The organism is Streptomyces parvus, assembly GCF_014648875.1.
In the GTDB taxonomy this organism is placed as follows: domain Bacteria; phylum Actinomycetota; class Actinomycetes; order Streptomycetales; family Streptomycetaceae; genus Streptomyces; species Streptomyces parvus.
Genome location: NZ_BMRY01000007.1, coordinates 384,922 through 430,626 on the forward strand (window position 1 = coordinate 384,922; position 45,705 = coordinate 430,626).

34 protein-coding genes and 4 pseudogenes (1 of these 38 only partly in view) are annotated in these 45,705 nt (G+C 68.1%); 24 read left to right on the plus strand and 14 right to left on the minus strand.

The features are described 5' to 3' along the window. The 3 genes from IE140_RS23420 to IE140_RS23430 all read left to right on the plus strand — a co-directional run. Positions 1–548, plus strand: the 3' portion of a protein-coding gene (locus IE140_RS23420; protein ID WP_150194360.1) for an SDR family NAD(P)-dependent oxidoreductase. Its footprint begins 193 nt before the window's first position; only the last 548 of its 741 coding nucleotides appear in the window; its start codon lies off the left edge, out of view; it ends in the stop codon at positions 546–548. A 542-nt stretch (positions 549–1,090) separates the two neighbouring features. Further along, complete coding sequence (locus IE140_RS23425) at positions 1,091–2,095, plus strand: dipeptidase (protein ID WP_150194363.1); 1,005 nt, start codon at positions 1,091–1,093, stop codon at positions 2,093–2,095. Between the two features lie 248 nt (positions 2,096–2,343). Beyond that, complete coding sequence (locus tag IE140_RS23430) at positions 2,344–3,690, plus strand: amidohydrolase family protein (RefSeq protein ID WP_189460655.1); 1,347 nt, start codon at positions 2,344–2,346, stop codon at positions 3,688–3,690. A 207-nt stretch (positions 3,691–3,897) separates the two neighbouring features. On the opposite strand, the gene IE140_RS23435 is transcribed toward IE140_RS23430, so the two are convergent. Beyond that, positions 3,898–5,304 carry a serine hydrolase domain-containing protein gene (locus tag IE140_RS23435; RefSeq protein WP_229826883.1) on the minus strand — a complete coding sequence of 469 codons (1,407 nt, stop codon included), beginning with the start codon at positions 5,302–5,304 and terminating at the stop codon, positions 3,898–3,900. Positions 5,305–5,451: 147 nt separating this feature from the next. Continuing rightward, a complete protein-coding gene (locus IE140_RS23440; protein ID WP_150194367.1) occupies positions 5,452–6,687 on the minus strand; it encodes an NAD(P)/FAD-dependent oxidoreductase in 1,236 nt (411 codons plus the stop codon). Here IE140_RS23440 and IE140_RS36150 point away from each other — a divergent pair. From IE140_RS36150 to IE140_RS23455, 3 genes are all read left to right on the plus strand, one after another. Beyond that, entirely contained in the window at positions 6,686–7,264 is a 579-nt protein-coding gene (locus IE140_RS36150; RefSeq protein WP_229826884.1) for a RidA family protein, read from the plus strand. The genes IE140_RS23440 and IE140_RS36150 overlap by 2 nt on opposite strands. 502 nt (positions 7,265–7,766) lie before the next feature. After that, positions 7,767–8,969: a PucR family transcriptional regulator gene (locus IE140_RS23450; RefSeq protein ID WP_150194370.1), complete on the plus strand. Its 1,203-nt coding sequence runs from the start codon at positions 7,767–7,769 to the stop codon at positions 8,967–8,969. 107 nt (positions 8,970–9,076) lie between these two features. Continuing rightward, on the plus strand, positions 9,077–10,468 hold the full coding sequence (locus IE140_RS23455) for a serine hydrolase domain-containing protein (RefSeq protein ID WP_150194372.1): 1,392 nt from the start codon (positions 9,077–9,079) through the stop codon (positions 10,466–10,468). A gap of 671 nt (positions 10,469–11,139) precedes the next feature. On the opposite strand, the gene IE140_RS23460 is transcribed toward IE140_RS23455, so the two are convergent. After that, complete coding sequence (locus IE140_RS23460; protein ID WP_150194374.1) at positions 11,140–11,391, minus strand: hypothetical protein; 252 nt, start codon at positions 11,389–11,391, stop codon at positions 11,140–11,142. 848 nt (positions 11,392–12,239) lie between these two features. Here IE140_RS23460 and IE140_RS23465 point away from each other — a divergent pair. The 9 genes from IE140_RS23465 to IE140_RS23505 all read left to right on the plus strand — a co-directional run bounded on the left by IE140_RS23465 (position 12,240) and on the right by IE140_RS23505 (position 29,103). Next, positions 12,240–15,656 (plus strand): CARDB domain-containing protein, encoded by a 3,417-nt coding sequence (locus tag IE140_RS23465; RefSeq protein ID WP_150194375.1) that lies wholly within the window; start codon positions 12,240–12,242, stop codon positions 15,654–15,656. A 178-nt stretch (positions 15,657–15,834) separates the two neighbouring features. Next, positions 15,835–16,881, plus strand: coding sequence for a LacI family DNA-binding transcriptional regulator (locus IE140_RS23470; protein ID WP_150194377.1), 1,047 nt, complete (start codon positions 15,835–15,837; stop codon positions 16,879–16,881). Positions 16,882–17,057: 176 nt separating this feature from the next. Then, positions 17,058–18,476 (plus strand): extracellular solute-binding protein, encoded by a 1,419-nt coding sequence (locus IE140_RS23475; protein ID WP_109181078.1) that lies wholly within the window; start codon positions 17,058–17,060, stop codon positions 18,474–18,476. A gap of 122 nt (positions 18,477–18,598) precedes the next feature. Further along, entirely contained in the window at positions 18,599–19,558 is a 960-nt protein-coding gene (locus tag IE140_RS23480; RefSeq protein ID WP_150194379.1) for a carbohydrate ABC transporter permease, read from the plus strand. A 16-nt stretch (positions 19,559–19,574) separates the two neighbouring features. After that, positions 19,575–20,450 (plus strand): carbohydrate ABC transporter permease, encoded by an 876-nt coding sequence (locus IE140_RS23485; protein WP_150194381.1) that lies wholly within the window; start codon positions 19,575–19,577, stop codon positions 20,448–20,450. Between the two features lie 127 nt (positions 20,451–20,577). Beyond that, positions 20,578–22,182, plus strand: a complete 1,605-nt coding sequence (locus tag IE140_RS23490) for a glycoside hydrolase family 13 protein (RefSeq protein ID WP_109181080.1) — start codon at positions 20,578–20,580, stop codon at positions 22,180–22,182. A 179-nt stretch (positions 22,183–22,361) separates the two neighbouring features. Beyond that, the gene (locus IE140_RS23495) at positions 22,362–22,829 is read left to right on the plus strand and encodes a GNAT family N-acetyltransferase (protein WP_150194383.1); all 468 of its coding nucleotides are present in this window, start codon (positions 22,362–22,364) and stop codon (positions 22,827–22,829) included. Positions 22,830–23,295: 466 nt separating this feature from the next. Then, a complete protein-coding gene (locus IE140_RS23500) occupies positions 23,296–27,567 on the plus strand; it encodes a discoidin domain-containing protein (protein WP_150194385.1) in 4,272 nt (1,423 codons plus the stop codon). Positions 27,568–27,759: 192 nt separating this feature from the next. Next, a complete protein-coding gene (locus tag IE140_RS23505; RefSeq protein WP_150194387.1) occupies positions 27,760–29,103 on the plus strand; it encodes an ABC transporter ATP-binding protein in 1,344 nt (447 codons plus the stop codon). 415 nt (positions 29,104–29,518) lie between these two features. Here the strand turns inward: IE140_RS23505 and IE140_RS23510 are convergent, their stop codons facing one another. Further along, entirely contained in the window at positions 29,519–30,451 is a 933-nt protein-coding gene (locus IE140_RS23510) for an ATP-dependent DNA ligase (RefSeq protein WP_150194390.1), read from the minus strand. A gap of 46 nt (positions 30,452–30,497) precedes the next feature. Beyond that, on the minus strand, positions 30,498–30,659 hold the full coding sequence (locus IE140_RS23515) for a hypothetical protein (RefSeq protein ID WP_373296188.1): 162 nt from the start codon (positions 30,657–30,659) through the stop codon (positions 30,498–30,500). 792 nt (positions 30,660–31,451) lie between these two features. On the opposite strand from IE140_RS23515, the pseudogene IE140_RS36535 reads away from it, so the two are divergent. The 6 genes and pseudogenes from IE140_RS36535 to IE140_RS23545 form a co-directional block, all read left to right on the plus strand. Next, positions 31,452–31,679, plus strand: a pseudogene (locus IE140_RS36535) (hypothetical protein); the annotation flags it as partial. Positions 31,680–32,244: 565 nt separating this feature from the next. Further along, positions 32,245–33,429 (plus strand): zinc-dependent alcohol dehydrogenase, encoded by a 1,185-nt coding sequence (locus IE140_RS23525; RefSeq protein ID WP_150198252.1) that lies wholly within the window; start codon positions 32,245–32,247, stop codon positions 33,427–33,429. A 193-nt stretch (positions 33,430–33,622) separates the two neighbouring features. Next, positions 33,623–34,509, plus strand: a pseudogene (locus tag IE140_RS23530) (SDR family oxidoreductase). Between the two features lie 53 nt (positions 34,510–34,562). Next, positions 34,563–36,038, plus strand: a complete 1,476-nt coding sequence (locus IE140_RS23535; RefSeq protein WP_150198254.1) for an aminotransferase class I/II-fold pyridoxal phosphate-dependent enzyme — start codon at positions 34,563–34,565, stop codon at positions 36,036–36,038. Positions 36,039–36,127: 89 nt separating this feature from the next. Next, a pseudogene (locus IE140_RS23540) lies at positions 36,128–36,728 on the plus strand (flavodoxin family protein). A gap of 162 nt (positions 36,729–36,890) precedes the next feature. Further along, a complete protein-coding gene (locus IE140_RS23545) occupies positions 36,891–37,679 on the plus strand; it encodes a VOC family protein (RefSeq protein ID WP_189460657.1) in 789 nt (262 codons plus the stop codon). A 189-nt stretch (positions 37,680–37,868) separates the two neighbouring features. Here IE140_RS23545 and IE140_RS23550 read toward each other — a convergent pair whose 3' ends face one another. Genes IE140_RS23550 through IE140_RS23585 form a run of 8 tightly spaced genes read right to left on the minus strand, consistent with a single transcriptional unit; the run spans position 37,869 to position 42,326 of the window. Next, on the minus strand, positions 37,869–38,147 hold the full coding sequence (locus IE140_RS23550) for a gas vesicle protein K (protein WP_150197943.1): 279 nt from the start codon (positions 38,145–38,147) through the stop codon (positions 37,869–37,871). Next, a complete protein-coding gene (locus IE140_RS23555; RefSeq protein ID WP_109176694.1) occupies positions 38,144–38,371 on the minus strand; it encodes a gas vesicle protein in 228 nt (75 codons plus the stop codon). The genes IE140_RS23550 and IE140_RS23555 overlap by 4 nt, the downstream gene beginning before the upstream one ends. 2 nt (positions 38,372–38,373) lie before the next feature. Next, positions 38,374–39,216 (minus strand): GvpL/GvpF family gas vesicle protein, encoded by an 843-nt coding sequence (locus IE140_RS23560; RefSeq protein ID WP_150197945.1) that lies wholly within the window; start codon positions 39,214–39,216, stop codon positions 38,374–38,376. Further along, positions 39,213–39,575 carry a gas vesicle protein gene (locus IE140_RS23565; protein ID WP_150197947.1) on the minus strand — a complete coding sequence of 121 codons (363 nt, stop codon included), beginning with the start codon at positions 39,573–39,575 and terminating at the stop codon, positions 39,213–39,215. The genes IE140_RS23560 and IE140_RS23565 overlap by 4 nt, the downstream gene beginning before the upstream one ends. Then, the gene (locus IE140_RS23570) at positions 39,572–40,624 is read right to left on the minus strand and encodes an SRPBCC family protein (protein WP_150197949.1); all 1,053 of its coding nucleotides are present in this window, start codon (positions 40,622–40,624) and stop codon (positions 39,572–39,574) included. The genes IE140_RS23565 and IE140_RS23570 overlap by 4 nt, the downstream gene beginning before the upstream one ends. Positions 40,625–40,630: 6 nt before the next feature. Continuing rightward, positions 40,631–41,488, minus strand: coding sequence for a histone protein (locus IE140_RS23575; RefSeq protein ID WP_150197951.1), 858 nt, complete (start codon positions 41,486–41,488; stop codon positions 40,631–40,633). Between the two features lie 5 nt (positions 41,489–41,493). Beyond that, positions 41,494–41,748, minus strand: coding sequence for a gas vesicle protein GvpG (locus IE140_RS23580; protein ID WP_150197953.1), 255 nt, complete (start codon positions 41,746–41,748; stop codon positions 41,494–41,496). A 2-nt stretch (positions 41,749–41,750) separates the two neighbouring features. Next, a complete protein-coding gene (locus tag IE140_RS23585; RefSeq protein WP_150197955.1) occupies positions 41,751–42,326 on the minus strand; it encodes a GvpL/GvpF family gas vesicle protein in 576 nt (191 codons plus the stop codon). Between the two features lie 172 nt (positions 42,327–42,498). Between IE140_RS23585 and IE140_RS23590 the strand changes: the two genes are divergently transcribed. After that, positions 42,499–43,290 (plus strand): hypothetical protein, encoded by a 792-nt coding sequence (locus IE140_RS23590; RefSeq protein WP_150197957.1) that lies wholly within the window; start codon positions 42,499–42,501, stop codon positions 43,288–43,290. A gap of 470 nt (positions 43,291–43,760) precedes the next feature. On the opposite strand, the gene IE140_RS23595 is transcribed toward IE140_RS23590, so the two are convergent. Next, entirely contained in the window at positions 43,761–44,750 is a 990-nt protein-coding gene (locus IE140_RS23595) for an SDR family NAD(P)-dependent oxidoreductase (protein ID WP_150197959.1), read from the minus strand. A gap of 191 nt (positions 44,751–44,941) precedes the next feature. Here IE140_RS23595 and IE140_RS23600 point away from each other — a divergent pair, with 191 nt between their 5' ends. Together IE140_RS23600 and IE140_RS36160 are read left to right on the plus strand one after the other, a co-directional pair. Beyond that, positions 44,942–45,097, plus strand: coding sequence for a DUF6131 family protein (locus IE140_RS23600; protein WP_088573517.1), 156 nt, complete (start codon positions 44,942–44,944; stop codon positions 45,095–45,097). A gap of 172 nt (positions 45,098–45,269) precedes the next feature. Beyond that, a pseudogene (locus IE140_RS36160) lies at positions 45,270–45,586 on the plus strand (HAD family hydrolase); the annotation flags it as partial. Between the last annotated feature and the right edge of the window lie 119 nt (positions 45,587–45,705).

The following is a 45,705-nucleotide window of genomic DNA, read 5'->3' on the forward strand; positions in this document are numbered from 1 at the left end:
TCGACACCGCCGACGCGGCGGACGTGGGCCGTCTGTTCGATACTGCCGCCGCCCACCTGGGACCGGTAACCGGGCTGGTGAACAACGCCGGGGTGAGCGGGCCGGTCGGACCACTGACCAGCGCAGACCCGGAAGGGATGCGGCAGGCCCTGGAAGTCAACATCCTGGGCTACCTGCTGTGCGCCCGCCGGGCCATCGGCGATATGACGGCAGGCGGGGCGATCGTGAACATCTCATCCGCCGCAGCGACACTGGGCAGCCCCGGCACCTACGTCCACTACGCGGCGGCGAAGGCCGCCGTGGACGCTATGACGGTCGGGCTGTCCAAGGAGGTGGCGGCCGACGGCATCCGGGTCAACTGCGTTGCCCCCGGTACGATTTGGACCGACTTTCACGCCGACCCGCAGCGGCCCGCCAAGATCGCAGAGATCACCCCGATGGGCCGCGCCGGGCAGCCCGAGGAAATCGCCGGAGCGGTCGCCTGGCTGCTCTCGGACGACGCCTCCTACGCCACCGGCACGGTGATGAGGATCGCCGGCGGGATGTGAGCACAGGCGGATCCGCCACCTCGGGGCAAAAGCGGAGCCTTGGTCCGGCGGCGAGTGGCAATCAGGGTGTGGTGCGTATTTCAGTGGCGATCAAGGAGTGGACCCTATGAGATCCCTGATCCAGATCGTCGAGGCACTTCCCGAGCGGAACCGTCTCCCCGTCTCGGCCGCGGAGACACACGGCAGACAGCCGTGATGGGGCCGCCGCCCCGCACACGTGGCCTGACCATGACCGTTGCGCACCACCGCCGGTGACATGGCCGCCGGGTAGGAGTGGGCAGTGGTGATCTCCGAGGCGGCGTCTCCGGCGTCATCTGCCGAGGCCAAACTCTTCCCGGCGTCCTCTCCCTTGTGTCCTCACTGCACTTCAAGCCCGCGCAGGGGAAGGTTGAACGCACCGTCGCGAACTCTATCTGCCGCAGGCAGCCGTCTACGTCAGTTGTCGAACGAGGATCGTGTTCTGCTCGACGACTGGCGCTCGTCGGTTGTCCGCCGTACTCCTAGCATTCGGCCGAGACCCGATTATCGTTTCAGGGAGATCCATGAATCAGGAGTCCGAGACGAAGAAGCCCGGCTTCGGGCCGGAATATGCCGGAGCGCTGGTGTGGGAGCAGCATTGCTGCCTTCCGCTCGACCCGGACACCCGCGTCGACGCGTTGTGGCGCTACGCGGAGGCGGGTGCCTCCTTCGTATCGGTGAACGTTGGTTACGCGCCGCACGGCATCGCCGACACCGTCAGGGTCCTGTCCGCGTTTCGCCGTCACGTCCTCACCAACCCGAACCGTTACGTCCTGGCGGAATCGGCGGACGACGTGCGCCGGGCCAAGGCCACGGGACGTCTCGCGGTGGCGTTCGACCTGGAGGACGCCAATCCGCTGGGCGGCCGCATCGACACCGTTCAGACGTACTACGACCTCGGGGTCCGGACCCTGCTGCTCACCTACAACCAGCGGAACGCCGCAGGCTCGGGCTGTCACGACGACGCGGACGGCGGCCTGACCGCGTTCGGCAGGGAGGTGGTGGCGGAGATGAACCGCGTGGGCATGGTGGTCGACGCGACGCACTGTTCCTATCGCACATCGATGGACATCTTCGCCGCGTCGACGGCGCCCGTCGTGCTGTCCCATTCGGCGACGCGCGCGGTCCACGACCATGAGCGCAACGTGTGGGACGACCAGATCCGGGCGTGCGCGGCGACCGGCGGCGTCATCGGCATCAACGGCGTGGGGATCTTCCTGGGCGACAACGACACGAGCACCGACGCGTTCGTCCGTCACATTGATCACGCAGTGGACCTGGTCGGCTGGGAGCACGTGGGACTCGGCCTCGACTACTGCTTCGCCGCCGACGACCTCAACAGTGAGCTGACCCGGAATCCTGACCTCTTCCCGCCGAGCTATGACCAGTGGGACCGCATCGAATTCATCGAGCCGGAGCGGCTGCCCACGATCGCCACCGCTCTGGCGGAACGCGCCTATTCACCGGAATCGATCCGAGGAATCCTCGGAGAGAACTTCCTCCGTGTGGCACAGACGGCCTGGCGCTGATCCCCCGTGCACCGTGCGGGATTCCAGGGCCGGGCTGGAGCCGGTACGTCGCGCCGCCCCTTGGGGTGTCGGGAGCGGAATCAACGAGCGAAGGTTCAGGCGACCGCCTGTGTCCACGGACGGACGCGGGCGGTCCGGAGAGGAAGATCATGTCACTTCTGTTCACCGGTGCGACGGTGATCGACGGCGTCTCCGACGGGGGCATGGCCGGCCAGTCGATCCTTGTGGACAACGGCCGGATCGTGGCGATGGGCCGCCCGGACGGGATTCCGGTCCCGCCGGGGACCAGGACCGTCGATCTCAGCGGGAAATTCGTCATCCCCGGATTGATGAACGCCAATGTGCATCTGTTCGTCAACGTCCTCTTCGAGACACTCGTCAGGTACGAGGGCCGCTACGAGGACCTGATCGTCGAGGCCGCTCAGGTTGCCCTCAAGGGCGGCATGACCACGGTGTTCGACACCTGGGGACCGCGACGCGCGCTCATGGCCGTCCGTGACCGGATCGACCGGGGCGAGACCGTGGGCAGCCGCGTCCGCTGTGCCGGAAACATCATCGGCTTCGACGGCCCGTTCTCCCCGGACTTCATCGGCAGGACCCCCGGGGTCGGCAGTTCCCACTTCGTCGACCGGGTGAACGCCGCGTGGGTCGAGAACTCCGGTCGGCACCTGATGTGGCTGACCCCCGAGGCCGTCGGCGAAGAGGTCCGCTCGTACATCGGGCACGGCATCGACTTCGTCAAGTACGCGTCGAACGAACACGGCGGGACCTCCGCCGGTGCCTTCCTCCAGTTCTCCGAGCGAACACAACGCGCCATCACCGGGGAAGCCCACCGTGCAGGACTGACCGCCCAAGCGCACACGTCAACGGTCGAGGGCCTGAGAATGGCCATCGAGGCGGGCTGCGACCTCGTGCAGCACGGCAACATGACGGGACCCGTCGAGATCCCGGACGAGACCCTCGAACGCCTTGCCCAGGGCAACTGCGGTGTCGTCATCTTTCCGCTGACCGACAGCGGCATGGCAGCCCTGAGGGAAAGCGTCTCGGATCTCGAATGGACGATGTGGAAGGCATCGGACGCCAATGCCCGCAATCTTGTCCGCGTCGGCGCGACGATCCTCCTCGCGAACGACGGAGGCATCTTTGCCCCGGAAGTCATGCAGGAACCGATGATCAAGGGCACGTGGAACGGGCTGCCCGAGGACGAGGCCCTGGGCCGGCTGGCCACCGGCCACTTCGTCTGGCTGCGCGCCATGGAGGAGAAGGGCATGGCCCCCATGGACCTGTTGCACGCGACAACCCGCAACATCGCACGGGCCTACGGCGTCGAGGACGATCTCGGAACACTCGAAGTGGGCAAGATCGCCGACATGGTCATTCTCGACAGGGACCCGCTCCAGGGCGCCGACAACTACCGGAGCATCCACGCCGTGGTCAAGGAGGGCTCCCTGGTTGACCTCGACGCGCTGCCCGAGCGACCCTTGTTGACCGCGGATCTACCTGCTCCGCTCGATGAGGAGGCCCGCTACAAGAAGGCTCTTCATGAAGGTGTTCGGCTTCCGGGCTGCCCGACCTGCGTGACGGGAATGCACTGACCGGAGCCCGTGGGCTGGAGTCCGCGCCTGGACATCGCGGCCATGGTGCGACCGGGAGGTTCCCGGTCGCACTGCCGCATGCCGTGTCTCCGTCACGATGTCAGATACCGGACCGCTTGCCGACCTCACCAGCGCGGGACCTCGTCACGCGCCGCCACGAGCGCCGTCGGCGGCCGGGCGGGCACGGCGTTGTCCGACGGCCCGGCGTCAGGAATCCTTCGGGGTCGCGCGCATGCCGTGGTGCACGTACTTCTCCCCGGTGGGAAGCGAGTAGAAGGTGACCGGAATCCAGGACGGGCTGTCGGGATAGCGCACCAGGAACTGTCTCTCCGTGACCGGCACCAGCGCGGTCTCATGCACCGGCTCCGGCACCAGGTGGGCGAGTGGCCCCGTGGTGGTGTGCCGCATTCTCGGCCCGTCCGCGCCTTCGAGTACGTCGATGCGTGTGCCGGCCCGCTCGTATCGTCCGAGGTGCTGACGGACGTCCACCTTCGGCGGCTCGGCGGGCGGGCGCGGCGGCTCCGGCATGGTCACCCCGGCCAGGCCGGCGAAGATCTCCGCGAACAGTTGCCGGTACAGGTCCTTTGCCGCACCACCGTTGGTGAGGAGGGTGACGGCCAGATCCTGGTCGGGCAGTATCCGCAGGAACGCGGACTGTCCGAGGGTGGATCCGTCGTGTCCGGTCAGCCGGTGCCCGTCCCAGCCGAAGCGGATCCAGCCCAGTCCCCAGGAGTCCCCCAGCGAGAGCGTGTCCGGCAGGGGGGCCTGATGCTCGGTCATCACGTGCGCTGCGTGCTCCGAGAGCACCCGTGTCCCGTCGGGGGCGAGGCCTCCGCTCAGGTGGAGCCGGGCGAAGGCGAGGACGTCCTTGGCGGCGGCGGTGATCAGACCGGCCGGCCCCTGGGAGCGCGGCAGTCCCCAGACGGGGACCGGGCGGGGCGGCTGGCCGCACGGGGCCGTATGGCCCACGGCGGTCCGGAAGAGCAGTGCTTCCTCCGGCAGGGTGACGGTGTGTTCGAGGCCGAGCGGCACGCACAGCCGCTCGCGCAGCGCATGGTCCCAGCTCATGCCGGTGAGCTTCTCGATGATCCGCCCGGCGAGGACGAACCCGGAGTTGCAGTACGAGAAGGTCGCTCCCGGCGGATGGTTCTGCGCGGCCTGGTCCAGGTGGCCGACGAATCGCTCCAGGCAGGCGTCGCCGCGTCCGGTGTCGGTGAAGATGTCCCCGTCGACGCCGCTGGTGTGGGACAGCAGATGCCGCATCGTCACCTGCTGCGCCACCTGCGGGTCGGACAGTCGCAGCTCCGGCAGGACACCGGCGACCGGGGCGTCCAGATCGAGGGCGACCTCGTCGACCAGTTGCATGACCAGGGTCGTCGTCCACACCTTCGTGATGGACCCGATCTGGAAGAGGGAGTCGGGCGTGGTGGTGACCCCCGTGCCCGTGTTGAGCACGCCGTGGGCGGCCACGGCGTGCTGCTCACCGCGCGCGATGCCGAGGACCGCGCCGGGTACCCGGTGCCGCTCGGCGAGTTCCGTCAGCCGCCGCTGCCAGTGCGAAAGGTCGAGCGGCGCGGGGGAGAGGGGTTCTTCGTTGCTCAGCGATCGGCACACGTGGGGCTGTCTCCTCGAAGCCAGGAGGGCGGATGCTCGTCCCTGCGCCGCGACGAGTCCGTCGCGGCGGGACGCGTGAGGTGCGGGGCAGTGGCGGGGCGATGCGACGTTGGCCGTCGCTCCATCGGGCGACCCGGCAGACGGCCGTCAGCGTAGTGGGTCGACTGCGCGCAGGGCATCGGGACGCCGACCGGTGACGATCTGCTCGGCGAGAAGCCTGCCACTGACCGGGCCCAGGAAGATGCCCCACATCCCGTGGCCTCCGGCGATGTGGACCCGGGGGTTGCGCCCAGCTCCGATCAGAGGGAGGCCGTCCGCGGTGCAGGGGCGGGCGCCCACCCATTCGTCCTGCCGGTCGTCGAGCTGCGCGCCCCGCAGAAGGGTGCTCGCCTGGGTGACCAGAGAGCGGATGCGACGCGGGTCCTTGGGCGCGCTCACGTTCCTGAACTCCATCGTCCCGGCGATCCGCGCCCGGTCGCCGAGCGGGGTGCAGACAACCTTCTGCTGGGTGAAGTAGACCGGTCCCTTGGGGAGCTGGTCCATCCTGACAGTGAAGGAGTAGCCCCGGCCGGCCTGCACTGTCTGCCGGACGCCCGCCTGGTCGGCAAGCCGGTTGATCCACGCACCGTGGGCGAGGACGACAGCGTCGTAATTCTCCCCGGCAACGGTGACACCCGCGCTCGTCGGGTGCAGGGTGCTCACTTCAGTACCCTCGACGATCAGACCGCCGCGCGCCCGTACGGAGTCGGCGATGGCCTGGACGTACTGAGCGGGATCGATGAACCGCTCGCCCCGGAAGCGCACCACGCGGGTGATCTCGTCGGCCAGGACGGGCTCGGAGCTCCTGGCGTCAGTGCCGTCGAGGATCTCGAAGTCCACCGGCCGGCCGACGGCCTTCAGGTGGGCGAACTCCCGCAGCATTCCTTCGCTCCCCTGCGCTGTACGGAACGCCGCAGTGAGCGGGTCCGCAGGCTGGGTTCGGGCCGTGATTCCGCCCCTCTCCAGCGCTTCGAACGCGGTCATGGCGCCCTCTATGAGAGGCAGCATGCCCTGCATCGCCCTGTTCCACCGGGCGTTCGTGCAGTTGCGGGCGAACTGTGCGAGCCACTTGATCGTGCGTGGATCGGCGGTAGGAGGTATGTAGAGCGGCGACGACGAACTGAACATGGCTCGGATGCCGTACTTCAGGACTTCGGGTTCGGGCAGCGGAGAGGCCAGGCTGGACGTCAGCCATCCCGCGTTGCCCCAGCTGGAGCCCGCGGCCACCCCCGTACGGTCCAGGACCGTCACCTCGACCCCGGACTCCTGGAGGAACCAAGCGGTCGAGAGTCCGACCATCCCGGCTCCGATGACGGCGACTCGCTCAGGCGGCCTGCGTGCCATGCTGCACACCCCCTTCGGCGTGGTCACGTACCGGACCCGGATGTTCGGTGAGAAGCATGCTGATCTCCTGACAAGAGGACTGGCTGGGGGCGGGGCCACGGCCGCCCGTGTGACAGACGTCGAAATCGAGGCCGACCACACCGGACAGCTGCAGGACGACTTCAGGCGGCGCACGGCAGATAGTGAGCCGGAACGGGGCCCGAGCGCCCCTTCCTCCGAGACAGGCGAATCGATGAACTCTCTTCCCAACTACCGCTCCACCGTGGACGCCGGCGACCTCGTGGCGATCGCCGGACAGATCGGCCTCGCTGACGGCCGTCTGGTCGACGGTGGCGCCGCCGGGCAGACGGATCAGGCGCTGGCCAATCTGCTGACCGTGCTGGACGCGGCCGGGCTGGCGGTTACCGATGTGGTCAAGGTCAACATCTACCTGACCACGATGGATGACTTCAGCACCTTCAACGAGCGGTACAACACCGTCTTCCGAACCGAACCGCCGGCCCGTACCTGTGTGGCGGTGCACGAACTGCCGTTCGGCGCGCTGGTCGAGCTCGAAGCCTGGGCCCGGCGTCGCTGACGGCCCGACAGGCGTCGTTGCTTGCGACTGCGAGCCCGTCTGCGAGGAGGGCCCGGCAGGGGCGCTCGAAACCCCGGCGGAGACGTGCTGGGCGATGCGCGGCGCATGGGAGCCTCCAGTCCGGCAGTGGTGTGTCCCGGCGCCCTCGGTTGAGACGTACGCCGGTGGGGGCCCTGCCCCGGCCCCTAGACTCGCCCGGATCACGCCGCAAGACATGTGGCCCGCGTCGTGTCATAGGTATCGTCACTTCGACACCTGTCGTCCGGTCGGCTCGCGGCGTGTCGCCCGGAGCCCCGCTCGTCTCAGCGTCTGCGAGTCATGGCGGGCAGTGCGCGCGTGTCCGACTCGCTGTCCGTCTCCGCGCGCGCCTTCCAAGCACTGAGACGTCCGCTCTTCAGCCCGTCAACCGGTGTCGCGGGGCGTGGTACGACTGAAGAGGCGCCGACGGGAGTCGTGGGCGGACGGGAGCAGGCCGCGGATCTGCGGCAGGACGGTGAGTCGTGTGCTCGAAGAGCTGCAGCGTGTGGTGGAAGTGCTCGCGCACCGCCTTGGGCGAGCGGTGGCCGTGGACGACGTCGACTTCCGGCTGCTGGCCTACAGCGCCCACCTCGGCGAGGGCGACGAGATGCGCGCGCGGGTCATCCTCACCCGTGAGGCTCCTCCCGAGGCGCTGGCGTGGCTGCGGCGTCAGCGCCTGGGGAGGGCGACCGGTCCGGTTCGGCTCCCGGCAGACGACGGCCTTGGACTCCTGGCGCGAGTGGTGGTGCCCGTCGTGTACCAGGGCGTGCGCTTCGGCTACCTGTGGCTGTTCGACGAGGAGGGTTCGCTGACGGACGAGCAGCTCGAACTGGCGTCGGCGGCGGCCGCCGACGCGGGTGCTGTCTGCTTTCGCGAGCGCGTTCTCTCGGACCTCCGCATGGCCCGCGAGGGCGAGCTGGTGCGCGACCTGCTCTCGGACGACGAACAGGTCAGGAGCATGGCCGCGGCAAGGCTGGTCGAGGGCGGCCTGTTCGCACCGCGCGGCGACGTCGCGGTCCTCGTCGCCCGCCCTTCTCCCGGCGACAGGGCCGCGGTCGACGAGGACGACCGGATAGCTCTCCAGGCCGCTCTGAACACGGCCGCCACGCGCCTCGGCGACCGAGGAAGCCTGCGCCTGGTCCGACCGGACCACGCGGTCCTCGTCATCCCGAGCGTGATGCTGCGCCGCACACCGGAACTGCCGGAATTGCTCAGGACGACGTCGCTGGAGCGGCTGGGCAGAACGGCGAAATGGCGCGACGTCCATGTGGCCACGGGCAGCCCGGCCCGCCGACTCGACGATGCAGCCACCTCCTACACGCAGGCACTGGACGCCCTGCGTGTGGCCGAGGTCATCCCCTCGTTCGCTCCGCTGGTCAGCCATGAGAATCTGGGCATCTACGCGCTGCTCGCAGGGCGGCCCTCCGCGCTCGGCGACCAAACGGTGCACCCGGCGGTGCGCCAGTTGCTCGCAGCCGACCCTGAACTCTTCACCACCGCCGAGCTGTACCTGGACAAGGCCGGCGACGCACGGGCGACCGCCACGGAGCTCGGACTGCACCGAGCGAGCGTGTACCACCGCGTGCGGCGCATCGAGGACGTCACCGGACTCGACCTCTCCGACGGGCAACACCGCCTCATCCTCCACCTGGGCATCAAAGTCAGCCGACTGCTGGGCCTCGTCTGAGCTGAGACCTTCAGGACGCCACCGAAGCGACGAACGACAAACAAGAGCCGAGGAATGCGCAACCACCGTCGAATGTGGCTGAGCGTCTCCCCACCTACGGTGAGAACATGATGACGTCGGAGGAGCTCACCCGTCGGCTTTCGAACCTGGCCGGCGAATTCAACGTGGCAGGCGCGTCAGCGGCTCTGTGGCACGACGGCAGGGTCATCAGAGCCGTGACCGGAACGGCCAATGCCCACACCGGGGCACCCGTGCTGCCCCACACGCTGTTCGCCGCCGGTTCCGTGACCAAGGTGTTCACCGCCTCCCTCGCGATGACCCTAGTGGAGGACGGCCTGCTGGAACTCGACGCGCCAGTGCGCGCCTATCTGCCCGAGTTCACAGCCGAACAGCCCGACCGGGCGGCAGCCATCACCGTGCGCATGCTGCTGAACCACTCCTCGGGTCTTGCCGGCGACTACATGCCGGACCTGACCCCGGGCGACGACGTACTCGAACGGTTGATGCGCGAGCTCGCCACCCTGCCGGTCACCGGCGTCCCCGGCGAGCGCTGGTCGTACAGCAACATGGGCATGGGCACCCTGGGACGGCTGATCGAAGTGATCACCGGCGAGAGCTACGACACCGCCCTCCGCACGCGCATCATCCGGCCCCTGGGCCTCAACGCAACCTCCGACGCCGAGGAACTCCTTCTGCGCTCGGTCGCCGTGGGCCACACGGTCAACCCCGCCAGCGGGAACCTGTCGCCGGTCTCGCGGCTGCGGGCATGGCCGGAGAACGGCCCCGCCGGATCACGCCTATGGCTCGACATCGATGCTCTGATCGACTTCGGACGCATGCACCTCGACGGAACGACATCCCAAGGGCACCGGCTCCTGTCCCCCGAGGCACTTCACGAGATGCGCACGCCCCAGTTCGACAGCTTCTGGGGCTGCTTCCCCATGTACGCGAACTACGGCCTCGGCTGGGCCCTCGTCCAGGCGGGCGACGACCCCGTCCTCGTTCACGGCGGCGCCAACCTGGGTATGCATTCGGTCCTGTACGTGCTGCCGACGCAGAAGGCGGTCCTGGCGGTGCTCACGAACAGCACGACCGGATTCAACCTGTACTCCGCGCTGTGCGAACGACTGATGAACGAGTGCTTCGACATCAGCAGCCCCGCTCCCACGTACCTGCCGGAGCCGGCCGTCGAGGTCGACGAAGAGCAATACACCGGGGTCTACAGGTCCCCCAACGGCGAGGTCACCGTCGACGTGCGCGACGGCCAACTCCATCTCCGGACGGTACCCTCCCCAAGCCTGACGACGTGGGACAGGCTGAACGGCCGTCCGACCGCCGAGGCTCAAGCCCTGCCCCTCATCTGCACCGACGCCGAGCGTCGCCGGTTCTCCATGGACCTCGGCAGCTCGGTAGGCTTCGCCGCCGTGCAGTTCTTCAACCCGGCCGCAGATGGGCGGCCGGCAATGATCCGAGTGGGGACCCTCTACGAGCGGACCTGACCGCCGGCTCGACGGCAGCGAGGAACCCCGCCAGACGGCGCGTCAGAGACGGCGGTGTCCGACTCGCGCAGATCGGCACCTGCCACCGTGAGCGCTGGATGTGCCGCCGGAACACGCTTCTGAACATGCACCCACTACGACCAGCCGTCCCGGGTGCACGTCGACGCCCTGGAAGAAGTCCGCTCCACCGCCGGAGCCGCCACACGCGCACCTGATGTTTCCCGGAGCTCTCACGCGCTGGGAAACATCAGCGTGTCGTCCAGTATCGAGTCCCATACCCGCGGCTGGAGGCTCCCCGCCTCTCCCTAACGGCAGCGAAACGGCCGGGTGGTTCTCAGGGCTGCCCCGCAACAGCAGCTCATAGCTACGGGAGCGGCGGTATGCGGTCCATCTTCTGCAACAGCTTCCGAGCGGGCGTCGCTTTCCTCTGGCCGTACGGAGGAGGCGACGTCCTCGATGAAGGACCGGCCGGCGTACACAGCTGTCCTTGCTGCTGCCTCCCAGCCGGGTTGCTGCTGGTAGCTCGCGTCTCGCGGACATCCGTATGCCTGGCATGGACGGCCTCGAAGCTGCCCGCCGCATCGCTGCCGACGAGGAGCCGCTGCGCACCCGAGACCACGGTGACGACGCGCGAGGCGGAGGCAGCGCGGAGCGCCGGGGCAGCGCGCGCGTCAACTGGAAGTGGCCCAGATGGCTGGTCGCGAACTGCACCTCGTACCCACGCGCATCGCGTGCGAGTCGCATAGGGGCGTGGCGCCGGCGCAGTTGACCAGGATGCGGAACGGACCGTCCGTCTCCAGCCAGTGGTCGGTGAATGTGCTGACCGATGCCGGGCCGAGCAGGTCGAGGCGGTCGACCTCGACGCCGCCGAGCCCGGTTTCGGCCAGGGCGGCCGCGTCCCGGTCGGAAGCGCGTGATCCCACATCGCCGGTGACGAGGACCCGCGCTACGACCCCCGCATCATGACGGATCCGCTCCTGCGGGGGCCTGGAGGTGCGACCGGCCTCCTGACGCGCGCCGTGAGCCGTCGCGGCCGTTCGCGCTCCAGTCCCGTCGCCGGTGCCCTGACATTTGCGAATCCCGGTGTACGGCGCGTGTCGAGTTGACCGGCGCAGAACATGTGCCGCTTTCCCCGGCGTCGGACCGCCCCAACCCGAGCGGCGCCTGCACAGTGCCCTCCCGGCCGAGGCCGCCCTGAACGCCTCCGGCAAGGCCGCCGACCGCCGTCGCGAGCGACCCGCCGACGCAGTCCCCCGTTCTCGCGGATCTCTGGATCGAAGTCGCCCGTCCGGCCGCGCGGCCATCGTCATGGATGGCGAACGCATCCCGGCGAACCGTCCCCCTTGGGCCGTCGGATCGAGCCGCACACGGGTGAAGACGCAGGCCCGTGGTGCCTGGCCGGGTGCCCGGCGTTCCCTGCGGGGCTGAGGGTTCGCCCTTCGCGGGACAAACCCGCGCGCCGTTCCCGGGCCAGCTACACGTGGGTGCAGCAACCGAGTTGATGACGTAAGCGCGTCAGATCCGTTGACAAAACTGTCACGCGATAGAAACCTGTGCCCTGCTATCTGCAAAAGCTGAATGCAATCACTCAACAATTTGACGTTGAGGTGTGCGTTTCGCCATGTCCAGCCTGTATCCACCCAAAGCGACCCAGCGCCCAACCGCGCAACAACCCGTCGGCACCGCTCTCCAGGCAGGGACGCGTCCCTGCTCGGGGCCGACTACCGCGGCGAGCGCTGGTCCGCCCAGAAGCACGAAACAAGAGGGCCTCATGACAGGAAGACAACAAGGCAGGCGATGGTTCGCCGGCTTGATGACCGGAGGGCTGCTGACGGTGGGGCTCCTGCCCCAGACCGCCCAGGCAGCGGCCGTCGAAGGGCAGAACCTGGCGCTGGGGAAGCCGGTGACGGCCAGCGGGGCACACGGTCAGTACGCGGCCACCAACGTCACCGACGGCAGCCAGGCCTCGTACTGGGAAGGGCCGGCCGGTTCCTTCCCGCAGTGGGTCCAGGTGGACCTGGGAAGCGCGGCCGAGCTGGACGGCATCGTGCTGAAGCTGCCCGCCGCGTGGGAGCCGCGCAACCAGACCGTCAGCGTCCAGGGCAGCACCGACGGCGAGAACTTCTCCTCCCTGGCCGCGGGTTCGCTCAAGTCCTTTTCCCCGGACTCAGGCAACGCAGTGACGCTCGGCGTCGAGGGCGAAGCGCGCTACCTGCGTGTGCAGGTGACCGGCAACACCGGCTGGAACGCCGCCCAGCTCTCCGAGGTGGAGATCCACGGCGAGGCCGGCGACGTGGACCCGGGCGGTCCCGGCGAGCCACCGGCCGGCACCAACCTCGCTCTGCGCAAGCCGATCGAAGCCTCGTCGACCACGCAGAACTACGTCGCCGGCAACGCCAACGACGGCAGCACCTCCACCTACTGGGAGGCGAACGGCCCGAGCTCGACGCTGACCACGTCGCTCGGCGCAGACGCCGACATCACCGGTGTCATCGTCAAGCTGAATCCTGACGCCGCATGGAGCAACCGCAGCCAGAACATCCAGGTGCTGGGACGCAAGGCGGGTGAATCCTCCTTCGCATCCCTGAAGGCCCGTGCCGACTACGCCTTCAGCCCTTCCGGCAACAAGAACACCGTGGTCATCCCGGTCTCCGGCCGCGTCGCGGACGTGCGGCTGCAGTTCTTCGGCAACACCGGCGCGGGCGGGGGACAGGTAGCCGAGTTCGAGGTCGTGGGCGCGGCAGCTCCGGCCCCCGACCTGCTGGTCACCGACCTGACCTGGCCCTCGGACGCCCCGTCCGAGAAGGACGACATCACCGTCGAGGCGACCGTCCGCAACGCCGGCGCGGCCGCGGCGCCGGCCACGACCGTGGACGTCAGCCTCGAAGGCCAGGTCGCGGGCAGCGGAGCCGTCAGCGCTCTCGCCCCGGACGCGACGGTGAAGGTTCCGGTCAAGGTCGGCAAGCGGGCCGCGGGCAGCTACACCGTGTCCGCCGTGGTCGACCCGAACGACACCGTCGCCGAACTCGACAACAGCAACAACAGCCGCAACGCCTCCGCGAAGCTGGTCGTCGAGCGGGCCCCGGGGCCGGACCTGACGGTCACCCAGATCGCCACCAGTCCCGCGAGCCCGGCGCCGGGTGCCAAGGTCAGCTTCACCGTGACCGTGCAGAACCGCGGGACCACCGCGGTACCGACCGGGTCGGTCACCCGCCTGACCGTCGGCGGCACCACTCTGAACGGCACCACCGGCGCCATCCCGGCCGGCGGCTCGGCCACGGTGGCCATCGACGGCGAATGGACCGCGACCAACGGGGGCGCCACGCTTTCCGCGACCGCCGACGCCACCTCCGTGGTGGACGAGACCAACGAGGACAACAACACCTTCGCCCGCTCCCTGGTCGTGGGGCGCGGCGCGGCCGTGCCGTACACCGAACACGAGGCGGAGGAAGCTCGCTACGAGGGCACGCTGTTGAAGTCGGACGCCAAGCGCACCTTCGGCCACACCAACTTCGCCACCGAGTCCTCCGGCCGGGAGTCCGTACGGTTGAATTCGACCGGTGAGTACGTGGAATTCACCTCCACCACGCCGTCGAACTCCATCGTCGTACGCAACTCGATCCCCGACGCGGCAAACGGCGGCGGCCGGGAGGCGACCCTCAGCCTCTACGCGGATGGAGAGTTCGTCCGCAAGCTGAACCTCTCCTCCAAGCACAGCTGGCTCTACGGCTCGACCGATGACCCGGAGGGCCTGACCAACCGTCCCGGCGGCGACGCCCGGCGGCTGTTCGACGAAGCGCACGCCCTGCTCACCGAGACCTACCCCGTCGGCACCAAGTTCCGCCTCCAGCGCGACGCCGACGACAACGCGTCTTTCTACATCGTCGACCTGATCAACCTGGAGCAGGTCGCCCCCGCGGCGGCCAAGCCGAACGAGTGCGTCTCCATCACCACCTACGGTGCCGTCCCCAACGACGGGCTCGACGACGCCGACGCCATCCAGCGTGCCGTCACGGCGAACCAGGAAGGCGACATCCCCTGCGTGTGGATACCGGCCGGCCAGTGGCGCCAGGAGAAGAAGATCCTCACCGACGACCCGCAGAACCGCGGTCAGTTCAACCAGGTGGGCATCCGCGACGTCACCATCCGTGGTGCGGGCATGTGGCACGCCCAGCTCTACTCGCTCACCCCGCCCCACGAGGCCGGTGGTATCAACCACCCGCACGAGGGCAATTTCGGGTTCGACATCGACGACAACACCAAGATCTCCGACATCGCGATCTTCGGTTCCGGAACCATCCGGGGCGGCGACGGCAACCACGAGGGCGGTGTCGCGCTGAACGGCCGCTTCGGCAAGGACACCAAGATCACCAACGTGTGGATCGAGCACGCCAACGTCGGTGCCTGGGTCGGACGCGACTACTCGAACATCCCCGAGCTGTGGGGCCCCGGCGACGGGGTCGTGTTCGACGGAGTGCGGATACGCAACACCTACGCCGACGGAGTCAACTTCGCCAACGGCACCCGCAACTCGACCGTGACGAACTCCTCCTTCCGTAACACCGGTGACGACGCGCTGGCCGTCTGGGCCAGCAAGTACGTCAAGGACACCTCGGTCGACATCGGCCACGACAACCACTTCCGCAACAACACGATCCAGCTCCCCTGGCGGGCGAACGGCATCGCGGTCTACGGCGGCTATGGCAACACCATCGAGAACAACCTGATCTCCGACACCATGAACTACCCGGGGATCATGCTGGCCACGGACCATGACCCGCTGCCCTTCTCCGGCAAGACGCTCATCGCGAACAACGGCCTGTACCGCACCGGTGGCGCGTTCTGGAACGAGGACCAGGAGTTCGGTGCGATCACCCTGTTCGCGCAGGGACCGGACATTCCCGGTGTCACCATCCGCGACACCGACATCCACGACTCGACCTACGACGGTATCCAGTTCAAGACCGGTGGCGGCTCGATGCCCAATGTCGCGATCGAGAACGTGACCATCGACAAGTCGGTCAACGGTTCCGGAATCCTGGCCATGGGCGGGGCGCGCGGCAGCGCGAACCTGACCGACGTGACCATCACCGACTCCGCCGAGGGCGACATCCTGGTCGAGCCCGGTTCCCAGTTCGTCATCAACGGGGGCGCCAACCCGGCCCAGCGGAAGGGGGCGCGCGACTGACCGAGCAGTACCCCGGGGGGTGGCCGGCTTGCCCGGTCACCCCCCGCAGGGGCGCGCGCCGGAGTCCGGGGCGGTAGCGCGCCGATGCCGGACCCGCGCGCCCTGAAGCAGCGGGCGATCTCTGCGGCTGCCGATGGATGTTGCAAAGTCTTGCAATGATTGCGATAGAGTTGCGTGTATGACGCGACGACTTGCTCAAGTAGCGAAGAAGGTTGGGGTCAGCGAGGCCACCGTGAGCCGGGTCCTCAACGGCAAACCCGGAGTCTCCGAGACCACCCGGCAATCCGTGCTGACGGCGCTGGACGTGCTGGGTTACGAGCGCCCTACCCAGCTGAGGGGAGAGCGGGCCCGACTGGTGGGGCTCGTCCTGCCCGAGCTGCAGAATCCGATCTTTCCGGCGTTCGCCGAGGTGATCGGGGGCGCCCTGGCCCAACAGGGGCTCACGCCGGTGCTGTGCACCCAGACCAAGGGCGGAGTCTCCGAGGCGGACTACGTTGACCTGCTGCTGCAGCAACAGGTCTCGGGCGTGGTCTTCGCCGGAGGGTTCTTCGCCCAGGCGGAGGCGCCGCACGGCCACTACCGGCTCCTGGCCGAGCGCAAGATTCCCGTGGTGCTGGTGAACGCCGCGATTGCCGGTCTCGACTTCCCCTGCGTCGCCTGCGACGACGCGGTCGCGGTGGAGCAGGCGTGGCGGCACTTGGTGTCGCTGGGTCACGAACGGATCGGCCTGGTGCTGGGTCCGGCGGATCACATCCCTTCGCGGCGGCGTCTCGAAGCCGCGCGGCGGGTCGCCGGCGGCATCCTGGCGGACGAGTTCGTGGAGCGGTCGATCTTCTCCCTGGAGGGCGGGCAGGCGGCGGCGTCGCGCCTGCTCGACCGCGGGGTGACCGGCATAGTGTGCGCCAGCGATCCCCTGGCCCTGGGGGCTGTGCGGGCGGTTCGCCGCCGTGGACTGAGGGTGCCTGGCGACGTCTCTGTGGTGGGGTACGACGACTCCGCGTTCATGACGTGCACCGAGCCCCCGCTGACCACCGTTCGTCAACCGATCGAGGCCATGGGGCGTGCCGCCGTGGACCTCCTGGCAGCTCAGATCCAGGGCAGTGCCGTGCCCCATGCCGAGCTGCTCTTCGAGCCCGAGCTCGTCGTTCGTGCCTCCACGACTCAAGCGGCCGACCTGCGGGCCGTCATGGCCGCCCCGAGGGGGGTCCCGGTCGCCGGAGCGTAGCGCGGAGGCTTCACCGAAGATGGGTGACTTGTCCGAGCTTCCCGCTGGGATGTCAATCAATTACGAAATTAGAAAGAGATATTGCGTTCATCTGTTCGCGGTGGTTGAGTGAGCGGCGCCCCACAACGCATCGGCGGTGGGGCGCCTTCCTCGTTCATGCCCGAAGGGGTCCACCCATGAGAAGTGCACACCTGCGTCGTGCCCGCAGTGTCGGCGCCATGACTCTCGTCTCCGCGTTCGCGCTCACCACGCTGGCCGCTTGCGGTACGAGCAGCAGCGGCAGCGACGACGACACCGGAACAAACTCCAGCGGTTCTTCGGACCCCACGGCTCCGCTCGACCCGAAGACCAAGGTCACGCTCACCATCGACTGCATGCCGTCGGCGGCGAAGACGGCGGAGCTCAAGGAGTGGAAGGAAGACGTCAAGGAGTTCAACAAGACGTACCCCAACGTCACCATCGACGGTCGTTCCACCCCGGGTCAGTGTCTGGAGCCGCCGCGGTTCACTGCCATGCTGAAGGCCAAGTCGCAGCCGGACATCTTCTACACCTACTTCACCGACCTGCCCCAGGTCCTCGACAACGACGGCGCCGAGGACATCACCGCCTACGTCCACGACGAATCCGTGCCGGCCCTGAAGGACATCGACCCGAGCGTCCTGAACTCGCTGAAGCACGAGGACAAGCTCTACGGCCTGCCCACCAGCAACTACACCATGGGCCTGCTGATCAACCGCAAGCTCTTCAAGCAGGCCGGGCTTGACGCCGACGCCCCGCCGCGCACCTGGGCGGACCTGCGAACGGCGGCCAAGAAGATCTCCGACCTCGGCGACGGCATCGCCGGTTTCGGCGAGTACAGCGCCGGAAACACCGGGGGCTGGCACTTCACCGCGCAGATGTACAGCCTCGGCGGCGACGTGGTGGATGCCAGCGGCAAGAAGGCGGCCTTCAACAACGAGACCGGCCGGCAGGTGGTGCAGAACATGCACGACATGCGCTGGAAGGACGACAGCATGGGCAAGACCCAGCTGCTCCAGTGGGGCGACCTGCAGAAGCAGATCGCCACCGACAAGCTCGGCATGTTCCTCGCCGCTCCCGACGACATCGCCTACATGGTGCAGCAGCTCGGCGCCGAGTACGCCAACTTCGGGATGGGCCCCATCCCCGGCGAGAAGAACACCCTCGCCGGAGGAAACAGCTACATGATCAAGAAGGGAATCTCCGCCGACAAGATCAAGGCGGCGATCGCCTGGCTGAACTTCAAGAACCTCACCGTCGGCAAGGGGCAGTTCGACTGGGCCCGCACCAAGGCGGACAAGCTGCCCGTCGGCATCCCGCAGCCCAACTTCTGGCTGAACGAGTCCAAGACAAAGGACGACGCCGCCCGGGTCGAACACGCCACGATGCCCGTCGAGAACTTCAAGACCTTCATGGACAACCCCGTCGCCGGCAAGGCCGAGCCGCCGAAAGCGCAAGAAATCTACAAGGTCCTCGACACCGTCATGTCGAGCATCCTGACCAACAAGGACGCCGACATCGACAAACTTCTCGACACGGCCGAGAAGCAGGTCAACCAGGTCCTCGCCACGCAGTGACCACCGCCGGGCGGGGACGGCACGCCCGTCCCCGCCGGGGGAACCGGCCCCCTCCGCACAGACCCGCTCAGGCGAAGCGCCGCGAGCGGGCAGGCACCAGCAGCCCGTACCAAGGAGCATCGATGTCGGCCCCCGGCCTGAGCCCGACCAAGGCGGCCCCTACCCGCCGTATCTCGTCACGCCCGGCGGGTTCGGTACCGCCGCGCAGCAGCTTCGCCAAGAACCTGCGACGCAATCTCACCGCCCATGGCTTCCTCATCGGCGCCCTGATCTGCTTCGCGTTGTTCTCGTGGTATCCCATGATCCGCGAGTTCTTCCTGGCATTCCAGAAGACCGACAACGGCGAGGTCTCCTGGGTCGGACTGGACAACCTCAGAACTGTGGTCAACGACCCGGTGTTCTGGCAGGCGTGGAAGAACACCCTGCTCTTTACGGTGCTCGCCCTCGTCTTCGGCTTCCTGGTGCCGTTCGTGGTCGCCCTGGTGATCAACGAGTTCCGGCACGGCAAGGGATACCTGCGGCTCCTCGTCTACCTCCCCGTGATGCTGCCGCCGGTCGCCTCTGTGCTGCTCTTCAAGTACCTGTACGACCCGGGCTACGGGCTGCTCAACGAACTCATCGGGTTCTTCGGCCTGCCGGAGCAACAGTGGCTGCAGGACCCCGACACGTCCATGCTGTCGGTCGTCGTGGCCTCCACCTGGATGAACATGGGCGGTGCCGCGCTGATCTACCTGGCCGCGCTTCAGGGCATCCCCGGCGAGCTGTACGAAGCGGCGGAGCTGGACGGCGCGGGGGTACTGCGCAAGATCTGGTACGTCACCATCCCCCAGACCCGCCTCATCCTCTCCCTCATGCTGCTCATGCAGATCATCTCGACCATGCAGGTCTTCGTCGAACCCTTCCTGCTGACGGGCGGCGCCGGGCCGGAGGGCTCCACCACGACGGTCGTCTACCTCATCTACCAGTACGCCTTCAACTTCAACAACTACGGTGCCGCGGCGGCTCTCGGCCTGCTCCTGCTCGTACTGCTCGCCGGATTCTCGGCGGCGTACGTCAAGCTCAGCCGCGCCGAGAACGAGTAGGAGCCGGAGACCAGCTATGTCCACACGCACGCTCATCTCGCCAGCACAGCTCGCCCGCCCACGCGGCAAGTTGATCTACTGGATTTCCTTCGCCGTGGTCGTCGGCGGCTTCACCCTGGTGTTCCTCGGACCGCTCTACTGGCTGGTCACCAGCGGCTTCAAAAGCGCCCAGGAAGTCATCCAGACCCCTCCGACCCTGGTTCCCGGTTCCTTCGAGGCCGACAACTACACCCGGGCCTGGGAGGTCATGGACCTGGCCAAGCTGCTGTTCAACACCCTGTACTACGCGTTCGGCGCCCTGGCCTTCCAGCTGATCTTCGACGTGGCTGCCGCCTACTCACTCTCCAAGCTCCGCCCGATCTTCGGCAAAGCGATCCTGGGCATGATGCTGGCAACCCTGATGATCCCGGCGACGGTCCTCGTCGTGCCGCAGTACCTCACGGTCCTCGACGTACCGGTCGTGGAGCGCAACCTGCTGAACACACCCTGGGCGATCTGGCTGCCGTCCGTGACCAACGCCTTCAACATCTTCCTGCTGAAGCGGTTCTTCGACTCGATTCCCAAGGAGCTCCTGGACGCAGCCTCCATGGACGGGGCGAGCCCGATGCGAACCCTCCGGTCGATCATCCTGCCGATCTCCCGGCCGATCCTCGGAGTGGTCTCCATCTTCGCCATCGTCGGAGTCTGGAAGGACTTCCTCTGGCCGATGCTCACCCTCCCCGACCCAGCCATGCAGACCCTCAACGTCGGCATCTACTCCCTCTCCAACGGTGTCCCCGCCAATGTCCTCATCGCGGCACTCACCATCGCCTCGATCCCCACGCTGCTGATCTTCCTGATCTTCCAGCGCAACATCATGGCCGGCCTCACCGCAGGCGGTCTCAAGGGCTGAGCGCTCCGAGGGCGACCCCCTGACGGCAACCCGCTCACCCGCCTCCCCCGAACCTTCGCCGCCGGCACGTCCGACGCCCCGCTATCCGTGCCGGCGGCGAAGACCGACCTGCCCGAAAGGACACAACGTGGCAGCTCCCCTTCCGCTCCGCTCCGACGACTGGTGGCGCGACGCCGTCATCTACCAGATATATCCGCGTAGTTTCGCCGACGGCAACGGCGACGGCACCGGGGATCTGTCGGGCGTCAGGGCGAAACTGCCGTATCTCGTCGAACTGGGAGTCGACGCCGTCTGGTTCACCCCGTGGTACGTGTCCCCGCTGGTCGACGGCGGCTACGACGTCGCCGACTACCGCACCATCGACCCCGCCTTCGGGACCCTGGGCGAGGCGGAGAAGCTCATCGCCGAGGCCCGGGAACTCGGTCTGCGCACCATCGTCGACATCGTGCCCAACCACGTGTCCGACCAGCACCACTGGTTTCGGGCCGCGCTCGCGGCCGGCCCGGGAAGCCCCGAGCGAGAACTCTTCCACTTCCGGCCCGGCCGCGGGGCGGACGGTGAGCTGCCGCCCAACGACTGGCCGTCGGAGTTCTCGGGAACCACCTGGACCCGGGTTCCCGACGGCGAGTGGTACCTGCACCTGTTCACCCCCGAGCAGCCCGACCTCAACTGGGCGCACCCCGAAGTCCGCCGTGAGCACGAGGAAATCCTGCGCTTCTGGTTTCAGCGGGGAGTCGCAGGCGTCCGCATCGACTCCGCGGCGCTGCTGGCCAAGGACCCTGACCTGCCCGACTTTGTGAAGGGAGTCGACCCCCACCCGTACATCGACCAGGACGAGCTGCACGGCATCTACCGCTCCTGGCGGAAGATCGCGGACGAGTACGAGGGCGTCTTCGTCGGCGAGGTCTGGCTGCCCGACGCGGAGCGCTTCGCGCGCTACCTCCGCCCCGACGAACTGCACACCGCGTTCAACTTCAACTTCCTGGCCTGCCAGTGGGATGCCGCCTGCCTCCGGCGCGCCATCGACGACACCCTGGCCGAACACGAACCGGTCGGTGCCCCGGCCACCTGGGTCCTGTGCAACCACGACGTCACCCGCACCGTGACCCGCTACGGCCGCGAGGACACCGGTTTCGACTTCGCCACCAAGGCATTCGGCACGCCGACCGACCTCGACCTCGGCACACGCCGGGCCCGCGCGGCCGCCCTGCTCACCCTCGCGCTGCCCGGATCGGTCTACCTCTACCAGGGCGAGGAACTGGGGCTGCCGGAGGCGGACATCCCGCGTGACCGCATCCAGGACCCCATGCACTTCCGCTCCGACGGCGCCGACCCGGGCCGTGACGGATGCCGGGTACCGATGCCCTGGGCGGCCGACGAGCCCCATTACGGCTTCGGCGCGGACAGGGAGCCCTGGCTGCCGCAACCGGGGGACTGGTCCGACTACGCGGCCGACCGTCAGGCCGGAGAGCCTGGCTCCATGCTGGCGCTCTACCGCGAGGCCCTGAGCCTGAGACGTTCCGAGAACGGATTCGGGGACGGGCCCCTGACCTGGAAACCCGGGCCAGGCGGCGTACTGCACTTCTCCCGCCCCGGCGGACTCATCTGCCTGGTCAACCTCTCCGCGAAGGCCGTCGAACTGCCGGCTCACCGTGCTCGTCTGCTGAGCAGCGGCCCGCTCGACGGGGAAGGCCGGCTCCCGCAGGACACGACGGTCTGGCTCCGCGCCTGACCGAACGCCCGCAGTCGCCCGGGCGCACACAGCCATGCCCCGCGACCCGGCGGAACGGGGGACGCAGCCGTAGCCGAGGCAGCAGTTTCGGCTACGTCTGCGGGGCCGGAGTATCGAGAACGGCCGCGGGGGCGATCAGCCATGCAGGCGTACGCCAGGTATGTACTGACAGGGGGGATATGAGCACTCAGGACTCCAAGACCTTCACCGTGCGCGCTGTTCGCGCCCATGAGGCCGCCGCGATCGCCTCGATCGACCCGATCGCTGTGCACGGGAGCCTCTCGCGCCGGGCGGCCGTCGCGCGGTGGTGCCGCGAGGGCCTGGCGCTCGTGGCGGAGGACGCGTCCGGTCTCCTTGGCTACGGCGTGCGGGAGTACACGTTCTTCGACCAGGGGTTCATCACGATGCTCATGGTGGCGCCTCGGGCACGGGGCCGAGGCGTCGGACGGTCTCTGCTGGATGCCATGGCCAACTCGTGCGCCACTCCCAAGCTCTTCACCTCGGTCAACGCCTCCAATCAGCCGATGCGGCGACTGCTCCTGAGCGCCGGTTGGCATGCGGTGGGTCTGCTCCACGGTCTCGACGAAGGTGACCCCGAGGTCTTCTACCTCCGCCCGGCCCTTGATGGCTCGGCCCCACTCCTCTGAGGAGGCCCACGGGCCGCTCCGGGATCCCGGGAGCAGTGCGGGCAGCGTGAGCGGTTCTGAAGCGACTCTCATCTGCAACGGACAGTCCATTAATGGGAATATTCATCTGCATGCTTGCAAACTTCGTACCCCTACCTGGCCCTTCTCCTGCACGACGAGGAGAAGGGCTCTCTGTCTTCCAGGGTCGCCCTTCTCTCCCCAGGTTGGATGGGCCCCTCGGTGCATGGGAGCTTTCTCGAAATGCTGCCGTCGCACCCATGGACGGGAAGCGAGCGCTCTGCAATATTACGAGCGTTCCGCGCAAGAAGCTGAGCATGGCGTCGATGGTGCGGGCCGTGCGCGTCCCCAGGGACGCGGCACGACGCAGCCGCTGCTTCCGCCGCAGTGAAGAGCCATCGTTCGCCCCGGACCGAGCCGCTCTCGTGTGCCGCACCGGCACGCGAGCCTTCGCAGGGAGGAACCCCGCATGCCCCCATCCCCAGCGAGCCGCTGGAAGTGGCGCACCGCCGCCGCAGCGCTCGCGTCCACCGTCATGGTCCTAGGGCTGCCCACGCTCGGAGCCAAGGCAGCCGGCGGCCCGAACGCCGCCGCCGACGCTCCGGCCAAGGCCGGCAGTGTCAAGGGCCGCCACGTGGCCGCCAACATCAGCGACGGTGACGCCGACACCTACTGGCAGGCCGGCAAGAAGTCGGCCCAGTGGGTACAGACCGACCTCGGACAGGCCAAGCGCGTCCGGGAAGTCGTGCTGCGTCTGCCCGCCCACTGGGAGACCCGCAAACAGACGTTCGCGCTCCAGGGCAGCGCCGACGGCAAGAGCTTCGCCACGCTCAAGCCGTCCGCGCAGTACGTCTTCAGTCCCGGGAACGGCAACACGGTGAAGGTCGCTGTCCCCGCGACGCTCGCCCGCTACGTCCGCGCCGACTTCAGCGCCAACAGTGCGGCGGGTACCGCGCAGTTGGCCGAGCTGCAGGTGCTCACCACCACGGCCGCCACCCCCAACCTCGCGCAGGGGAAGACCTTCAGCGCCAGCGGACACGCCGACGTGTACGGCGCCGGCAACGTCGGTGACGGCAACCGCAACACCTATTGGGAGAGCAGGAACAACGCCCTTCCCCAGTGGGTTCAGGTCGACCTGGGCTCCTCGGTCAAGGTCAACCAGGTGACGCTGCGCCTTCCGGGCGGGTGGCCCGAGCGGAGCCAGACCCTGAAGATCCAGGGATCGACCGACAACCAGAACTTCACCGACCTCACACAGTCCAAGGCGTACGCGTTCAACAACGGCAACGACCAAGCGGCGAGCATCAGCTTCGACGCCACCACGACTCGGTACGTGCGTGTGCTGATCACCGCCAACACCGGCTGGCCGGCCGGCCAGTTGTCCGAGCTGGAGGTCTACGGTCCCGCCGCCGGCGACACCGAGCCGCCCACCGCGCCCTCGGGCCTGGCCTTCACCGAGCCGGGCGACGGGCAGATCAAACTGTCCTGGAAGGCGGCGACCGACGACACGGGCGTCACCGGCTACGACGTCTACGCCAACGGTCAGCTGCGCGCGAGCCTCCCCTCGAGCGCCCTGACGTACACCGACACCCAGCCCGGCGACGCGAACGTGACGTATTTCGTCCGCGCCAAGGACGCGGCGGGTAACACCTCCTCCAACAGCAACAGCGTCACCCGGAAGGGCGCGGGCGGTGACACCCAGGCGCCCACTGCCCCGAGGAATCTCTCATTCCGGCAGTCCGGCGGAGAGGTCGAGCTCACCTGGCAGGCCTCCGACGACAACGTCGGCGTCACCGCCTACGACATCTACGCCAACGACGAGCGCGTCGACTCCGTCGCGGGCGACGTCACCTCGTTCGCCCACCGCCCGACCGCCTCGTCCACCGTCACTTATCACGTACGGGCGAAGGACGCGGCCGGGAACGAGTCTGCGCCGAGTAACAGCGTCACGCGACGCGGTTCCGGCGGCGGCGCGGACCTCGCCCAGGGCAAGCCCATCGAGGCCTCGTCGAGCCACGACACCTATGTGGCGAAGAACGCCAACGACGGTCTCACCAGCACCTACTGGGAGGGCGGGGGCGGCTCCTACCCGACGACGCTCACGACGAAGCTGGGCTCCGAGGCCGACCTCAGCCAGGTGGTCGTCAAGCTCAACCCCGACGCCGCCTGGTCGTCCCGCACCCAGAACATCCAGGTGCTCGGCCGCGGCCAGGGCGCGACGGCATTCACGAACCTCGTGTCGGCGAAGGACTACGCGTTCTCGCCCGCCGACGGCAACACGGTGACCATCCCCGTCTCCGGGTCCGCCGCCGACCTGCAGCTCAAGTTCACCAAGAACACCGGTGCCCCCGGGGCCCAGGTGGCCGAGGTCCAGGTGATCGGCACACCGGCCGCCAACCCGGATCTCCAGGTCACGGGCATCACCCACGCGCCCGCCGCCCCGGTCGAGTCCGACCCGATCACGCTCACGGCCGCGGTCGCCAACAGCGGCAGCAAGGAAGCGGCGGCGACCACCCTGGACTTCACGCTGGGCGGTGAGAAGGTCGGTTCGGCGGACGTGCCCGCGCTCGCGGCCGGCGCGTCCAAGAACGTCACGGCGCGTATCGATGCCCAGGCGGAGGGAAGTTATCAGGTCGGAGTCGAGGTCGACCCCGCGAACAAGGTCGTCGAACAGAACGAGGGGAACAACGCCTTCACCCGGCCCGCGGCCCTCGTCGTCAAGCCGGTGGACAGCTCCGACCTTCTCGCGGCACCGGTCTCCTGGGCCCCCTCCAGCCCGGCTGCCGGGGAAGAGGTCAAGTTCTCCGTCGCGATCAAGAACCAGGGGACGACCGACTCGGCGTCCGGAAACCATGACGTCAGCCTGGTGATCCAGGACGACAAGGGCGAGACCGTCAAAACCCTCAACGCCTCCCACAACGGTGTCATCACCGCCGGACGGACGACCGCCCCGGTCGCCCTGGGGGCGTGGACGGCGGGCAACGGCAAGTACACCGTCAAGACCGTCATCGCCGACGACGCCAACGAGCTGCCCGTCAAGCGGGCCAACAACACCACCTCGCAGTCGCTTTTCGTCGGCCGGGGGGCGAGCATGCCCTACGACATGTACGAGGCGGAGGACGGCGTGCTCGGTGGTGGTGCCAAGACCGTCGGCCCGAACCGGACCATCGGTGACATCGCCGGTGAGGCAAGCGGCCGCAAGGCGGTGACGCTCACCGGGACCGGTCAGTACGTCGAGTGGACCACCCGCGCCGCGACCAACACCCTGGTGACCCGGTTCTCCATGCCGGACGGCCCCGACTCCACGCTGAACGTGTACGTGGACGGCGAGTTCCTCAAGACGATCGACCTCACCCCGAAGTACGCCTGGCTGTACGGCAACGAGGCGGCTCCGAGCAACTCTCCGGGTGCAGGTGCCCCGCGCCACATCTACGACGAGGCCAACCTGCAGCTCGGGAAGACGGTCCCGGCGGGCTCCAAGATCCGTCTCCAGAAGGACGCGGGCAACAGCGCGAACTACGCCATCGACTTCATCAACACCGAACTGGCCACCGCCGCGGCCAACCCCGACCCGGCTGCGTACACGGTCCCGGCCGGCTTCTCGCACCAGGACGTGCAGAACGCCCTCGACAAGGTGCGCATGGACAGCACCGGCAAGCTGGTCGGGGTGTTCCTGCCCGCCGGCGACTACGAGACGTCCAGCAAGTTCCAGGTCTACGGCAAGGCCGTGCAGGTGGTCGGGGCCGGGCCCTGGTTCACCCGGTTCCACGCCCCCTCGTCGCAGGAGAACACGGACATCGGCTTCCGGGCCGACAACACCGCCAAGGGATCCTCGTTCTCCGGGTTCGCCTACTTCGGCAACTACGTCTCCAGGATCGACGGCCCCGGCAAGGTCTTCGACTTCGCCAACGTCTCCGACATCACCATCGACAACATCTGGAACGAGCACATGGTGTGCCTCTACTGGGGCGCCAACACCGACAACGTCACCATCAAGAACTCCCGGATCCGCAACATGTTCGCCGACGGTCTGAACATGACCAACGGTTCGACGGACAACCACGTGGTCAACAACGACGCCCGCGCCACGGGCGACGACAGCTTCGCGCTGTTCTCGGCGATCGACGCCGGGGGAGCGGACATGAAGAACAACGTCTACGAGAACCTGACCTCGACCCTCACGTGGCGGGCCGCGGGCCTGGCGGTGTACGGCGGCTACAACAACACCTTCCGCAACATCCGTATCGCCGACACGCTCGTCTACTCCGGGATCACCATCTCCTCGCTGGACTTCGGCTACCCGATGAACGGCTTCGGGACCGAACCCACGACCATCGAGAACGTCTCCCTGGAACGCACCGGTGGCCACTTCTGGAACGGGCAGGTCTTCCCGGCCATCTGGGCCTTCTCCGCCTCCAAGGTGTTCCAGGGCATCCGGGTCAACGACGTCGACATCGAGGACTCCACCTACGGTGGCGTGATGTTCCAGACCAACTACGTGGGAGGCCAGCCGCAGTTCCCGGTCAAGGACACCGTCTTCTCCGACATCTCCATCACCAACTCAAAGAAGAGCGGAGACGAGTTCGACGCCAAGTCCGGCTTCGGCATCTGGGCGAACGAGATGCCCGAGCCCGGTCAGGGTCCGGCCGTCGGTGAGGTCACCTTCCGCGATCTGCGGATGAGCGGCAACGCGGAGGACGTCCGCAACAGGACCAGCACATTCAAGATCAACATCGAGTAGTTCCCACCGGGACGGAGTGAACACCGAGGGGCCCGCCGCCCGGGCGGGCCCCTCGGTAGAAGGGACCGCCGCGCCGCTGCGTGCCCGCCGTCTCACCCGTGGCGAACCGCCGGCCGGTCTGCTGTGCATGAGGCCGGCGACGGGGCTCGCCCGACGTCACCAAACGTCCTCCTCTTCGCCCGGACGGTCCACATGAGTCGAGCCATCGAGCTCCGCAAGGTCAACAAAGTCTTCGGCAGCTCCCACGCCGTCCGAAACCTTTCCCTCACCGTCGCCCGAGGCGAGTTTCTTGTCCTGCTCGGACCGTCGGGGTGCGGCAAGTCCACAGTCCTGCGGCTGATCGCCGGGCTGGAGGACATTACCGACGGCGAACTCTTCCTGGGGAGTGACTTCGCAAACCACACGCTGCCCAGCGAGCGCGACATGGCCATGGTCTTCCAGAACTTCGCGCTGTACCCGTCCATGACGGCCCGTGAGAATATCGGCTTCCCCCTCCGCTTGCAGGACTCGCAGGTCGACCCCGATCCGGCCGTGACCGCGACCGCACGCATGCTTGCCATCGAGGACCTGCTCGACCGGCGACCCGGTCAGCTCTCGGGAGGGGAGCGCCAGCGTGTGGCCATGGGCCGTGCCATTTCCCGCCGACCTTCCATCTTCCTCATGGACGAGCCGCTGTCGAGCTTGGACGCCAAGCTGCGTGGCCAGTTGCGCGCCGAGATCGCACGCCTCACACAGGATCTGGGGGTAACCACCGTCTATGTCACGCACGACCAGGCGGAAGCGATGTCCCTGGGTGACCGCGTGGCGGTGATGCGCGACGGAGCGCTACAACAGGTGAGCCCGCCCCGCGACCTGTACGCGAGACCGGCCAACGTCTTCGTCGCGGCGTTCGTCGGCACCCCGCGGATCAATCTGCTCGACGGCGTCGTCCTCGCACCCCTGGACGGTCCCATGACGCTCGAACTCGGACGGCAGCGCTTGGTGCTCCCCGAACCGCTGAGCGTCGACCATCAGCTCCTGCGCATTCAGCAAGGACGTCGGGTCATCGTGGGTCTGCGCTCCGAGGCCGTCCGCATGGCGCCTCGCAGTCAGGCGCGGCCGTTCGAGGCGGCACTGACGGGCATCGTGGAGCACATCGAGTACCAGGGTCACGAAGCGTTCGTGCACCTGAACACCGGTTCCCGTCCGGCGTTCGTGCCGGAACTGGAAGCCTCCCGCTTCGTCCCGGACGGGCGATCGCCCAGGAGGCCCAGGAAACAGGGAGGGACCCGGATGGCCGACTGGCTGACGGCCCTGCTCCACGGAGGGGCGGCGGTGTCGCGTGGAGCGAGGGCTGGTTCCGGCAGCCCGACCATCTTGCACGAGCGGCGCACGACGGTAGCCAGCGACCTCGTGCTCCGTATCGGACCGCGGGAACGCGCGCAGGTCGGAGCACAGGTGCCGCTTCTGGTCGATCTGAGGCAGCTGTACGTCTTCGATCACGCCGGCAGCCGCATCTGTCCTGCGCCCGACGCCCCGCCCGGCTTGGACCCGTAGGCCGGGGGACGTGTTTGCGGATGTAGCCCTCCTCGGTGAGCCCTGCGCACTGCATGGTGCGGGCGGAGGCGGTGTTGTGGGGGAGTAGGCTCCCCAGACCCGGTGCAGGTCCAGGTCCTCGAAGGCACAGGCCAGCGGCAGCCGTACGGTCTCGTGCCGTATCCGTCGCCCCAGGTCTCTGGGTTGAGGGCGAAGCCGAAGGTTGCGGCATGGGGTTGCTGGGTGGGGGGCAAAGAAGAGGCGCCCGAACCCGATCACCCGCCCGCGTCGCCGGTGTCGTCGAGGGCCAGGGGCGTACTCCTGGCGGGGGTCTGCGGCCGCCGAGGAGCGTGCCTGCCGAATAGAGCGCTCAGGCACAACAGAGGTGCGGTGGATGGCCTGCGCGCGGGACACGCTGGAGCGCCGGGCACGCGTCTCAGGTCGGGTCGTCGGATGCGAGGTCGGGGCGTAGCCGGTGCCAGGAGGGGTGGCGCAGGCGTCCGGCGCGGGTGCGGGAGGTGTAGCGGACCTCGCCGACGAGCTTGGGGAGGACCCACCGGGCCCCGGTCACGGGCGGGACTTGAGCGAAGGGGCAGGCGTCGGTGGCCGCGGCCTGGAGGAGGGCGGCGAGGCGGGTGCGTTCGGTCTGGCTCCAGCCGGTGCCGACGCTGCCCGCGTAGTCCAGCAGCCCGTCGTGCCGCTCGCCGACCAGGACGGCACCGGGCAGCCCGGTCAGCCGTCCGCGGCCGGGGACCCACCCGCCGATCACGACGTCGGCGAGACGGTGGACCTTGATCTTCACCCAGTTCTTCGATCGTGCCCCGGGTTCGTACCGCGAGGTGAGCCGTTCCGCGATCGGCCCCTCCAGCCCGGCCCCCCGGGCCATCTCCCACGCCTCAGCCCCGTGCCCGGTGATCGCCGCAGGTGTCGACCAGGAGGGCCCGGCGAGCCCGAGACCTTCCAGCAGTTCCCGCCGTTCCGCGTACGGCAGTCCGGTCAGCAGCCGACCGTCGAGGTGCACGACGTCGAAGAGCAACAGGCGCGCGGGCACCCGGCCGGCCATCCGTGCGGCCTTCGCGGGAGAGCCGACGAGGCCCATCCTCTGCTGGAGGCGCTCGAAGTCGCTGCGGCCCTGATCGTCAAGCGCGACGATCTCCCCGTCCAGCACCCCGCTCCGCGCGCCGAGGGCTCCGGCGAGGGGGAGGAGCTCGGGGTAGGCGGCGGTGATGTCCGTACCCGATCGTGCGCGCAGGAGGACCGTGCCGTCGCCCGGCAGATAGACCATGGCCCGCTGGCCGTCCTGCTTCACCTCGAACGCCCACCGGTCCTCCACCCCCGCCGACGGCAGCGGGCCGGGTGTTGCGAGCATGGGCTCGATCCTCGGCAGCACGGCACCAGCAGCTGCAGGAGGAGGGTCAGGAGTCACTGCGCTTCTTCGCGGCCGTCTTCTTCGCCGGTGTCTTCCTGGCGGTCTTCTTCGACGGCCGCATTTCGTGCACGGTGGTGTCCTCGCCATCGTCGCCGCGGGACTCCTCCGCGGCCTTGACGGGGGCGTTCAGGGCGGCCATCAGGTCCACGACCTCACCCTCTCCTTCCCCTCGTCCTTGGCCGGGGCGGGTAGGGGCTTGCCCTCCGCCTTCGCGACGATGATGTCCTCCAGGGCCGAGGTATTTCTTCCACCTCCAGGGCCCTGCGCCGCTGTGCGGTTGTAGGTGCTCAGCCTCTGGCCAGATCTCAGACCAACTGGCCGTCGTGTGACCAGTTGGCCACGTACCTGAGAGGCGTACTTCAGGAGCGTTACTCGGTCGAGTGCCGCCAGCTCTGAGAGCTTCCACGTACCCCTCACCGTAGAACGCCTGGCCTGTAGGCGCGCGTCTTGGCTGTAAGGGGGCGTATGGACCTGTCCGATGCAGCTGTGGCCATCCGCCTTCTGGATGGCGCTGTTCTCGAAGATGAGCCTTGGTCTGCCGCGTCCGTCTCGCGCCTGCAGGCAGCCGTCCCGGCGCGGGGGTATGCGCACTGGGGCATGGCGCATGCCCCTCGCCGACAAGGTGGCGTTCGACGGTCTCGGAGGGGGCGGCTATGCGCGGTCGGTGCGCTGGTGGGTGGCGGGGAGGAGCCTGAGGAGCGTGGAGTCGGCGAAGGTGATGCCGTTGGCGTCGAGGATCACGCCGGTGTGATCTACCAGGGCGGTGTCGATCTGTGCTGGGAGGGGTGGGAGGGAGTCCAGATCGGATTCCTCGAACGCAGAGCAGGTCGGCGGGGCCGGCGGCGCTACCGCGTGACGGCGTAACCACGGGTCTCGTCCCGGCGGAAGTGGAAACGGGTGAGTCGGCGCCGCTCGGGCAGCTGACATTCCAACCGTGACGGGGGTCGAGGTCGGCAAGTTCGTGCTGTCGGCCAGCAACTTCGAGTCGTTCCCCTCCGTCCCCTGGACGATCACCGAGCGGCCGCCGACTCCCGCGGGCGGCGGCGGTGTCCCGGACGTGGAGCCCGTCAGCTCCGAGCGACTCGAACGCCAGGACTACCGTGCGCGGCTGGCTGCTGGGGCGGCGGGCGCCGCGGGGCTGATCGTGATGCGCCGGTCCGCACGTCGCCTCGTGGTGAGGCGTAGCTCTCGCTGCCGAGGGAGACGACGAGGGCCGACGCGCGCATGCCGTCTCACGATGACGCTGAGCGTGACGTTCCCTCTGGTGGCCGGCATCGTCTGGGTGTCCTCGGACTCGTCGCACGAACCGGATCAGCACGTGCCGGACAGGTCGGCAGCGAGAGGGCAGATGATCCACAGAGAGCTGTGCCGGGGTCCAGGACCATGCCTGTCTTCACCGACACGGGTGATGCCGTAGCGGGCCAGGGTGCGGGCGGTCTGAGGGTCGAGGCCGGGCAGGGTGAGACCAGCCTGGGGCACAGGACGGCAGCGGTCTTGTGCGGGCTTGTCGCGGCCCGCGGTGGCGGCGCGCGGCTGGGCGAGGCCCCACCCGTAGCTGCGAAGGAACGGATGGGCCTTCCGCAGGCTGAGCGGGTGACGCCAGGGCGGAAGCTCCACAGAGGAGTAGATGCCGGTTCAACGGCTCGCCGCGATCTTTCTGCGTGTTTCATCAGGTGTCTCATGGGAACCCGGCGCACTCGTCCACGAGTACCAGCGAGGGAAGGGAGCGGGCCGTGCGCGCATTGACCTATCAGGGAAAGCGGGACGTCCGCGTGGAGACTGTCCCGGATCCGCAGATCCAGGATCCGACGGACATCATCGTCAGGATCACGTCCACGGGGATTTGCGGCTCCGATCTTCACCTGTGCGAGGTGCTCGGGCCCTACCTCGATCCGGGCGACATTCTGGGCCACGAACCGATGGGGGTAGTGGAGGAGGTCGGCCGCGAGGTGACCGCCTTCGCCGCGGGGGACCGGGTCGTGATCCCCTTCAACGTGTCCTGCGGCCACTGCCACATGTGCGGGCGGGGCCTGCACTCGCAGTGCGAGACGACCCAGGTGCGCGAGCGCGGCATGGGAGCGTCCCTGTTCGGGTTCACCAAGCTTTACGGGCAGGTGCCCGGCGGACAGGCGGAGTATCTGCGGGTCCCCTTCGGCAACGACCTGCCCATCAAGGTCCCGCACGGCCCCCCGGACGACCGGTTCGTCTTCCTCTCCGACGTCCTGCCCACCGCCTGGCAGGCCGTGGAGTACGCGGACATCCCGCCCGGCGGCAGCGTCACTGTGCTCGGCCTCGGGCCGATCGGCGCCATGGCCGCGAGGATCGCGCTCCACCGGGGCGCCGGCCTCGTCATCGGCGTGGACTTGGTCCCCGAACGTCTCGAACGGGCGAGCCGGCACGGGGCCACCTGCCTCGACCTGCGCCGCTACGGCAAGAACCTCGGGGACGCCGTCCGCGACCTCACGGACGGACGCGGCACCGACGCGGTGATCGACGCCGTGGGCATGGAGGCCCATGGCTCGCCCGTGGCGAAGGCGGCGCACACAGCGGTCGGGCTGCTGCCCGACGCACTCGCCCAGCGCCTGATGGAGACAGCGGGCATCGACCGCCTCGCCGCACTGCACACGGCGATCGACCTGGTGCGCAGAGGCGGAACGATCTCCCTCTCCGGCGTTTACGGCGGCTCCGCCGACCCGATGCCGATGCTCACTCTGTTCGACAAGCAGATCCAGCTCCGTATGGGCCAGGCCAACGTCAAACGCTGGGTCGACGGCATCCTGCCCCTGCTCACCGACGACGACCCGCTCGGCGTGGACTCCTTCGCCACCCACCACCTGCCGCTCGAAGAGGGACCCCAGGCCTACGAAACGTTCCGGGAGAAGGCCGATGGCATGATCAAAACCTTGCTCGTCCCCTGAGCCCATGAGTCCCGCTGCGCGGTGTTGGCACCGCCCGGGGCGATAACACCGCACTGTTGGAAAGGCCGAAGGCTCGGCTGAGCGGCCCCAGTCAGCCAGTCGCGCTGTCCGCAGAGAACCTGTTCACCGGTGCGGCACGGGCTGCGGCGGTGTCCGGAGCACCAGACTTCCGCCACGACCAGAAGGAAGAGCCATGCCAGGCAGTGAACAGCCGCAAGACCCCCATACGCTCCATCCCCGCCCCGACTTTCTTCAGCAGGACCAGGCGCACCCGGGCTGGACCGGCCCCATGGACCCCCCGCCGGATCATGGCGAGGACTCCTACCGCGGCTCCGGCCTGCTCGACGGCCGGAAAGCCGTGATCACCGGGGGTGATTCCGGCATCGGCCGTGCGGTGGCGCTGGCCTTCGCGCGTGAGGGCGCAGACGTCCTGCTGACCCACCTGCCCGAGGAGGAACAGGAGGCGCACGAGACCGTCCGCCTGGTCGAACAGGCCGGACGCGAGGCGGTCCCCGTGCTCTGCGATATCCGGGACGAGAAGCAGTGCCGCTCACTCGTCGAACGCGCCGTGTCCCAGTTCGGCCGCATCGACGTGCTGGTCAACAACGCGGCCTACCAGATGTCGCAGCCCGACGGCATCTCCGCGATCTCCACCGAGCAGTTCGACCGCGTGGTGCGCACCAACCTCTACGGCATGTTCTGGCTCTGCAAGAGCGCTCTGCCGCACATTCCGGCGGGCGGCTCGATCATCAACACCACATCGGTTCAGGCCTACAAGCCGAGCCCGCACCTGCTCGACTACGCCATGACCAAGGGAGCGATCGGCACCTTCACCCAGGGCCTGGCCCAGATGCTGGCCTCCGACGGCATCCGCGTCAACGCCGTCGCCCCTGGCCCTGTCTGGCCCCCCTCATCCCGGCGACCCTCCCTGACACCGCCGAGTTCGGGAAGCAGAGCCCGCTCGGCCGGCCCGCCCAGCCCGCGGAGATGGCACCCGCCTATGTGTTCCTCGCCTCCGCGAACGCCTCGTTCATCACCGGCGAGATCATGAACGCCACCGGCGGTACACCGCTTCCTTAGTACCGGGAAAACGCCTGGTCAGACCGAGAGTCGTGCGGAAAGGTGTACCAAAAATGACCATGGATCATCATGAGGCGCCCGTTCTCGAGGCCCTTGCTGCCTACCGGGACCGGGACGAGCTGGGCTTTTCACCGCCCGGCCACAAGCAGGCACGAGGTGCCTCTCCAGCGGTGCGTGCCGTGCTGGGCGACGCAGTGTTCTTCGGGGACCTCCTCGCCACGGGAGGGCTGGACGACCGTCAGGAGAAGTCCTCCGTTCTGCGGCGAGCTGAACAGCTGATGGCGGACGCCGTCCATGCGGAGCACACCTTCTTCTCCACATGCGGCAGCTCTCTGTCGGTCAAGGCGGCGATGCTCAGCGTCGCCGCACCCCATCAGAAGCTGCTGGTCGGCAGGGATGCCCACAAGTCGGTCATCGCCGGCCTCATTCTGTCCGGGATCGAGCCTGTCTGGCTGGATCCCCAGTGGGACGCGGAGCGGCACCTCGCCCACCCGCCCGCGTCCGAGACCCTGGAAAGGGCCTTCGCGGACCATCCCGATGCGACGGGTGCCCTCGTTACCAGCCCCACCCCCTACGGCACGGCGGCGGACCTGCGCGCGATGGCCGACGTCTGCCACCGGCGCGGCAAACCGCTCATCGTGGACGAGGCGTGGGGAGCCCACCTGCCCTTCCATCCCGACCTGCCGTCCTGGGCCATGGACGCGGGCGCCGATGTCTGCGTGACCAGCATCCACAAGATGGGCAGCGGCCTGGAGCAAGGCTCCGTCTTCCACCTCCAGGGCGACCTGATCGACCCCGACACCCTCGCCTCACGGGCCGACCTCCTTGGCACCACCAGCCCGTCCGTGCTGCTCTACGCAGGAATCGACGGCTGGCGCCGGCAGATGGCCCTCGAAGGACACGGCTTGCTTTCCCAAGCCCTGGACCTCGTGGCGACGGTGCGTCGCCGCATCGAAGAGATCGAGGGGATGCACGTCAACGGGCCGGACGACTTCTGCGGGACCGGTGGCGCAGCGGAGTTCGACCCCTTGCCCGTGATCATCGACATCTCCGCCCTTGACACCACCGGCTACCGCGCTGCCGACTGGCTGCGCCGGCACCACCACATCGACATGCATCTCGTGGACCACCGGCGGATCAGCGCCCAGTTCACCCACGCCGACGACTCCGATACCGCTGAGCGCCTGATCGCAGCCCTGCTCGACCTGGCCCGTAACGCGCATACGCTCCGTCCCGCCCCCGCCGTGCACGTGCCCGCACCGGCCGAACTCCGCCCCGATCAGACGTGTCTGCCGCGCGATGCCTTCTTCGCCGAGACGGAGGATGTTCCCGCTGCGCAGGCCGTGGGCCGCGTCGCCGCCGAGATGCTGACGCCCTACCCTCCCGGCATTCCGGCCGTGCTGCCCGGCGAGCGGATCACCGAGCCCCTCCTGCGCTACCTGCGTTCCGGCGTGGCGGCCGGCATGAACGTTCCCGACCCGGCCGATCCCACCCTGCACACCATCCGGGTCCGTGCCGAAGAGGACTGACCACCTCACACCGGCAGCTCCGGGCCAGGACGCCGTACCCGACAAGGTCCGTCCAGGACCCTCGCCCCAACGAAATGGAGACCCCAGCCATGCGTGCCCTCGCTCTCGTCTGCACTCTGAACTCCTCGCCCGCCCCCTCCAGCAGCCAGCACCTCGCCGAGCAGGTCATGGCCCAATTCGCCCGCCATGACGTACAGGGAGAGATCGTCCGGGTCGCCGACCACGCCGTACACCCGGGGGATCGGGACGGACATGGGCGACGGCGACGCCTGGCCCGCCATCCGGGAGAAGGTTCTGGCCGCCGACATCCTGCTCATCGCCACGCCGATCTGGCTCGGCCACCCCTCCAGCGTCTGCCAGCGGGTCCTGGAGCGCCTCAACGCCGAATCGTCGGAGACCGACGACCAAGGACGCCCGCACACCTACGGCAAGGTCGCCGTCGTGGCCGTCGTCGGCAACGAGGACGGCGCGGACAAGGTGAGCGCCGACATCTTCCAGGGACTGAACGACGTCGGTTTCTCGCTCGCGCCCGGAGCGGTCACGTACTGGGTCGGCGAAGCCATGCAGGGCACCGACTACCAGGATCTGGACGAGACCCCAGAGGCTGTCGCGACAACCACCGAGGCCCTCGCGGCCAACGCCACCCACTTGGCCCGTCTGCTCACCGGCGGCCCCTACCCGGCTTCCTGACGACGCTGCCCTCGGCCACGGATCCGGGGGATCCGCTCCGGTTTGAGCTGCTACGTCCGACGGTTCGGGAGGCTCGTTCTGGAATCATTGACAGGGGAGTCCAGTCGGCCGTGGGTAGGTGTGGGGTCTTGGGCACGGTGCAGGTCTTGGAGGAGCGAGCGGATGTCCGGGTCGGATGAGCGGCGGTATATGTCGGCGCAGGGCGCTCCCTGCTGGGTCAACCTGATGGTCGCTGACCTGGCGGTGGCCCGCGCGTTCTACGGCGAGGTCCTCGGCTGGAAGTTCCGCTCGAGTTCCCTGGACGATCAGTTCCTGGTTGCGACGGCCGGCGGCCATCCGGTGGCGGGGATCGGGGCCCGGAGGCCCGGCCTCGCACCGGCTTCCGTGTGGACACCGTACTTCGCGGTGCGGGACGCCGACGTGACGGCGGCGAGGATTCGTGAGCGCGGTGCCACGGTCGCGGTGGGGCCGATGGCGATGGGCGATGGGCGGGTGGGTCTGGCGGCGGACCGGGACGGGGCAACGTTCGGTTTCTGGGAGGGCTACACGCCGGCTTGGTCGCCGGGGGAGGGGCAGGCGCCCGCCCGGATCGACCTGCAGACCCGTGACGTGTTCGACGCGGCGGTGTTCTACGGGGAGGTGTTCGGCTGGGCGGAGGGTGAGGACGTCGACGTCGCGTACCGGAAGGACCATGTTCTGGTGCAGCTCGGGGGCCGGGTGATTCTCTCTCTGCGGGGCGGCGGTGTGCAGACCTCTCCGCTGGCTCATCTGCGTCCGCGCTGGCTGGTGAACTTCGCTGTTGATGATGTCGAGCGGGCTGTAGCCGCCGCCACGAGCGCCGGAGGCGTCAGGCCTGAGCCTTCGCCGGCCACTTGGGCGCCTTCGGGGTTCTCGCGGACCCTGCAGGATCCGGACGGTGGCCTGTTCACGCTCTCCCAACGCGATGTATGAGGCCGCCCCCCCAGCGGTCCACGTCCGTCGGTCGCATTGCCCACACCCGAGAGTTCGGTGTCGGCCATGTCTGCCTCACAGAGAGCCATTGCCACGGGCCCAGGCCCGCTCGACCCCCGCTTTCACTCTGCGCCCCTTCGGAGGCGTACGCCATTCGGGTGGTGCTGCGCGACGGGCAGGACGTCGCCTTCAGTCGCGGGGCAGCAGGGTCCCGAGCGGACCGAGATCGAGATTGAGATCCTCCGGACGCACACCGTGCTGCTCGCAGAGTTCCTTCATCCGCTGGTCGAGCAGCATGAGTGTGGTGCCGATCTCCTCGACCTGTTCTTCGTTGAGGTCGCCCTGCTCGACCCGGCGGATGGCCTGCCTCTCCATGAGCTGCCGAAGCAGTTCGACCACGGTCAGGACCAAGGCCACCAGGTCCCGTCCCATCTGCTCCGAGGACAGGTCTACACGCGGTCCGGTCACAGTGGCCCTCCGTCGCTCCACGGGCAGGGCACACGTTCGTTGACCGACGACAGCAGCGCGTGCAACGACACTCTGACCAGGGGGACATCCGCGATGGCGATCACCAGGTCTCCACTGACCACGACGCCGGTGGCCAGTACACGGTCCAGCAGGTCGACGAGCGGCACGCCGAGTGGACCGCTCAAGGGTTCCGGGCCGTCCCACGGCACCACGTCGTGTGCCACGGTCACGCCTCTCCCACGAAGGAATACGGTACCCAGGGGCCCGACAGCTCGATGCGTGCTCCCGTTCGCTCTTCCAGCGTCTCCACCAGAAGTCTGACCTGATCCGCCCTGCCATCGGCGACGAGGTAGGTGGCGTTGAGCACGTGCACCCGCTGATCGCCCGACAGCGCCGCACCGTGGGTTCGCAACCGTCGTGACGCCGCAGCCAGACCGCGCAGTTCGGCGTCCACAGAGTCCGCGACCGCCAAGGCCTGTTCCCGGCGTTTCTCCCGTTGTACCTGGACGCCCCGCTTCCTGTTCAGATACGCGAGTCCCGCTCCGGGGGCGGGAGCGCCGCGTCCGCCGTCCGGCTGCAGCACACTTTCGCCGTGTGCCTGGCTCGGCTCCGGCGTCGAGGGCTCATAGACCTTCACTCCCCATTCGGCGTGGTGCGCGATGCGTTTCAGCGCTGCATGAAACCGGTCCGACTCATGGTCCAGGACTTGCCTGGCCCGGGTGTCGTCGTGGTACAGCGTGGCGAGGGGCAGCGGCACCACGGCCGTGTGTGCGGCAACTGCCGACACCACGCTGTGGTGAGCTCGTGCGTATCGCTCGATCTCATCGCGGTCGGCGAGCCGGCGTTGCCAGACCGTGTCGGTGAAGTCGGAGCCGGGGACGGTCTGCACCACGGCGGTCAGCAGGTCCGACGACAGGAGCCGGACCGCTTCGCCGCCGGGCATGCCGGTCACCCCGGTGACATTCCATGCGCTCGTGGCACGTGTGCTACGGCAGACGGCGAACACGTAGGTGACGCCTTCGTCCGGGCGCGCTGACGCGGCTCGTGAGTCCGAGTGCTGCGTCGTCACCGGTTCTCCTCCCTGTCCCGGTCGTTCTCCCTTTCGAAGGGGCTGTGGGAGGGCGGCTCGAGTTCCGCGAGACGTTCTCTCAGTTCACGGTTCTCGTCCTCCAAAGCGTTGCGTGACGCCTTGGAACTCAACGCAGGGTCGGTCTCCCACCAGTCGATTCCCGCCTTCTTCGCGGTGTCGACGGAGGCGACGAACAGGCGGAGACGGATGGTGAGCAACTCGATGTCGAGGAGGTCGATCTTGATGTCGCCGGCGATGACGATGCCCTTGTCCAGGACACGTTCGAGGATGTCCGCAAGGTTGGTGGTTTGAGGCCCTGGAATCGGCTCACCGGTCTGCCGGAAGTCGAGATCGGTCACCGTGACGCCTCCGCACGACGCCTACGGCTCCGCCGCTTCGGAGCGGGAGGCTCCTCTTCTTCGTCTTCCGCGTCCTCGTCGGCATCCTCGTACGTGTCGTCCGTGCCGTCTTCGTCTTCCTCGTCTTCGCCGTCCTCTCCCGCGTACTCCTCGTCCTCCTCCTCGTCGTCCGGGTCTTCGCCGTCGTACTCCTGATCCTCGTTTTCCTGCTCCTCCGCCTCCTCCTGCTCGACGGCGTCCTCGTGGGAGAGGACGACCTCACCGTCGCGGATCTCACCGCGCCAGCCTTCCGGTTCCTCTTCGGTGAGGGTCACGTAACGCTGGAAGTTCTTGAAGTCGAGACGCATCCGACGCCCCTGGGCACGCCAGAGGTTTCCCGTTTTCTCGAAGAATCCGGAGGGGTAGTACTCCACGACCAGAATGATCCGGGTGAGCGTCGGCCCGAGCTCGTGAAAGCTGACCGCGCCGCTGGTTGTGCCCTTGGCGCCCTCGGACGACCAGACGATCCTGTCGTCCGGGATCTGTTCCAGAACCGTGGCTTTGAAGCTGCGGGACGAGGGGCCGACCTTTACCTTCCAGTCGCTCTCCGTGTCGTCGCTCTTCGAGACGTCGCGGACGCCCTTCGCGAAGCTGCTGAATTCTTCGTACTGAGTCCACGCGTCGTAGGCCGTGCGCAGGGGCACGCCCACATCGAGAACCTCGATGATGTTCATGACTTTGCTGCCGCTGGACTTGCGCTTGCTTCTGCCTCCGCCGCCGAGTGCGTCCTTGGCCTTGTCCATGACTGCGTCCTTCGCGCCCTTGGCCTTCTCCGAGACGAAGGCCTTCACCGGGGATTCGCCCTTCAGCACCCGCGATCCGATGGCGGGCAACGAGCCCCCGTTCTCCGCGACATCAGTCAACTGCCCAGTCAGATCGGTGAGCTTCTCACCAGCCTTCTCCGCGATCTTCTGCACCTGGGTGCTGGCGTACTTCGAGAATTCATCCTTCAGGCGGTCGACGCCCGATTCCTGCGTTTCGTCGGTCTCGGCCCGATCGGTCTTCGCCATGGCCCACTACCTCCCGCTGCCGGAGCGCTTGGACGCTGTACGTTTCGCCGACGCAGATTTCCCGGCCGCGGACTTCTTGGCGGTCCTCGCCGTCGCCTTCTTGGTCGCTGTCTTCTTCGCGGGGGCGGACTTCTTGGTCGCTGTCTTCTTCGCGGGGGCGGACTTCTTGGTCGCCGTCTTCTTTGCTGGAGCTGCCTTCTTCTCCGACACCCTCTTGGCAGAGGGTGTCTTCTTCGCAGAGGACGCCTTCTTGGTGGGGGCGGTCTTCTTGGCCGAAGGCGCGGGCTTTTGCGCGGAACGGGGCTTTCGGTGCGGAGCCTTCTTGGCGGTGCCGGCGGACGAGCTCTTGCGCCTGGTCGGAGGAGTCGGCACTTCCTCCTCCTCGGGTTCCTCGTCTTCCTCTTCGTATGCGACGTCGGGCTCTCCTTCCTCGTCTTCGTAGTCGTCCTCGGGAGCGCCCTCATCCTCGTCGTCGTACGCCTCGCCCACGCCGTCCTGCTCCTCGCCCTCTTCCTCTTCGTACTCTCCCTGCAGTTCGTCCTCGTCGGCGGGCTCGACGAGACGCAGGGTGCGGTCGCTGATGGCGTCCGCCAGCGTGCTCATGCCTCGGTTCGCGGCGACGGTCACAGCCTGACGTCCGGCCTCCAGCACTTCACCCCTGAGCTGCTCCTGCAACTCCGCGAACTGGGGTACCTCTCCCAGCCTGCGCACTCCCTCAGCCGCAAGCTGCCGCGGTTCGAGCCCGAAGCGTCGTCCCGCCAGATAGGTCGCGACGCTCAGGGCAAGCCGCCCCTTCTTTGTACGGCCCAGCACATATCCGCCCACTACGGCGGCTGCCAGCGCCACCTTGGCCTGGTCATCCATGACGGTCACCTTCCGTTGTTGGCGCGGGAGCGCTTCTGAGCCGCGTGAAGCCGGTCGAGCAGCCGTTCCTCCTCGGCCTCGAACGTTTCGAGATCGATGAGTTCCTCGTCGAGTTCGCGGTTGAGCTCGGAGAGTTGCGCACGAATCACGCCCGGGTCGTACAGCTCGCGTTCAGCTGTTTCCTGGAGTCGCTCCGCCACCCACACCACGCCGCGTGCCGGAGCCAGCGGCAGAAGCAGCAGTCCGGAGATCAGTCCCATCGTCAGCCTCCGGCCCCCGACTCGCCGACGAAGCTGTAGCAGGGCAGCGGGCCTGCAAATCGGATGTCGACATGGTTCCGACGTTCTTCCGCGAGGCGCTCGGCCGCCGCTCGGAACCGCTCGCTGTGGTCCCGGGGGACGAGGAAGGATGTGTTGAGCGTGCATCCCTGGACGTCGGGGCCCTTGGCGGCTTCACGGGCCAGTGGGGCGAGTTCGCGCATCACTTCACGGCCGGCTTCCGCGGCGCGCTGCGCCAGGGCGGTGGCAATCGCTTCGCCCAGCCGTACGCTGGCCTCGTATCCGGGGCGTCTGCGCGCTTCTTCACGCAACCGCCGGACGGCGGCTTCCTCTTCCAGCACTTGGGCGAGGGAATCAGGCGCGGGCAGAGCCTTGACGTTGACCTCGACGTGGCCGTCGAGTCTCCTCAAGGTCGCCAGGTGGTGGGCCTCCGCAGCGGTCAGCTGGGCGAGCAGTGCGTCCTCGTCCGGCGCAACGACGCCAAAGCGCATCGGCAGGACGGGACCTCGTTCCGCCAGGCCCATCAGGAGATTCTGGTGCGCCAGCAGATCATCCGGCATGCCGCTCCCCCTCGCACACTTCTCCCGGCCCTCGTTCCCATTGGGCGGACACCGAGAGCCGGGAACCCGTGATGACGTGCGATCGGTTGGCCCACACCGGTGTGAACAGGCGCTTTCCGGGCAACGGCGATCAAGGCGGAGATGCCGCAACAGCCATAACAGGAGAGTGACTGTGACGTTCACCGAGGACCGTGCAACCCAGGTGCGGAGCGATCTCGAAGCCGCCATCGGCGGCTACATGGTCGTCGTGGCCGGGGCCCTGCTCGATGAGGACGTTCCGGTGGCCTCCATCTCGGCGTACGGCGACTTCGACGACCCCAGCCAGGACGCCTTCGACGGCGACGTCGAAGGGAGCGTCGAGTTCACGCACGCCTTCACAAGATCGTTCCTGGGGGACGGGGGAGACGCGGGACTTCTCTGGTGCGGTGTCTCCGGGTGGTCCTTCTTTCACATACCGGAGAGCTCGGGCAGGTCCCTGCTCGACTCCGCTCGCTGGATGGGGGGCGGTCTCACACCGGAACCCGGGCGTGTCGCCGCTTTCCTCTCCGAGGTGCGGCTGGACGCCCGGAACGCCGGGAGCGGTGAGCGCCCCTTTTACCGAGCTCCCCACAGTGAGCCGGAGGTACTGCTCGGGCGGCTCCGCGTTCTCGATACGGCGGGTGAGTGCGTGGAGCCGTGGTCCGGAGACAGCCGGTTCACCTGCCTGCGGAGCTCCGCCTGCCAGCGGCGTGCGATGGAGGACCTCACCACCGCGGGCCAAGAGATCGTTGATGTGGTGCTCCACACCGGAGAGCTGAAGGCACTCACCGGGCTCCTGGAATACATCGAGGGGGACACCCCGCATGACGAGCTGCGCGAGCTGGCCCGACGCTTGGCCCGCGATCTGACCCTGCGTGCACGTGATGGCGTGCAGAGCGTCGACGACCACCGCGAAGCGTTCACCTATGCGGACGGGCGGCGATAGCGTTCGGCGATGGTTGCTCCATTGCGGTGGCCGGGGGTCGAAGACGCGCATCCTCGGCATGGCATGGCGGCGGAGCAGGGGGTAGCGCTGACGCGAGCGGCGTCCGGGGTATCGGCATGGCGAGCGCCTTCGTCGCCAGGCTGCGCGCACGCGCCTGGCCTCGACAACCGGTTGTTCTGACGATGAGATGGACCCACGCACGAGGCGAGGACGGGCCCCCGGGTGACGTCGCCTGGGCCGGGCAAAGAGGATCTTGTCGGCCTACTACAGTGCGGGCTGCACTTGGTGCCATCTCCGCAGAGCTGGGGGCCTCGCGCTGGGGCGGGCCGGCGACATGTCCGCGGATGTCCCGTCTGCTGGGAACCGGAAACCGCCGAACGGGGGCAGCGAGGAGGAGCCCTCCCACGTCCCGTTCCCCTCGACGAAGGACAACCTGTCGAGGCCGGAGCTGTCGTGGCAGAACAGGCGGCTCATGAACTGGTACGTGGACCTGCCTCGCGCTGATTGGCACCAGGCACCGCGCGGTCGTTGCGTGCGCTGCCCCAAGCCCGGACGAACTTCGCGATCGGGTTGCGCGGCTCATTGGCCTCGGCACCCTGGCGCAAGGGGCCCCGGCCCGGGGCGGACGGCAGCAACCGGGCGGCTACGCCGCTCAGCCGGGTCGTCAGGCCGGGTGCCACGCCATGAACGACCTGGGCCGCCTTCGCGGGGGCAGTGAGCACCAGCCGGGTACGCCGCTGGATGACTGCGTCCACGATTCTGCGAGCCGCCCGCTCGGCATCCATCGACAGGAGCGGAGCGCCCGCCGCTGCGCTGAACCAGCCGAACTCGGCATCGACGTCGCCGCCGAACTCAGCCTGCCGATGTGACCCTGTCCGCATCAGACCCGGATGAACAACGGTGACGCTGACGCCGGAGGCCGCCGTCTCGGCATGTAGTCCCTCGGCCAGTGCCCCGACCGCGGCCTTGGCACACGAGTAGGGCAACAAGTGAGGCACGCCGAGCAGACCACCCACGGACCCGATGAGTCCGAGGCGGCCCCGGGTCTCCATCAGGTACGGCAGAGACTCCAGGGAAGTGTGCAGAGCGCCGTAGAACATGGTGTCCATGGCGTCACCAAATTCCGCGGCCCCTACCGCCTCGACCGGCGCGATCTGAATGACCCCGGCGTTGGCGATCACTAGGTCGAGCCCGTCGCGCTCGTGGATCTCACGCAGCAGGGCACTCACAGCAGTGCGGTCGCGCACGTCACACACGGCCGTATGCACGGTCGCGCCGGTGTCCTCGCGCAACTGCGCCGCCGCCCGCTCCAATTCTTCGGCATCGCGGGCGGCGATGGTCACCATGCACCCGCGTTCCACCAGCTGCCGGGCCATGAACAGCCCCAGGCCCCGTGAGCCGCCGGTGACCAGGGCTCCCGGCCCTTTGGTCCGATATGGGAGGCCAGTGCTCTTGGTCATCTGATCGCCTTTCTGCGTGTGGCCGCCCAGGAGGACAGCGCCGTGGACCGGAGGTTCCCCTCGTGCCCGAGACCTGCCGCCCCTAACACCCCCACATGCGAGCCAGAAGCCCTGGTTGATCAGGTCCCACCTGGGTTGTGGGCTGCTCACCCGGGCGCGAGACTGAAACTCAGTGCAGGATCGGAGGCATCATGATCATTCTCGGTCTCATTCTTCTGGTCATTGGCCTGATCGCGGGGATCGGCGCTCTGTGGACCATCGGAATCATCCTCGTGGCCATCGGCGGCGTTCTCTGGATTCTCGGAGCCCTGGGACACGCGGTAGGAGGACGACGGCACTACTGGTAGGACATCCCCGCAGCCCGCGGTGGGCGGGCTCAGGCAGCTGGCGGTTCCAGCCGGCTTTGTCCTGTTGCACCAGCGCCTGGGTCGTCATCCGACCGTACGACAGGACTCCAGCCGGCGTCAGACGCAGGTCAGGAAGCGAAGCGTGAACGGCGAGTCCGTCACTGGGCGGGCACGGGCGAGTCGGCACACCGTGCCGATGCCGGACATCCACCGAGCCATCGGCCTTGGCTCCGGTGATCTGATCGAACGACTCCTGGGGCCTGACCGGGACCGCGGACAGGATGAGGCCATCAGCTCAGCGCACACGGTCCTCTACGCGACACACTGCGAACGCCTTCCGGCCTTCCAGGGTGCGGCCGCCCTTGTTGCGCACTCTGGAAGGACGCGGTTGGCGGGTCGTCCTTGCCACGTCGGCAAGCGGACCGGAGCTCGCCGGCGCTGCGGCAGGCAGTCGGTGCGGACGAGGACATCTGTGCCACGGCTAGGAGCTGTCCGGGCGATCACTTCTGGCCGTTGTGTTCGGGCTCCTGTCCCAGGTCCTCGGTATGTTCGCCGGCATGGGAGCGAGTAGCTGGTTGCACTTCACGCCTGTCCTGCAGAGCGAGCAG

Bases quoted from the DNA above. Each gene is read 5' to 3' on its own strand.
- IE140_RS23440 (WP_150194367.1), bottom strand. From the start codon at position 6,687: ATGGCACGCAGGCCGCCTGAGCGAGTCGCCGTCATCGGAGCCGGGATG.
- IE140_RS23500 (WP_150194385.1), top strand. From the start codon at position 23,296: ATGCCCCCATCCCCAGCGAGCCGCTGGAAGTGGCGCACCGCCGCCGCA.
- IE140_RS23600 (WP_088573517.1), top strand. From the start codon at position 44,942: ATGATCATTCTCGGTCTCATTCTTCTGGTCATTGGCCTGATCGCGGGG.
- IE140_RS23535 (WP_150198254.1), top strand. From the start codon at position 34,563: ATGACCATGGATCATCATGAGGCGCCCGTTCTCGAGGCCCTTGCTGCC.
- IE140_RS36150 (WP_229826884.1), top strand. From the start codon at position 6,686: ATGCTGCACACCCCCTTCGGCGTGGTCACGTACCGGACCCGGATGTTC.
- IE140_RS23570 (WP_150197949.1), bottom strand. From the start codon at position 40,624: ATGGCGAAGACCGATCGGGCCGAGACCGACGAAACGCAGGAATCGGGC.
- IE140_RS23510 (WP_150194390.1), bottom strand. From the start codon at position 30,451: ATGCTCGCAACACCCGGCCCGCTGCCGTCGGCGGGGGTGGAGGACCGG.
- IE140_RS23495 (WP_150194383.1), top strand. From the start codon at position 22,362: ATGAGCACTCAGGACTCCAAGACCTTCACCGTGCGCGCTGTTCGCGCC.
- IE140_RS23475 (WP_109181078.1), top strand. From the start codon at position 17,058: ATGAGAAGTGCACACCTGCGTCGTGCCCGCAGTGTCGGCGCCATGACT.
- IE140_RS23575 (WP_150197951.1), bottom strand. From the start codon at position 41,488: ATGGATGACCAGGCCAAGGTGGCGCTGGCAGCCGCCGTAGTGGGCGGA.
- IE140_RS23585 (WP_150197955.1), bottom strand. From the start codon at position 42,326: ATGCCGGATGATCTGCTGGCGCACCAGAATCTCCTGATGGGCCTGGCG.
- IE140_RS23470 (WP_150194377.1), top strand. From the start codon at position 15,835: ATGACGCGACGACTTGCTCAAGTAGCGAAGAAGGTTGGGGTCAGCGAG.
- IE140_RS23505 (WP_150194387.1), top strand. From the start codon at position 27,760: ATGAGTCGAGCCATCGAGCTCCGCAAGGTCAACAAAGTCTTCGGCAGC.
- IE140_RS23545 (WP_189460657.1), top strand. From the start codon at position 36,891: ATGTCCGGGTCGGATGAGCGGCGGTATATGTCGGCGCAGGGCGCTCCC.
- IE140_RS23425 (WP_150194363.1), top strand. From the start codon at position 1,091: ATGAATCAGGAGTCCGAGACGAAGAAGCCCGGCTTCGGGCCGGAATAT.
- IE140_RS23595 (WP_150197959.1), bottom strand. From the start codon at position 44,750: ATGACCAAGAGCACTGGCCTCCCATATCGGACCAAAGGGCCGGGAGCC.
- IE140_RS23480 (WP_150194379.1), top strand. From the start codon at position 18,599: ATGTCGGCCCCCGGCCTGAGCCCGACCAAGGCGGCCCCTACCCGCCGT.
- IE140_RS23485 (WP_150194381.1), top strand. From the start codon at position 19,575: ATGTCCACACGCACGCTCATCTCGCCAGCACAGCTCGCCCGCCCACGC.
- IE140_RS23455 (WP_150194372.1), top strand. From the start codon at position 9,077: ATGATGACGTCGGAGGAGCTCACCCGTCGGCTTTCGAACCTGGCCGGC.
- IE140_RS23430 (WP_189460655.1), top strand. From the start codon at position 2,344: ATGGGCCGCCCGGACGGGATTCCGGTCCCGCCGGGGACCAGGACCGTC.
- IE140_RS23580 (WP_150197953.1), bottom strand. From the start codon at position 41,748: ATGGGACTGATCTCCGGACTGCTGCTTCTGCCGCTGGCTCCGGCACGC.
- IE140_RS23465 (WP_150194375.1), top strand. From the start codon at position 12,240: ATGACAGGAAGACAACAAGGCAGGCGATGGTTCGCCGGCTTGATGACC.